Source organism: Aquabacterium sp. NJ1 (assembly GCF_000768065.1).
Taxonomy (GTDB): domain Bacteria; phylum Pseudomonadota; class Gammaproteobacteria; order Burkholderiales; family Burkholderiaceae_C; genus Aquabacterium.
Window position 1 is genome coordinate 1 of the sequence record NZ_JRKM01000001.1, and the last position, 55304, is coordinate 55304.

General features: G+C 61.8%; 60 protein-coding genes (1 of these 60 running past the window's edge). 30 read left to right on the forward strand and 30 right to left on the reverse strand.

Annotated features, from left to right (window positions below):
- Window positions 1-2474: 2474 nt before the first annotated feature.
- On the reverse strand, window positions 2475-2750 hold the full coding sequence (locus tag JY96_RS00005) for a hypothetical protein (protein ID WP_035033866.1): 276 nt from the start codon (window positions 2748-2750) through the stop codon (window positions 2475-2477).
- Window positions 2751-2894: 144 nt separating this feature from the next.
- Window positions 2895-3491, reverse strand: coding sequence for an MltR family transcriptional regulator (locus tag JY96_RS21815; RefSeq protein ID WP_052161973.1), 597 nt, complete (start codon window positions 3489-3491; stop codon window positions 2895-2897).
- Window positions 3492-3705: 214 nt separating this feature from the next.
- Here JY96_RS21815 and JY96_RS00015 point away from each other — a divergent pair, with 214 nt between their 5' ends.
- From JY96_RS00015 to JY96_RS00025, 3 genes are all read left to right on the forward strand, one after another.
- The gene (locus tag JY96_RS00015) at window positions 3706-4710 is read left to right on the forward strand and encodes an integron integrase (protein ID WP_035033868.1); all 1005 of its coding nucleotides are present in this window, start codon (window positions 3706-3708) and stop codon (window positions 4708-4710) included.
- Between the two features lie 103 nt (window positions 4711-4813).
- Window positions 4814-6235: a 30S ribosomal protein S12 methylthiotransferase RimO gene (gene rimO / locus JY96_RS00020; RefSeq protein ID WP_052161974.1), complete on the forward strand. Its 1422-nt coding sequence runs from the start codon at window positions 4814-4816 to the stop codon at window positions 6233-6235.
- Window positions 6236-6308: 73 nt separating this feature from the next.
- On the forward strand, window positions 6309-7508 hold the full coding sequence (locus JY96_RS00025; RefSeq protein WP_035033870.1) for a PLP-dependent transferase: 1200 nt from the start codon (window positions 6309-6311) through the stop codon (window positions 7506-7508).
- Window positions 7509-7571: 63 nt separating this feature from the next.
- Here JY96_RS00025 and JY96_RS00030 read toward each other — a convergent pair whose 3' ends face one another.
- From JY96_RS00030 to smpB, 3 genes are all read right to left on the reverse strand, one after another.
- Window positions 7572-8474 carry a metal-dependent hydrolase gene (locus JY96_RS00030; protein ID WP_035033872.1) on the reverse strand — a complete coding sequence of 301 codons (903 nt, stop codon included), beginning with the start codon at window positions 8472-8474 and terminating at the stop codon, window positions 7572-7574.
- An 11-nt stretch (window positions 8475-8485) separates the two neighbouring features.
- The gene (locus JY96_RS21820; RefSeq protein WP_052161976.1) at window positions 8486-9550 is read right to left on the reverse strand and encodes an AraC family transcriptional regulator; all 1065 of its coding nucleotides are present in this window, start codon (window positions 9548-9550) and stop codon (window positions 8486-8488) included.
- A gap of 312 nt (window positions 9551-9862) precedes the next feature.
- On the reverse strand, window positions 9863-10327 hold the full coding sequence (smpB, locus tag JY96_RS00045) for an SsrA-binding protein SmpB (protein WP_052161977.1): 465 nt from the start codon (window positions 10325-10327) through the stop codon (window positions 9863-9865).
- Between the two features lie 46 nt (window positions 10328-10373).
- On the opposite strand from smpB, the gene JY96_RS00050 reads away from it, so the two are divergent.
- The gene (locus JY96_RS00050) at window positions 10374-10853 is read left to right on the forward strand and encodes a type II toxin-antitoxin system RatA family toxin (protein ID WP_035033879.1); all 480 of its coding nucleotides are present in this window, start codon (window positions 10374-10376) and stop codon (window positions 10851-10853) included.
- Window positions 10840-11196 carry an RnfH family protein gene (locus JY96_RS00055; RefSeq protein WP_035033882.1) on the forward strand — a complete coding sequence of 119 codons (357 nt, stop codon included), beginning with the start codon at window positions 10840-10842 and terminating at the stop codon, window positions 11194-11196. Before JY96_RS00050 ends, JY96_RS00055 begins: the two co-directional genes overlap by 14 nt.
- 20 nt (window positions 11197-11216) lie before the next feature.
- Here JY96_RS00055 and JY96_RS00060 read toward each other — a convergent pair whose 3' ends face one another.
- Window positions 11217-11747 carry a DUF4124 domain-containing protein gene (locus JY96_RS00060; RefSeq protein WP_052161978.1) on the reverse strand — a complete coding sequence of 177 codons (531 nt, stop codon included), beginning with the start codon at window positions 11745-11747 and terminating at the stop codon, window positions 11217-11219.
- 130 nt (window positions 11748-11877) lie between these two features.
- Here JY96_RS00060 and guaB point away from each other — a divergent pair, with 130 nt between their 5' ends.
- From guaB to JY96_RS00095, 7 genes are all read left to right on the forward strand, one after another.
- Window positions 11878-13350: an IMP dehydrogenase gene (gene guaB / locus JY96_RS00065; RefSeq protein ID WP_035033884.1), complete on the forward strand. Its 1473-nt coding sequence runs from the start codon at window positions 11878-11880 to the stop codon at window positions 13348-13350.
- 61 nt (window positions 13351-13411) lie between these two features.
- The gene (locus JY96_RS00070) at window positions 13412-14665 is read left to right on the forward strand and encodes a tetracycline resistance MFS efflux pump (RefSeq protein ID WP_035033886.1); all 1254 of its coding nucleotides are present in this window, start codon (window positions 13412-13414) and stop codon (window positions 14663-14665) included.
- Between the two features lie 29 nt (window positions 14666-14694).
- Window positions 14695-16275 carry a glutamine-hydrolyzing GMP synthase gene (guaA, locus tag JY96_RS00075; RefSeq protein WP_035040518.1) on the forward strand — a complete coding sequence of 527 codons (1581 nt, stop codon included), beginning with the start codon at window positions 14695-14697 and terminating at the stop codon, window positions 16273-16275.
- Between the two features lie 220 nt (window positions 16276-16495).
- A complete protein-coding gene (locus JY96_RS00080; RefSeq protein WP_035033888.1) occupies window positions 16496-17773 on the forward strand; it encodes a tyrosine-type recombinase/integrase in 1278 nt (425 codons plus the stop codon).
- 144 nt (window positions 17774-17917) lie between these two features.
- Window positions 17918-18676 carry a type IV toxin-antitoxin system AbiEi family antitoxin domain-containing protein gene (locus JY96_RS00085; RefSeq protein ID WP_035033890.1) on the forward strand — a complete coding sequence of 253 codons (759 nt, stop codon included), beginning with the start codon at window positions 17918-17920 and terminating at the stop codon, window positions 18674-18676.
- Window positions 18669-19580, forward strand: coding sequence for a nucleotidyl transferase AbiEii/AbiGii toxin family protein (locus tag JY96_RS00090; protein ID WP_035033893.1), 912 nt, complete (start codon window positions 18669-18671; stop codon window positions 19578-19580). The genes JY96_RS00085 and JY96_RS00090 overlap by 8 nt, the downstream gene beginning before the upstream one ends.
- A gap of 228 nt (window positions 19581-19808) precedes the next feature.
- Window positions 19809-20441, forward strand: a complete 633-nt coding sequence (locus JY96_RS00095) for a hypothetical protein (RefSeq protein ID WP_035033895.1) — start codon at window positions 19809-19811, stop codon at window positions 20439-20441.
- Window positions 20442-20518: 77 nt separating this feature from the next.
- Here JY96_RS00095 and JY96_RS00100 read toward each other — a convergent pair whose 3' ends face one another.
- Together JY96_RS00100 and JY96_RS00105 are read right to left on the reverse strand one after the other, a co-directional pair.
- Complete coding sequence (locus JY96_RS00100) at window positions 20519-20914, reverse strand: DUF1398 domain-containing protein (RefSeq protein ID WP_035033898.1); 396 nt, start codon at window positions 20912-20914, stop codon at window positions 20519-20521.
- 33 nt (window positions 20915-20947) lie between these two features.
- A complete protein-coding gene (locus JY96_RS00105) occupies window positions 20948-21418 on the reverse strand; it encodes a MarR family winged helix-turn-helix transcriptional regulator (RefSeq protein ID WP_035033901.1) in 471 nt (156 codons plus the stop codon).
- A 339-nt stretch (window positions 21419-21757) separates the two neighbouring features.
- Here JY96_RS00105 and JY96_RS00110 point away from each other — a divergent pair, with 339 nt between their 5' ends.
- Window positions 21758-22084: a sulfite exporter TauE/SafE family protein gene (locus tag JY96_RS00110; protein ID WP_035033904.1), complete on the forward strand. Its 327-nt coding sequence runs from the start codon at window positions 21758-21760 to the stop codon at window positions 22082-22084.
- On the opposite strand, the gene JY96_RS00115 is transcribed toward JY96_RS00110, so the two are convergent.
- The 22 genes from JY96_RS00115 to JY96_RS00220 form a co-directional block, all read right to left on the reverse strand.
- Window positions 22085-24853, reverse strand: a complete 2769-nt coding sequence (locus JY96_RS00115; protein ID WP_035033909.1) for a conjugal transfer protein TraG N-terminal domain-containing protein — start codon at window positions 24851-24853, stop codon at window positions 22085-22087.
- Between the two features lie 24 nt (window positions 24854-24877).
- Window positions 24878-26335, reverse strand: a complete 1458-nt coding sequence (locus JY96_RS00120) for a conjugal transfer protein TraH (RefSeq protein WP_052161979.1) — start codon at window positions 26333-26335, stop codon at window positions 24878-24880.
- Between the two features lie 9 nt (window positions 26336-26344).
- Complete coding sequence (gene traF, locus JY96_RS00125) at window positions 26345-27271, reverse strand: conjugal transfer protein TraF (protein ID WP_052161980.1); 927 nt, start codon at window positions 27269-27271, stop codon at window positions 26345-26347.
- A 10-nt stretch (window positions 27272-27281) separates the two neighbouring features.
- Window positions 27282-27584 (reverse strand): hypothetical protein, encoded by a 303-nt coding sequence (locus JY96_RS00130; protein WP_152606312.1) that lies wholly within the window; start codon window positions 27582-27584, stop codon window positions 27282-27284.
- Between the two features lie 128 nt (window positions 27585-27712).
- Window positions 27713-30037 carry a type-F conjugative transfer system mating-pair stabilization protein TraN gene (gene traN, locus JY96_RS00135; RefSeq protein ID WP_035033911.1) on the reverse strand — a complete coding sequence of 775 codons (2325 nt, stop codon included), beginning with the start codon at window positions 30035-30037 and terminating at the stop codon, window positions 27713-27715.
- An 8-nt stretch (window positions 30038-30045) separates the two neighbouring features.
- Window positions 30046-30816 (reverse strand): type-F conjugative transfer system pilin assembly protein TrbC, encoded by a 771-nt coding sequence (gene trbC / locus JY96_RS00140; protein ID WP_035033913.1) that lies wholly within the window; start codon window positions 30814-30816, stop codon window positions 30046-30048.
- Window positions 30803-31774, reverse strand: coding sequence for a conjugal transfer pilus assembly protein TraU (gene traU / locus JY96_RS00145; RefSeq protein ID WP_052162839.1), 972 nt, complete (start codon window positions 31772-31774; stop codon window positions 30803-30805). Before traU ends, trbC begins: the two co-directional genes overlap by 14 nt.
- Window positions 31775-31851: 77 nt before the next feature.
- A complete protein-coding gene (traW, locus tag JY96_RS00150; RefSeq protein WP_081960916.1) occupies window positions 31852-32502 on the reverse strand; it encodes a type-F conjugative transfer system protein TraW in 651 nt (216 codons plus the stop codon).
- Window positions 32499-32993 carry a hypothetical protein gene (locus JY96_RS00155; RefSeq protein ID WP_152606313.1) on the reverse strand — a complete coding sequence of 165 codons (495 nt, stop codon included), beginning with the start codon at window positions 32991-32993 and terminating at the stop codon, window positions 32499-32501. Before JY96_RS00155 ends, traW begins: the two co-directional genes overlap by 4 nt.
- Window positions 32994-33003: 10 nt before the next feature.
- Window positions 33004-33621: a conjugative transfer signal peptidase TraF gene (traF, locus tag JY96_RS00160; protein WP_052161982.1), complete on the reverse strand. Its 618-nt coding sequence runs from the start codon at window positions 33619-33621 to the stop codon at window positions 33004-33006.
- The gene (locus JY96_RS00165) at window positions 33618-33989 is read right to left on the reverse strand and encodes a hypothetical protein (protein WP_035033915.1); all 372 of its coding nucleotides are present in this window, start codon (window positions 33987-33989) and stop codon (window positions 33618-33620) included. The genes traF (JY96_RS00160) and JY96_RS00165 overlap by 4 nt, the downstream gene beginning before the upstream one ends.
- Window positions 33986-36601 carry a type IV secretion system protein TraC gene (gene traC, locus JY96_RS00170; RefSeq protein WP_235333797.1) on the reverse strand — a complete coding sequence of 872 codons (2616 nt, stop codon included), beginning with the start codon at window positions 36599-36601 and terminating at the stop codon, window positions 33986-33988. Before traC ends, JY96_RS00165 begins: the two co-directional genes overlap by 4 nt.
- Before the next feature lie 21 nt (window positions 36602-36622).
- Window positions 36623-37300, reverse strand: coding sequence for a type IV conjugative transfer system lipoprotein TraV (gene traV / locus JY96_RS00175; protein ID WP_052161983.1), 678 nt, complete (start codon window positions 37298-37300; stop codon window positions 36623-36625).
- Entirely contained in the window at window positions 37297-38088 is a 792-nt protein-coding gene (locus tag JY96_RS00180) for a DsbC family protein (RefSeq protein ID WP_235333798.1), read from the reverse strand. Before JY96_RS00180 ends, traV begins: the two co-directional genes overlap by 4 nt.
- Before the next feature lie 37 nt (window positions 38089-38125).
- Window positions 38126-39667 carry a TrbI/VirB10 family protein gene (locus JY96_RS00185; RefSeq protein ID WP_081960917.1) on the reverse strand — a complete coding sequence of 514 codons (1542 nt, stop codon included), beginning with the start codon at window positions 39665-39667 and terminating at the stop codon, window positions 38126-38128.
- Window positions 39664-40548: a type-F conjugative transfer system secretin TraK gene (locus JY96_RS00190; protein ID WP_052161984.1), complete on the reverse strand. Its 885-nt coding sequence runs from the start codon at window positions 40546-40548 to the stop codon at window positions 39664-39666. Before JY96_RS00190 ends, JY96_RS00185 begins: the two co-directional genes overlap by 4 nt.
- Complete coding sequence (traE, locus tag JY96_RS00195) at window positions 40538-41101, reverse strand: type IV conjugative transfer system protein TraE (protein WP_035033920.1); 564 nt, start codon at window positions 41099-41101, stop codon at window positions 40538-40540. Before traE ends, JY96_RS00190 begins: the two co-directional genes overlap by 11 nt.
- Window positions 41102-41115: 14 nt before the next feature.
- Complete coding sequence (traL, locus tag JY96_RS00200) at window positions 41116-41415, reverse strand: type IV conjugative transfer system protein TraL (RefSeq protein ID WP_035033923.1); 300 nt, start codon at window positions 41413-41415, stop codon at window positions 41116-41118.
- 28 nt (window positions 41416-41443) lie between these two features.
- A complete protein-coding gene (locus JY96_RS00205; RefSeq protein WP_235333800.1) occupies window positions 41444-41857 on the reverse strand; it encodes a hypothetical protein in 414 nt (137 codons plus the stop codon).
- Window positions 41858-41985: 128 nt separating this feature from the next.
- Window positions 41986-42660: an OmpA family protein gene (locus JY96_RS00210; protein WP_052161985.1), complete on the reverse strand. Its 675-nt coding sequence runs from the start codon at window positions 42658-42660 to the stop codon at window positions 41986-41988.
- Window positions 42657-43199: a lytic transglycosylase domain-containing protein gene (locus JY96_RS00215; RefSeq protein WP_052161986.1), complete on the reverse strand. Its 543-nt coding sequence runs from the start codon at window positions 43197-43199 to the stop codon at window positions 42657-42659. The genes JY96_RS00210 and JY96_RS00215 overlap by 4 nt, the downstream gene beginning before the upstream one ends.
- 198 nt (window positions 43200-43397) lie before the next feature.
- Window positions 43398-43883 carry a hypothetical protein gene (locus JY96_RS00220; protein WP_035033926.1) on the reverse strand — a complete coding sequence of 162 codons (486 nt, stop codon included), beginning with the start codon at window positions 43881-43883 and terminating at the stop codon, window positions 43398-43400.
- 198 nt (window positions 43884-44081) lie between these two features.
- Between JY96_RS00220 and JY96_RS00225 the strand changes: the two genes are divergently transcribed.
- From JY96_RS00225 to JY96_RS00305, 17 genes are all read left to right on the forward strand, one after another.
- Window positions 44082-44435 carry a helix-turn-helix transcriptional regulator gene (locus tag JY96_RS00225; RefSeq protein WP_052161987.1) on the forward strand — a complete coding sequence of 118 codons (354 nt, stop codon included), beginning with the start codon at window positions 44082-44084 and terminating at the stop codon, window positions 44433-44435.
- An 11-nt stretch (window positions 44436-44446) separates the two neighbouring features.
- A complete protein-coding gene (locus JY96_RS00230; protein ID WP_035033929.1) occupies window positions 44447-44920 on the forward strand; it encodes an ArsI/CadI family heavy metal resistance metalloenzyme in 474 nt (157 codons plus the stop codon).
- An 8-nt stretch (window positions 44921-44928) separates the two neighbouring features.
- A complete protein-coding gene (locus JY96_RS00235) occupies window positions 44929-45423 on the forward strand; it encodes an arsenate reductase ArsC (protein ID WP_035033931.1) in 495 nt (164 codons plus the stop codon).
- Window positions 45424-45431: 8 nt separating this feature from the next.
- The gene (locus tag JY96_RS00240) at window positions 45432-45935 is read left to right on the forward strand and encodes an arsenate reductase ArsC (RefSeq protein WP_035033933.1); all 504 of its coding nucleotides are present in this window, start codon (window positions 45432-45434) and stop codon (window positions 45933-45935) included.
- An 11-nt stretch (window positions 45936-45946) separates the two neighbouring features.
- Entirely contained in the window at window positions 45947-47029 is a 1083-nt protein-coding gene (gene arsB, locus JY96_RS00245) for an ACR3 family arsenite efflux transporter (protein ID WP_035033936.1), read from the forward strand.
- Window positions 47026-47451 (forward strand): arsenate reductase (glutaredoxin), encoded by a 426-nt coding sequence (gene arsC, locus JY96_RS00250; protein WP_035033937.1) that lies wholly within the window; start codon window positions 47026-47028, stop codon window positions 47449-47451. Before arsB ends, arsC begins: the two co-directional genes overlap by 4 nt.
- Window positions 47444-48175: an arsenical resistance protein ArsH gene (gene arsH, locus JY96_RS00255; protein WP_255352642.1), complete on the forward strand. Its 732-nt coding sequence runs from the start codon at window positions 47444-47446 to the stop codon at window positions 48173-48175. Before arsC ends, arsH begins: the two co-directional genes overlap by 8 nt.
- Before the next feature lie 3 nt (window positions 48176-48178).
- Window positions 48179-48724 (forward strand): RNA polymerase sigma factor SigZ, encoded by a 546-nt coding sequence (gene sigZ / locus JY96_RS00260; protein ID WP_200883540.1) that lies wholly within the window; start codon window positions 48179-48181, stop codon window positions 48722-48724.
- A gap of 95 nt (window positions 48725-48819) precedes the next feature.
- Window positions 48820-49872, forward strand: a complete 1053-nt coding sequence (locus JY96_RS00265; RefSeq protein ID WP_035033941.1) for a permease — start codon at window positions 48820-48822, stop codon at window positions 49870-49872.
- Window positions 49873-49896: 24 nt separating this feature from the next.
- Window positions 49897-50130: a thioredoxin family protein gene (locus tag JY96_RS00270; protein ID WP_035033943.1), complete on the forward strand. Its 234-nt coding sequence runs from the start codon at window positions 49897-49899 to the stop codon at window positions 50128-50130.
- Complete coding sequence (locus tag JY96_RS00275; RefSeq protein WP_035033945.1) at window positions 50127-50564, forward strand: OsmC family protein; 438 nt, start codon at window positions 50127-50129, stop codon at window positions 50562-50564. The genes JY96_RS00270 and JY96_RS00275 overlap by 4 nt, the downstream gene beginning before the upstream one ends.
- 7 nt (window positions 50565-50571) lie before the next feature.
- Window positions 50572-51855, forward strand: coding sequence for a hypothetical protein (locus JY96_RS00280; RefSeq protein ID WP_035033948.1), 1284 nt, complete (start codon window positions 50572-50574; stop codon window positions 51853-51855).
- Window positions 51856-51864: 9 nt separating this feature from the next.
- The gene (locus JY96_RS00285) at window positions 51865-52686 is read left to right on the forward strand and encodes a class II glutamine amidotransferase (RefSeq protein WP_035033951.1); all 822 of its coding nucleotides are present in this window, start codon (window positions 51865-51867) and stop codon (window positions 52684-52686) included.
- A 69-nt stretch (window positions 52687-52755) separates the two neighbouring features.
- A complete protein-coding gene (locus JY96_RS00290; protein WP_035033954.1) occupies window positions 52756-53940 on the forward strand; it encodes an acetyl-CoA C-acetyltransferase in 1185 nt (394 codons plus the stop codon).
- Window positions 53931-54185: a DUF2789 domain-containing protein gene (locus tag JY96_RS00295; protein WP_369796110.1), complete on the forward strand. Its 255-nt coding sequence runs from the start codon at window positions 53931-53933 to the stop codon at window positions 54183-54185. Before JY96_RS00290 ends, JY96_RS00295 begins: the two co-directional genes overlap by 10 nt.
- Before the next feature lie 136 nt (window positions 54186-54321).
- The gene (locus JY96_RS00300) at window positions 54322-54522 is read left to right on the forward strand and encodes a hypothetical protein (protein ID WP_152606314.1); all 201 of its coding nucleotides are present in this window, start codon (window positions 54322-54324) and stop codon (window positions 54520-54522) included.
- Window positions 54519-55304 carry the start of a cation-translocating P-type ATPase gene (locus tag JY96_RS00305; RefSeq protein ID WP_052161988.1) on the forward strand. Its footprint extends 1578 nt past the window's final position, so only the first 786 of its 2364 coding nucleotides appear in the window; its start codon is at window positions 54519-54521; its stop codon lies off the right edge, out of view. Before JY96_RS00300 ends, JY96_RS00305 begins: the two co-directional genes overlap by 4 nt.

A 55304-nucleotide genomic window follows, 5' to 3' on the forward strand; every position in this document is an offset into this window, starting at 1 on the left:
GGCCTAACGCCAAAGTTAACCGGCGCCGTAGCGCGAAGCGCGGAGGGTACCGCTACAGGCCCTGGCCTGTAGTGGCGTCCGCGTTGAACGACCAGTTAGGCTGGGGCGCGCAGGAGAGAGCGTTGAGAACACGCAAACCTGACATGCTTTGATCTTGCTTGGCATTGCCATTGCCGCGCTCCCTTGGATGTTTGTTGTTGCTGCATTTTGCACTGAACCGAATGACTTAGGGCGAGGGCGGCACACCATGGTGGTGACGGCGTCACCGAAGCGATATGGACACGCTGATTTCGAGCGCCAGGCAGTGGTGGCGAAAGCCACGGCTGCGGGCTGTTGTACGTTGGCTTGCCAGCGCACTCAACACCGCACTGGCCGCCGCAGGACGGCCAGCCACAAAGCGATGGCGAGTGGCATTTTGGCGCTACTGAGCGGCCAGCAGGCTGCCGTAGGACAGACAGCCAGATTGAGACTTTGCGCTGCGCCACGTGGCGGAACTTGAGGGCAGTAAAGTGCCAAACCTGAAGACGCGGACAGATGTGGGAGCGGCAGAGAGAAAGGCCGTGGCACGCATCAGTGCTCTCGCGCAAAACACCGATGGCTATTGATGTTCAGGTGGTATGACATAAATGCAGCCTTGCCTAAACGCAGTGCCAAAAACCGAAGGCCTAACGCCCAAGGTAAGCGGCACCGGAGCACCGAAGGTGCGCAGGGCACCAACAAGGGCCAAGACAATGGCGAAGCCTTGGCCCTTGTTGGTGTCCGCTTGACCGCCCAGTTAGGCTGGGGCGCGTAGGAGAGGGCGTTGAGGCCGCGAGAACCTGGCTGCGCTTAATGATGCTTGGCCTGTGCATGGCCGCTCCCTTGATTTGATTTCCAGAGATTCTGCCTGATGCTGGATGGCTGTAGCCATGAGGTTTCTCCGCGCTGACCGCCGAAGGACGGGCGGCCAGCTTGGCGGCGGCATGTGGAGAGATTGCGTGGCTCATCATCACCATTGCCTGCCGCAGGACAGGTAACCATTTGGCGATGACATGTGGCACTTTGGCGTTGCTGGCCGGCGAGCAGGCTGCCGTAGGACAGACGGCCAGATTGAGACTTTGCGCTGCGCCACGTGGCGGAACTTGAGGGCAGTGAAGCGCCAAACCTGAAGATGCGAACAGATGTGAGAGCGGCAGAGAGAAAGGCCGTGGCATGCATCAGTGCTCTCGCGCGAAACATAGATGAATATTGATGTTCACGTGGCATGACATGAAGCAGCCTTGCCAAGATGCAGCGTCAAAAAGTGGGGCCTAACGCCAGAGGTAAGCGGCGCCGGAGCACCGAAGGTGCGCAGGGCACCAATACAGGCCATGAGAATGCCGAAGGCATGGCCTGTATTGGCGTCCGCTTGACCGACCAGTTATGCCAGCGAGCTTAAACGAAGCCAGACTGGTGAGCGCGAAGCCAGGACCATTTGGTGCGCTTGGCCTTGGAGAGGCACTAGCGACAGCGCTTTGAAGCGAAGGCAATGCCCGGCGCGAAGTACCAGGAAAGAGGCCGTGGTCGTGTGACTGTGCGAGTCCTGCGATGAGGCGATGGAAGGCAAAGGACACGGCCGGGAATAGACGCTCAGCCATATGCATGATCAGGACTTCGCGCCGGCAAGGTTGAGGTGCGCATGAGGTGCTGACAGCCAAGTTCTATGCATGAAGCAAGCTGGGGCATAACGCCCAAGGTAAGCGGCACCGGAGCACCGAAGGTGCGGAGGGTGCCAACAAGGGCCAAGACAATGGCGAAGCCTTGGCCCTTGTTGGTGTCCGCTTGACCGCCCAGTTAGGCTGGTAGCAGATGCCAAGGCGGGCGAGAACAAGCAAGACTTGTGAGGTTTGGCGATGATGCTTGGCCGTGGCATGGCCTCGCTCCCTTGATTTGATTTACGGGGATTTTGCCTGATGCACCAGGACCTCGGCAATGCGGTTTTCACGCGCTGCCCGCCGCAGGACGGGCGGCCCACAAGGCGATGATCTGAGGCACGTTGGCCCAGCTGATTGGTGAGCAGGCTGCCGAAAGGACAGACAGCCAGATTGAGACTGTGCGGCGCGCCCGGTGGCGGACCTGGAGGCGATTAAAGCGCCAAACCTGAAGACGCGAACAGATGCGTGAACGGCAGAGGAAAAGGCCGTGGTGTGCCTCAGTGCTCTCGCGCAAAACATCGATGGCTATTGATGTTCAGATGGCATGACATGAATGCAGCCTTGCCCAAACGCAGTGCCAAAAAACGAAGGCCTAACGCCCAAGGTAAGCGGCGCCGCAAGGAGCGCAGCGACTGAAGGGCACCAACAGGGGCCAGGACAATGGCGAAGCCATGGCCCTTGTTGGCGTCCGCTTGACCGCCCAGTTAGGCTTGTGGCTAGGTGCGCGGTGATACAAGTTCACGGCAACTCCATTAGGTTCGAATGCCCACAGAAGTTGTGGCAGCGTCGGGGCGCTGAAGTTCAAAAGTCCTTGTGCGAGTCGATAACAAACACCATACCCAGCAAGCCCACGGAGACGGTCTTGTTGTTGATGCTCGTGTAGGACGCTACGCCCAGCGAATGATAGTTGCTGGAAAAAGCAGTCAACGCCCCTACGCCCAACAGACCGGCCAATGGACTGCGTTCTGCAATGGACTCCTTGATCTGGTTTCGGTGCCGTTCAGCGGATGGATTGAGAGCAAATGCTGCGATAGCGATTGCGCCAGTTATTGCGGCAGTCTTTACTGCTGGTGTCATGAAAGCTTCCAGAGATGATGTTCAGGAGTGGCCTAACGCCAAAGGTAAGCGGCGCCGGAAGGAGCGCAGCGAGTGGAGGGCACCAACAAAGCCCATGAAAATGGCGAAGCCATGGGCTTTGTTGGCGTCCGCTTGACCGACCTGTTAGGCATCAGTGGCCTGCTCCCCATTTGGCCGTTTTGTTACGCGCTCAACTGCGTTCTTTGCCTTTTCGCGCATGGCGGCCTTCTCTTCTTTGGTGGGGCTATCGTCTGGCTTGTGTTCCGGGCCTACTGTTTCAATCGCCGCCTTTTGAATGGCTGCAAGCAATCCACTAACGGCTGCAGTAAAGTGCCCTCTTGCACGATGCTTGTTCTCTTGATACGAGAATCTTAGGCTCTTGCATTGGTCGGCTATAGCCTTGTCATCGAAAGATATTATTTCTGCGTGGTGGGCGAACTTATTTCTTATGGAACGTATGGTATCCAGATCTGCTCTGCACTCCTTGGATATTTTTCCAAGATAGAAGGCCATTTTTATTCTTGCTGAGAACGACGCAAGTGGTGCATTTCCATCGAAAAGATCGCTCTCTATTTTTTTGTTGGCGACAAGGGATAGATACAACAAGTCAGATAGCGCTTTATCTAGGAAGGCCGCAGCAAACAAGGCGCATCCTCGATCGGATTCGTCGGTGAGCGCTTTTCGAAAGGCTACGAAGTCGTCGAGCTGCTTCTTAAAGAATTTGTTGATTTCTTCGTTCATCGATTAATTGTGTTTGCGCTTGGTATCGTGCGGTGTTGGGTGAGGCCTAACGCGATGTAGACGACACCCCAGTCCCAATCGATCACGGGTTCGGGGCATACAAGTGGGAGTCTATCCGCCAAGTTACGCGACGCGTCATCCTACAAAAAGTGGACTTGCGCCTACAGACATATCTGTTTATGATGCCTGTATAAAAATACAGAACATCAGGGTTATGCGACACACGTTCGGCGACACCGCTTCGCCTTTGCCTCAGTTGCACTCGCAGCGCTTGCTGGATCAGGTGCGCGAACGAGTGCGGTATCTGCATTACAGCTTGAGGACCGAGGATGCCTATGTCTACTGGGTGCGGGCCTTCATCCACTTTCATGGCAAGCGCCATCCTCGGGAGTTGGGCCTGCCGCAGGTCGAGGCGTTTCTGGCGCACCTGGCCAATGAGCGTCATGTGGCGTCGTCAACGCACAAGCAGGCGCTCTCGGCGCTGATTTTTCTATACAGCAAGGTGCTGGGGCAGGACGTGCCGTGGCTGATGAACATCGGGCGGCCCAAGTCGGGCCCCAAATTGCCCGTCGTGTTGACCGGCACGGAGGTGGCCCAGGTGCTTTCGGCCCTGGACAGCCGTCATCGCCTGATCGGGCAGTTGCTGTACGGCACAGGCATGCGCTTGATGGAGGGTTTGCGCCTGCGCATCAAGGATGTCGACTTCGGCCACGGGGCCATCGTGGTACGGGATGGCAAGGGCGGCAAGGATCGCACCGTCATGCTGCCCGATCGCCTGGCTGAGGCGCTGCGGGCACAGATCGCCCGGTCCCGCATGTTGTGGGAGCAAGACCGCGCGGCCGAGCGCGCGGGCGTCTGGTTGCCCACTGCGCTGGAGGCCAAAAATCCGAGATTGGGACAGACCTGGGGCTGGCAATGGTTGTTTCCTTCGGAAGAACTCTCGGTTTGCCCGCGCGCCGGCGTAGAGCGGCGCCACCACGTGCTGGACAAGACCTTTCAGCGCGCGTTCAAGAAGGCCGTGGGTCTGGCGCAACTCGCCAAGCCCGCCACGCCACACACGCTGCGGCATTCGTTCGCGACCCACCTGCTGCAGGCACGCTATGACATCCGCACGGTGCAGGAATTGCTGGGGCACGCGGATGTCAGCACCACCATGATCTACACGCATGTGCTCAAGGTCGGCGGCGGTGGCGTGCAGAGCCCGCTGGATGTGCTGTGACGATGCTGCTGAGCAGAAATAATGGGCAACACCCCCTGGTTTCCGGGCTCGGCTTGCCCCCAGGCGCGCCCGTGCATGGCAATTTGCCGGACAATGTCGCCCCATGAGTGCAGAACAGACCCAGATTCCCACCGGTGGCGCGCCCGCGGCACCCGCCCAAGCCCCCAAAATCGGCTTCGTCTCCCTCGGTTGCCCCAAGGCGCTGACCGATTCGGAGTTGATCCTCACGCAATTGCGTGCCGAAGGCTACGAAACCAGCAAGACCTTCAATGGCGCGGATCTGGTGATCGTCAACACCTGCGGCTTCATCGATGACGCGGTCAAGGAAAGCCTGGACACCATCGGCGAGGCCCTGGCCGAAAACGGCAAGGTGATCGTCACGGGCTGCCTGGGCGCCAAATCCGGCGTGGACGGTGGCAACCTGATCAAGGAAGTGCACCCCAAGGTGCTGGCCGTCACGGGCCCCCACGCCACGCAAGAGGTGATGGACGCCGTGCACATCCACGTGCCCAAGCCGCATGACCCGTTCATTGACCTGGTGCCCGAAGCGCGTGGTGTGGCGGGCATCAAGCTCACGCCCAGGCATTTCGCCTACCTCAAGATCAGCGAAGGCTGCAACCACCGCTGCAGCTTCTGCATCATCCCCAGCATGCGGGGTGACCTGGTGTCGCGCCCGATCGGCGAGGTGCTGACGGAAGCCAAGGCCTTGTTCGAGTCCGGTGTCAAGGAGTTGCTGGTGATCAGCCAGGACACCAGCGCCTACGGAGTGGACGTGAAGTACCGCACCGGCTTCTGGGACGGCAAGCCGGTCAAGACACGCATGTACGACCTGGTCGAGCAGCTGGGCACCATGGCACAGGAGCATGGCGCCTGGGTGCGCCTGCACTATGTCTATCCCTATCCGCATGTCGATGACATCATCCCGCTGATGGCCCAGGGTCTGGTGCTGCCCTACCTGGACGTGCCCTTCCAGCACGCGCACCCCGATGTGCTCAAGCGCATGAAGCGCCCGGCCAATGGCGAGAAGAACCTCGACCGCCTGCGCCGCTGGCGCGAGATGTGTCCTGAGATCGTGGTGCGCTCGACCTTCATCGCCGGCTTCCCTGGCGAGACGGAAGAAGAGTTCGAATACCTGCTGGACTTCCTCAAGGAAGCCGAGATCGACCGTGCCGGCTGCTTTGCGTATTCACCCATCGAGGGCGCGCCGGCCAATGAGCTGGAAGGCGCCTTGCCTGACGAAGTTCGCGAGGCGCGCCGCGCGCGTTTCATGGCGGTGGCCGAGCAGGTGTCGATCGCCAAGCTGCAGCGCCGTGTGGGCGCCACCATGCAGGTGCTGGTTGACAGCGCGCCGGCCCTGGGCCGCAAGGGCGGCGTGGGCCGCAGCTATGCCGATGCGCCCGAGATCGATGGCACCGTGCGCCTGCTGCCGCCCGAGAAGGCCAGCAAGACGCTCAAGGTGGGGGAGTTCACCAAGGCGCGCATCGTGGCCGTCGAGGGCCATGATCTGATTGCCTTGCCGATCTGATCGATCAGGTCCGTACGTACGCACGCCTACACGCTCACCCCAGCGCCCAAGCACACCAAGGAAGCCCGCCCCAGTGGACGCCACCAAGCTGATTCACCACCCTTACCAGGCCCCGGGCGGCTTCCAGGCCGTGGTGCCTGGCGTGCACAAGGCCTCCACCGTGATCTTCGAGAACACGGCGGCCCTCAAGACGCGGCAGTGGAAGGACAAGAGCGGCTACACCTACGGCCTGCATGGCACGCCCACCACCTTCGTCCTCGAAGAGCGGCTGGCCACGCTGGAAGGCGGTTTGCAGACCTTGCTGGCACCATCTGGTCTGTCGGCGCTGGCGCTGGTCAACATGGCCTGTTTGCGCGCGGGCGACGACGTGCTGATCCCCGACAACGCGTATGCGCCCAACAAGGACTTCGCACGGGGCGAATTGGCGCAATGGGGCATCAGCCACCGCTTCTATGACCCGATGGATGCCACCGCGCTGGCCGGGATGATCACCGAGCGCACGCGCCTGCTGTGGCTGGAGGCCGCCGGATCGGTGACCTTGGAGTTCCCCGATCTGTTGGGCTTGCTGAATGTGGCCCGCGCGCACCCAAAGCTGGTGACGGCGCTGGACAACACCTGGGGCGCAGGGCTTGCGTTTGATGCGTTTGACCTGGACTTGCCCGACAAGGGGGGCTCGCGCGGGGTGGACATCTCGGTGCACGCCCTGACCAAATACCCCTCGGGTGGTGGCGACGTGTTGATGGGCTCGGTCACCACGCGTGACGAGCACCTGCATCTGCAGATGAAGATGACGCACATGCGGTTGGGCCTGGGCGTCGGTGCAAATGATGCCGAGTTGGTATTGCGAGGTTTGCCCAGCTTGCCGCTGCGTTATGCCGCCCACGACGCGGCCACCAGGCAGATCGCGCAGTGGCTGAGCACGCGGCCGGAAGTGTCACGGGTGTTGCACCCAGCCTTGCCGGCTTCTCCAGGCCATGCGCATTGGGCGCAGTTGTGCAAGGCGGCAGGTGGCTTGGTATCGGTGGTGTTCGACGGCGCTCGCTACAGCCCTGAGCGTGTTGACGCGTTCGTGGACGCGCTCCGGCTGTTCAAGATCGGTTACTCATGGGGTGGTCCGATGAGCCTCGTGGTGCCCTATGGCTTGAGAGGCATGAGGCAGTTTGGCGAGCTGGCCGGGCAAGCCGACGGCACGCTGGTGCGCTTTGCCATCGGCTTGGAAGAGGTCAGCGATCTGCTGGCCGATCTGGAGCAGGCACTGAGCGCGCTGGCCTGACGCATCAACCAGGCCGCGGTTCAGCAGTCCTCAGCCCAACTCACGGCCCGATCCCCTGGCCGACTACTGCCCGGCCGCGTGCAAGGCATTGCCTGCCGCAATCGGGTCGCCGGTGCGCTCGAACACCTTCAGCCAGGTGCCGTAGCTGGGCATTTCCTTGACCTTCCAGGGATGGAAGCCCGGCTTATAGTAGGCCAGGTAGTAGCCGATCGTGGGGATGAACAGGCCGCCCGGCTTGTAGAACCACCACAGGCCACGGGCCCAGAGCTTGGTGCGCTGCCACAAGCTGAAACCGTCCACCTTGAACATGTGGTTCATGATGCGGGCCACCGTCAGAGGGAAGCCGAAGGTGATGGCCAGCATGGCCATGCTGCGTCGAAAGTACCCCGCCTTGGCCACCTGGGTGAGCACGTCAAAGGCCACGGCCTTGTGCTCGACTTCTTCGATGGCATGCCAGGCGTACATGGCACGCACCCGCGGGTCACTGGCTTCAAGCAACTCCCGGCGCTCGAAGAAGCAGGTGCACATCATCGAGGTGAGGTGCTCCAGCGCGGCCGTCGCAGCCAGGCGCTGGGTGGGCGTCGTCATCTTGGGCGCCTCGACGAAGAACATCGTTTCGAGCTGCTTGTTGATGTCATCGATGTCCACGCCCTGGGCCTTGAGCCGGTCATTGAACTGCCGGTGGATCAGCGTGTGCTGTGCTTCCTGTCGAATGAAGTCCTTCACTTCCTGCTGCAGCTTGGGCGAGGTCACGCCGTCACGAAACTCTCTCACGCTGGTGATGAAGAACTTCTCGCCCATGGGGAACAGGGTCGACATCGCGTCAAAGAAACGCGTCTTGAACGCGTCGTTGGCCATCCAGTATTTGGGGATGTCGCCGTCGAGACCAAAGTCCAGGTTCTCGCGGGGAACGATGGGGGCGTGGTCCAGCGTATCCGTCTTCGTCTGGGTCGTCTGGGTATTCATGTGATAACTCCTCAGTTTGAGGACTGTTGCTGACGTCGCCATGCGCTGGGCGACAAGCCGGTCCAGCGCTTGAAAGCGCGGGTGAAGCTATGGCGGTCGGCAAAGCCCAGTTGGGCGCTGAGTGACTCGATGTCACATTGCGCGGTCAACAGACCGGTGCGCGCCATGTCGAGGCGGCATTGGGTCTGGATGTCGGTGAACTGTTGGCCCTCTTCGCGCAGCCGGCGCTGCAGAGTGCGTGGGTGCAGCCCGAGCCTATCGGCCATGCGATCCAACCCCTGGCCCAGCAGGGCCGGTTGCTGGCGGAAGGCGCGCTCCAGTTGCTTGTCGAGCTTTTCTTCAGCAAGGGGCAGTTGTTGGCGCACCAGCTCCTGCGCGCGCTGGTGCAGGCCGGGTGAAGCACCGGGCAGGGGCATGTCCAGCAGCCTGGTGGCAAACACGGCGGCATCGCGGCCTTGCAAGGTGCGAATCGGCGCCGGGAACCCTGCGGTCATGGCCTGAAAGCGCGGGTGGGGTTGGTGCCGCATCTCGATGTGGTGAATGAGATTGGTTTGCCCCAGGGCGAGACGCACGATCTTGCTGATCGCGGCGAAGATCGCTTCGACGAAGTAACCACGCGAGGTCGCGTCGACCAGGGGCGTATCGACCTCCAGCACCAGCGCAGAACTGGCGCCGTGCTCCTCGACGTGCAACGAGAGGTTGGGCATGGTCATGCCCGCCCACTGCAAGGCCGGCAAGGCGTGGCGCAAGGTCGGGCTGGTCGCCAGAAAGGTTTCCAGCGCGGGCATGTGGTCAAAGGCAAAGTGCTCGCCCATGACCAGCGGGAAATGGAAATTCGGTGCCGCCTGCTCCACACACTGCTGCATCAGCCTGACCAGGGCGCTTTTGCGAACCATCGCCACGTTGCTGGCGTTGAGGTTGACGCCCGCGGCGCTGAACAGGGGGTCGATGTTGAAGCGGCAATGCATGGCGGCCTTGATCCAGGCGTTGGCGGCCACGAAGGGAACGAGCTCGCCACCCGCGGCACTGGGCAGCGGGGCGCTGGTGAGCGAGGTGGTGCGGGACGTGTCAAGCATGTGTCTGACTGTAGGCATGCCGGACTGTCGCGACCAGCACCCTGCGCGACAGATAGGGGGTCGTTTGCGACAAGCAGACGTAAAATGCCATCAGACCAATGGGGGGCACCGCTCTCTGGGCTTGTCATGGACTGCCCCATGCTGGAGAGCGAGAAGCCATGGCATGGCGTGCAGGGAAACTCACCGCCGTGCTCGATCAGCCTGTCATACCTTCAGGGGATGTCCAGCAGGATGATCCGCGCCAAGTCAATGGCCTGAGCAACCCACTCAGGCCGGCCCTTTTACCGAAAGGGCCAGCGTCGCTGCGCTCCTTCAGTCCTTCGGACTGGATGAGACTTTGTGTCTCATCAGTCGGCCCTTTTCACGTTCCCAGTCGCGGTCCTTGATGGTGTTGCGCTTGTCGTGTTCGGCCTTGCCCTTGGCCAGGGCGATGTCAGCCTTGACCCGGCCACCTTTCCAGTGCAGGTTCAAGGGCACGATGGTGTAGCCCTTTTGCTCCGTCTTGCCGATCAAGCGGCGGATCTGCTCCTTGTGCATCAGCAGCTTCTTGGTGCGGTCCGCCTCGGGCTTGACGTGGGTGGAGGCCGATCGCAAGGCGTTGATGCGCAAGCCGATCAGGAACACCTCGCCATCCTTGACAACCACATAACCATCGGTCATCTGCACTTGCCCTTCGCGGATGGCTTTCACTTCCCAGCCTTCCAGCACCACACCCGCCTCGAAGCGTTCTTCAATGTGGTAGTTGAAATGGGCTTTTCTGTTCTCTGCGATGGACATGTTTGGGCGCGGCACGTCGCCGACGTCTTTAAAATACCGACATTCTATGAAGCACGTCCACAAGTCCGTCTTGCTTTGGTACTCCCCCCGTGAAATGTATGGGCTGGTGACCGACGTTCAAGCCTACCCCCAGTTCCTGCCCTGGTGCGACCGCGCCGAGGTTGTCGAGACCCACGACGACGGTGTCACCGCACGCGTTCACATCGCGTTTGCCGGTGTGCATCAGGCTTTCACCACGCGCAATGTCAATCAGCCTGGCGCGAGCGTGAGCATGCGCCTGGTCGATGGCCCGTTCTCGAAACTGGAAGGCACCTGGCGCTTCACCCCACTGCAAAAGCCTGGGCAGCCTGTTGACGCCTCGGCTGATCCAGCTGATTCGCCTGCCTGCAAGGTCGAGTTCGACCTCAGCTATGCGTTTTCAAGCCGTGCATTGTCGCTGGTGATCAGCCCGGTGTTCGACCGCATCGCCAATACTTTTGTCGAGGCCTTCGTCAAACGTGCGGAGCAGGTGCATGGCCCCCGCTGAAGCTGGTGTGACCTTGCATGTGGAGGTGGCGCTGGGCCTGGCGCCCCGTCGCGTGCACCTTGTTCGCCTGAGCTTGCCGGCAGGCAGCACGGTGCGGGATGCCTTGTTCGCGGCCGACATCTGGTCTATGGATGACACCTTGACCCTGCAGGCCATCGAGTCAGGTGAGTGGACCGTCGGTGTATGGGGGCGCAAGGAACGCCCCGGCCATGTCCTGCGGGATCAGGACCGGGTCGAACTTGTCAGGCAACTGAAAGTGGACCCGAAAGAGGCGCGGCGCGTGCGCTACCGCGCACAAGGGGAGAAGTTACCCAGGGGCATCCACCGCTCCCCGAAGACCTGATCAAGCCAGGCCTGACCAGCTCACTTGCCGCAGTTTGCGGCGATGGCCTCTTCGTTGCGCTGGGTTTCTTCGGCGCGGGCCTTGTCATCCAGGAACTCGCGCTCGCCCTTTTGATTGGTGCGCACGATGCGGATGCCGTCGGCCAAGGTGCGCTGGTAGCTGCGGGCACGCTGGCAGTTGTCCGCCTTTTGCTTGGCGATCTTCTCGTCCTCGGCCTTCTGTTTGGCAGCCTTTTCCTCTTCCGCCTTCTTGCGACGGGCTTCGAGTTCCGGGTCGGCCTTGGAGGCGGCGGCCGCTGCAGGCGTTGCTGCCGCGCTGGCGGCCGAAGCCGCTTCCGCAGCCCTGGCGGCCGCTCGAGCGGATGCAGCTGGGCGAGTCAGGATGTCCTTGTCAGGCGTGCCAGCGGGTGGCGGGCGGTCGCTGTATTGAATGGCGCCGCTGGCGTCGCGCCATTTCCACTGCATGCCAGCCTGGGCCGACGAACCGAGCACAAGCAAGCCAGCCATCAGCAAGGCGGGCAGGACGGATGATGAGGCGCGCACTTTTTTCATGTGGCGCAGTTTATCCGGACACCCGCTGGCGTATCCCCCGGAAATGAGCGTATTCAGCCTGTCAGTTTTCCCGCTGCCGGAAAAGTGCTGACTCTGCGTATAATCCGCTTTTGCGTCTGGAGCCCTGTTCATGCGCCTGCTTGGTAAAGCCCTCACGTTTGATGACGTGTTGTTGGTGCCCGCGTACTCTCAAGTGTTGCCCCGCGACACTTCGCTGGCCACCCGTCTGTCTCGCAACATCCAATTGAATCTGCCACTGGTATCCGCCGCCATGGATACGGTGACGGAAGCCCGCCTGGCGATCGCGATCGCCCAGGAAGGCGGTATCGGGATTGTTCACAAAAACCTCACGGCCAAGCAACAGGCCGCCGAAGTCGCGCGTGTCAAACGCTACGAATCCGGCGTGTTGCGTGACCCCATCACGATTTCCTCGGGCGTCAAAGTCCGGGACGTGATCGAGCTGTCACGCCAGCACGGGATCTCCGGCTTCCCGGTGGTGGACGAAGGCAAGGTGGTCGGCATCGTGACCGGCCGCGACCTGCGCTTCGAAACCCGCACGGACATCCCGGTGCGCGACATCATGACGCCGCGCGAACGCCTGATCACCGTCAAGGACGGCGCCAGCCAGAACGAAGCCAAGGCCTTGATGCACAAGCACAAGCTCGAGCGCGTGCTGATGGTCACCGACTCGTGGGAACTGCGTGGCGTGTTCACCGTCAAGGACATCACCAAGCAGAACACCTTCCCCAACGCCGCCCGTGATGCACACGGCAAGCTGCGCGTAGGCGCCGCCGTTGGCGTGGGCGAGGGCACCGAAGAGCGTGTCGAGCTGCTGGTCAAGGCCGGCGTGGACGCCCTGGTGGTGGACACCGCCCACGGCCACAGCCACGGCGTGATCGAGCGCGTGCGCTGGGTCAAGAAGAACTTCCCGCAAGTGGACGTGATCGGCGGCAACATCGCCACCGGCGCGGCCGCGCTGGCCCTGGTCGAAGCTGGTGCCGACGGCGTCAAGGTCGGTATCGGCCCTGGCTCCATCTGCACGACGCGTATCGTGGCCGGTGTGGGCGTCCCCCAGATCATGGCCATCGACAACGTGGCCACCGCGCTGCAAGGCACGGGCGTGCCCCTGATCGCCGACGGCGGGATCCGCTACTCGGGCGACATCGCCAAGGCCATCGCCGCAGGTGCCAGCACCGTGATGATGGGCGGCATGTTCGCCGGTACCGAAGAGGCACCAGGCGAAGTCATCTTGTTCCAGGGCCGCAGCTACAAGAGCTACCGCGGCATGGGCTCGATCGGCGCCATGAAGGACGGCTCCGCTGACCGCTACTTCCAGGAAAACGACGAAACGACCAACCCGAATGCCGACAAGCTCGTGCCCGAGGGCATTGAAGGTCGCGTGCCTTACAAGGGCTCGGTCGTCACCATCCTGTACCAGATGGCCGGTGGCCTGCGCGCCTCCATGGGCTACTGTGGTTGCGGCACCATCGAGGACATGAAGAACCGCGCCGAGTTCGTCGAGATCACGGCTGCCGGTATCCGCGAAAGCCACGTCCACGACGTGCAAATCACCAAGGAAGCACCCAACTACCGCATGGAGTGAGTAGTTGATGTAATGGTGCAGGCCCTTGGTGGCCGCCTCACCGAACCACCACAGGATTGCGATGGGTTCTCAAAGCGGCCGCCAGGCGGCCATGCCTTTCATCATGGTGACGGTGCTGCTCGACATGATGTCGATCGGCATCATCGCGCCCGTGTTGCCCAAACTCATCGGGACCTTCATGGACTCGGGGGCGGGCACCTCCATTGGTTACGGCGCGGCTCAGGCCGCGTTTGCCATTGCGCAGTTCTTCAGCGCGCCGGTGCTGGGGGCACTGTCCGACAAGTACGGCCGCCGCCCCGTGCTGCTGCTGGGCTTGTTCGGCATGGGCGTCAACTTCTTCGTCACCGCGCTGGCCACCCAGTTCTGGATGCTGTTGGCGGTACGGGTGATGGGGGGTGCCGTGTGCGCCAACATCGCCGTGGCCAATGCCTATGTGGCTGACATCACGCAGCCCAAGGACCGCGCCAAGAACTACGGCATGCTGGGCGCCATGTTCGGCCTGGGCTTCATCCTCGGCCCCGTGATGGGCGGCGTGTTGGGCGACCACAATGTGCACTGGCCGTTCTTCCTCTCGGGCACGCTCTGCCTGCTGAACTGCCTGTACGGTTACTTCGTGCTCCCTGAATCGCTGGCGCAAGATAAGCGTCGCGAGTTCCAGATCACACGCGTCAACCCCTTCAGCTCTTTGGCTCGCTTGCGTGAACTCAAAGGGGTCGAGACCCTGATGTGGGTGATGGGCCTGTCCATCCTGGCGCAGTTCTGCCTGCACACCAGCTGGTTCCTCTACAACGAGTTCAAATTCGGCTGGACGCCCAAGGACAACGGCATGTCGCTGTTCGCCGTCGGCATGATGGCCGTGCTGGTGCAAGGCGGTTTGCTGCGCCAGATCCAGAAGGTCATCCCCACGCACAAGCTGGTGCGCATCGGCCTGGTGTCGTCCACCATCGCCTTTGTGGCCTGGGGGGCCGTGCCTGAAGGCTGGATGATGTACGTGGTCATCGTGGCCAATGTGTTTGGCTACATGGTCCAGCCGGGCCTGCAAAGCCTGGTCGCCAACGCGGTGGACCCTACCCGCCAGGGCGAAAGCATGGGCGCCGTGTCATCGATCAACAGCGTGGCCGCGGTGCTGGGCCCTTTGATGGGCACGCCTTTGCTCGCGGCTGTGTCCCACTACCCCCATGGCGACTGGCGCGTGGGGGCCCCGTTCTACCTGTGTGGCGCCATCCAGGCCGTGGCCGCCACCATTGGCCTGCGCTACTTCAGCAAGGCCGAGCATGCCCATGAGTCCCCCGCCACGCGCGGTGTGAACGCCTGAACCAGATTGCTCCAAGAGATCCCAACATGATGCACGACAAGATCCTCATCCTCGACTTCGGCTCCCAGGTCACCCAGCTGATCGGCCGACGCGTTCGCGAAGCCCACGTCTACTGCGAGATCCACCCCAGTGACGTGAGTGATGAGTTCATCCGTTCGTTTGCGCCCAAGGGCATCATCCTGTCGGGCAGCCACGCCTCCACCTACGAAGACCACCAACTGCGCGCACCGCAAGCCGTGTGGGATCTGGGCGTGCCCGTGCTGGGCATCTGCTATGGCATGCAGACCATGGCCGTGCAACTGGGTGGCAAGGTCGAATGGAGCGACCACCGCGAGTTCGGCTACGCCGAGGTGCGCGCCCACGGCCACACCAAGCTGCTCGATGGCGTGCAGGATTTCGCCACGACCGAAGGCCACGGCATGCTCAAGGTCTGGATGAGCCACGGCGACAAGGTCACCGTGCTGCCCGAAGGCTTCAAGCTGATGGCCTCGACGCCCAGCTGCCCGATCGCCGGCATGGCCAATGAAGAGAAGGGCTACTACGCCGTTCAGTTCCACCCCGAGGTCACGCACACCGTGCAGGGCCATGCGATGTTGACGCGCTTCGTGCGCGAGATCAGCGGTTGCAAGGGCGACTGGATCATGGGCAACTACATCGAAGAAGCCGTTGCCAAGATCCGTGAACAGGTGGGCACTGAAGAAGTGATCCTGGGCCTGTCGGGCGGTGTGGACTCGTCCGTGGCCGCTGCGCTGATCCACCGCGCCATCGGGGATCAACTGACGTGCGTGTTCGTGGACCACGGCCTGCTGCGCCTCAATGAAGGCCAGATGGTGATGGACATGTTCGCTGGCCGCCTGCATGCCAAGGTCGTGCACGTGCAGGCACAAGACCAGTTCATGGGTCACCTCAAGGGTGTGACCGACCCCGAGCAAAAGCGCAAGATCATTGGCCGCGAGTTCGTCGAAGTCTTCCAGGCCGAAGCGGCCAAGTTGACCAACGCCAAGTGGCTGGCCCAAGGCACGATCTATCCCGACGTGGTCGAGTCCGGCGGCACCAAGTCCAAGAAGGCCACCATCAAGAGCCACCACAATGTGGGCGGCCTGCCTGAAACGCTTGGCCTGAAGTTGCTGGAGCCGCTGCGCGAACTGTTCAAGGACGAAGTGCGCGAGCTGGGCGTGGCCCTGGGCCTGCCCGCCGACATGGTCTACCGCCACCCCTTCCCGGGTCCTGGCCTGGGGGTGCGCGTGCTGGGCGAGGTCAAGCCCGAATACGTGTCGCTGCTGCAACGCGCCGACCACATCTTCATCGAAGAGCTGCGCAAGACCATCGACCCCGAAACGGGCAAGAGCTGGTACGACCTCACGTCGCAAGCCTTCACCGTCTTCCTGCCCGTCAAGAGCGTGGGCGTGATGGGTGACGGCCGTACCTATGAATACGTGGTGTCGCTGCGTGCCGTGGAAACCAGCGACTTCATGACCGCCGACTCGGCCGAGCTGCCTTACGCGCTGCTCAAGAAGGTGTCGAGCCGCATCATCAATGAAGTGCGCGGCATCAACCGCGTGGCTTACGACGTGTCGAGCAAGCCGCCTGCCACCATCGAGTGGGAATGATTTGAAGACGGTTCATACCGTCCCAGAACGTCTCATGAATGCATTTAAGCCCTTGATCTTCAAGGGCTTTTTTGTTTTTGACGTCCCATGAGGTTTCATGACATCCCGAGGTTTTTGTCGGCACGGAAGACGGTTGATTTTCTGAGTCAATTGATCTTTGATTGCTTACCGTCTTGATGCTCTGACGGTAAGCGATGCAAGGTAAGAGAGGGGTTACCCAATGGCACTGACAGACACCAAACTCAAGAACCTCAAGCCCACGGACAAGGTCTACAAGGTGGTGGACCGTGATGGGATGTACGTCGTCGTCTCCCTCAAAGGAACGCTGACGTTTCGCTATGACTACCGGCTCGCGGGGCGTCGGGAGACGCTCACACTGGGGCAGTACGATGAGTTCCAGGCGTCGCAGCCCAAACGCCCTCCCGAGGACATCAAGTACGGAGATCCGCTTTCGCTGGCTGACGCGCGCGATCTGCTGGCCAGAGCGAAGAACATGGTCAGCCGAGGGGAGTCGCCAGCGCGTGTGAAATCTGAAGCCAAGAAGGAATGCCAAGAGTCAGGCACCTTCGAGTTCTTTGCAGACATCTGGTTGCGAAACGGCGGCCTGGCGGACAGCACGGCGGCGATGCGCAAGAGCATCCTGGATCGCGATGTGCTGCCCAAGTTCGGCAAACGCAAACTGGAAGAGATCACATCCAGCCAGGTGCTCGCGCTGTGCGAAAAGATCAAGGAGCGCGGCGCTCCGGCCACGGCAGTTCATGTACGCGAGGTCATCCAGCAGGTGTACCGGCACGCCATGTCCAGGGGGCTCAAGATCGAGAATCCCGCTGAAGCGGTGAAGGCTTCGGCCATTGCCACCTTCAAGCCCAGGGAGCGCGCATTGACGCCTGGGGAGATTCACCAGTTCTTTTCGGTGCTGGACACCATCGGCACCTTGCCCACGCTTAAGCTGGCGGTGAAGTTCATCTTGCTGACCATGTGCCGCAAAGGCGAGTTGTTGCTGGCGACCTGGAAAGAGGTGGACTTTGATGCGGCCACCTGGACGATTCCGCCGGAGCGGATGAAGGCTAGGCGGGCGCATGTGGTCTATCTCAGCAGTCAGGCACTCGATCTGCTGGTTGGCCTCAAAACCTGTGCTGGAAGCAGCCCATATTTGCTCCCCGGTCGGTATGAGACCGACAAGCCGATGAGCGAAGCAACGCTCAACCGCGTGATCACGGCGGCGGTGGAAAAGGCCCAGAAGGACGGAATGGACCTCCCTCACTTCTGCGTGCATGACCTGCGCAGGACGGCATCAACACTGCTGCACGAGGCTGGCTTCAACACTGACTGGATCGAGAAGTGCCTGGCTCACGAGCAAAAAGGCGTGCGTGCCGTCTACAACAAGGCGGAATACGCCGAGCAGCGCCGGGCCATGTTGCAAAGCTGGGCCGAGATGGTGGACGGCTGGATCAGAGGTAGCAAGGCGACGCCTGTTGCTTTGAGAGCGGTTGCCTGATGTGCGATGGATTGGCGGGAGGGCGGATGTTGTTGGTATTCGCACTGCATTGATATTGTGGGAAAAGTTAAACCTTGTTTGATTTTTGGCGTCAGATTCAATCAATAGTTTTCGATTGATTGGAATTTGTGATATTTTTATTGCATGGCTGGAAATTCAAGACACTCTTTGCTCAGGCGGCTTCAGTCGGACATGCCCCGTGGCGCGCCCTTCGGGCTGGCCGAGTTGGAGCGTCTGGGCATCTCACCCACATTGGCTGCCCACTACGTTGAAAGCGGGTGGCTGCTGCGGCTTGCGCAGGGCGTCTATGCCTTCCCGGGCGATGACGTGAACGTGCATGGTTCGATCAAACTGCTGCAGAGCAGGGTGACAGGCCTGCATGTGGGCGGCAAGACGGCGCTGGCTCTGCAAGGGGTCAGGCACAACCTCTCGACACGAGAGCAGTGGGTGCTGTGGGGGGATGTGCGTTTCGCCGTGCCAGACTGGTTCACCTCCCGATTTCCGGCACGGTATGCCTCGGCGCGGTTGTTTGAGTGGGCGGACGAGGGCTTGGCTAAGAAAAGCATCACCACGCCACCAGGACTGCCACCTGGCTTGCTGGTGTCGGCGCCTGAGCGCGCGCTGTTGGAAATGCTCTATGACGTCGGTACGCGTCAGAGTCTGGAAGAGGCGCGCAACCTGTTTGACGGCGTGCGGAACTTGCGCAAAGACATGTTGGGTCACTTGTTGGCGTGCTGTACCAGTGTCAAAACTGTGCGCCTGTTCCTTGCGTGGTCTCGCGAAACGGGACTGGTGGATGTGGACGAATTCTTGCAACGCTACACGCTGCCAGTTGGGAGCGACAAGCGCTGGATGTCTCGCATGAAGGACGGCAGTTTGTTGACACTCAAACCTCATGGATAAGGTCTACGCGGACACTGTGCGCCTCCTCCTGAAGGTAGCACCCGATGTATTTGCCAACGACATCTTTGCGATGAAGGGCGGCACAGCCATCAACCTCTTCGTGATGGACATGCCACGCCTCTCTGTTGACATCGACGTCGTCTACACACCATGGGCCACTACGCGAGAGCAAGCCCTCACCGAAATCGCGACCGAGATAGAGGCCATTGCGGCGAGGGCGACCAAATTGGGACTGAACGCACGCAAGGTGCGGAGCAAAGACCTTGCTGAGACCAAGCTCCTGATCGAGAACGACGAAAGTCAGGTGAAGGTCGAGGTCAACGTGGTGTTCCGAGGCTCAGTGTTGCCGGTTGAGAAGCGCCCCCTGATGCCCAAGACCGCTGACATGTTCAGTGCGGAATTGACCCTGCCTGTGTTGGCGACGGCGGAACTCTATGGCAGCAAGTTGGTGGCAGCCATGGATCGTCAGCATCCACGGGACTTGTTTGACGTGTGGCAAATGTTCGAGTCAGGCGGGTTCACGGATGCAGCGGTTGAATGCTTTGTGACGTACCTGGCCGGGCACAATCGACCAACGCATGAGGTGTTGTTCGGGAATGAGAAAGACATTGAGGCGGAGTACCACAACAACTTCGTTGGCATGACCACGGAGCCAGTCAGCCTGGAAACACTTTTGGCTGCCAGAGACCGATTGCGCAGAGAGTTGCCTCAGCGCTTGACTGCCGCGCAAAGGCAGTTTTTGAGCGGCCTGGCACAAGTGCAACCCGACTGGTCATTGTTGGCCTGTCCGCATGCGGCAGAACTGCCGGCCCTCCGTTGGAAGCTGGCAAACCTTCAGACGTTCAAGGAGCGGCGTCCTGAAGACTTTGAAAGCCAGGCCAAAAAATTGGCCGAATTGTTGTGATGGCTTGGTTGTTGGCGCGGACATGCATTTGGCTTTGCTGCCGGAATGCTTCATTCTTTGCGATGAACGTCTCATAGAACACGCATTGATGACACACAACTCAACCTGATCGGTTTAGGCCATTGTGCTGCTGGGCGGTGGGATGTGTGAGGCAGGCAAAAGAAACTGAACTTGCGAAGCCCCGAGTTTGGCCCCAAGATTGCATGCAATTTCAATGAGAACTCAGTCATGACTGCTGTTTCGGAGGTTTCCAAGAAACAGGTGAGTGGCGCTGCTGAGCGTCTGGCTGCCTCGCTGCGTCCTGGGCGGGTGTACCGGCGGGAGGCGTTGGCTGAAATGAGCACGGCGGTAGACCGTCACCTGCGTGAATTGGTCAAAGATGGTCGTGTGAAGAAACTGGCGCAGGGGATGTACTACGTGCCGAGGGTGTCCAGTCATGGGCCCGTGCCACCCGAGGATGCTGAAGTGGTTGGCAATTTCCTGCGCGATACCGAATTTCTTGTTTTCTCGCCTTCGGCATACAACGCAGTGGGCCTGGGTACAACGCAGCTTTACAACTGCACGCTGGTCTACAACCACAAGCGACATGGCGTGTTCAAGCTCGGTAATCGGCAGTTCGATTTCCGGGTGAAACCACGTTTCCCCAAAAAGCTCACGCCGGAGTTTTTGTTTGTCGATCTGCTCAACAACCTTGAGCAGTTGGCCGAAGACCGTGATGCAGTCCTGCGGCGAGCACAGACCAAGCTGCCATCGTTTGACCCTCGCAGGCTCAAACGCGCGCTCTCGAAGTTTGGCTCAGTGGCCACACGCAAGCGCACCAAAGGTTGGCTGAATGTCTCAGTTTCTCCATGCCCGCAATGACTTCGGCTACCTGCTTGCGGTAGTCGTTGACGAGCGAAGCCTTGATTCTTTATTTGTATTCAATGGGGTGGAGAGGGTTAGTCCGGGAAGCGCTCAATGTGCGCCTCACCCCTGCGCCCGACGTAGACCACATGGCGGCCTGCAATCCAGACCGTGTAGGCCACACAACCCGCTCGCTGAGACAGCTTCTTGAACTCGGGGTACATCACGCGACCCTGCTGCGCACCCAAAATGACAGCGCGCACGGCGTCGCCGTCAAAAGCATCGGCAATGTTGTGTTGCGGGCGCTCGAAACTGAAATCGGCGGTGCTACCGTCGGGCAGGTAATAGGTCGTGCGGCCGGAACGGTAGTCCACGTGGTAGGACTCCACTCCAGCACTGACAAGTTGGCCTATCACCTGGCCGAAGTGGATGGCGCCTTGGTTGGAGGCTTCAAAGGTGGACTGGACCGCGGCACGGGTGGTTTCGTTCATGGTTTGTGTTTAGGTGAAGTAATGACTGTTGGATCAGGCGGTGGGGATGCCTTTGAGTTGGTGGTGTTGCACCAGGGCTCGCATGGTCTGCGTCAGCGCCAGGCGCTCTGCGGGGGACAGATGGCCAAAGAAGTGGGCGTCGTTTGCATCGGCCAGCGCGGCCAGTAGCGGCACGAGCGCCTTGCCTTTGGTTGTGAGTCCCAGGCTTTGCTCGCGGGCACTGCCATCGGCCAGTTGCCGTCCAGCCAGGCCTTTTTCTTCCAGACGCGACAGCACCTTGGAAGCCGCTCCCTTGGTAGTGCCCAGGGCCTGGATCAGCGCGGCGTAGGTTGTTTCGTCTTGCGACCAGAGCGTGCGCAACGCCACCCATTCGGTGACGGTGACGCCCTCTGCTTCCAAAGTCTGCTGGAAGCGGAGGGACACGTGGTTGGAGACAAAGCGCAACCAGAAGCCCAAGTGGGCTTCCAGCGGCGAAGGTGTGGATTGCTTTTTGTGTCTGGTCATTAGGTTTCCAGGGAAACTATTTGCAATGTAGTTTCCTTGGAAACCAATGTCAAGGCGTTGGCGATCTATTATTGGGCCTAGTAACCCCCCGCAACTCAGTGCAACCAAGTGTCATGGCAGGGTGAATGGGTGTCTCCGCTGTATCGGTTCTTCCATCGCTGCCGTCAGGAGTGGCAACGAGTAGCGTTCAGCCAAAATTGAAGGCATGGAGACTTGGCATTGGCGATTGGAAAGGCGGTACGTGGAGTCGTTGACGACCATCCGCACTCGCCGATCAAGAGCCAAGGGGGTTGCAGGCGTACATGAGTGGTTATAGGCTGATAGGCACGAGGTGCCCACATGCGAAAACTGCTTTTCATCGGCTTTGTTGCGTTAGGCGCGCTGGTTGGATTGCTAGCCTCAGCAAAAGACGACTGGGCAACACGGGTCGTCATGATGAGTATTGGCGCGCTCTTTGGTGCGCCGCTGGGCGCAGCCTTCGCCGGTTGGGGAAAGCAAGTGCGACATGAAGACACAGATGACAACGAGTCTGACTTGCCTGGGACGAGCACGTCAGCAAAAGACCTGAGTGCGAACTATTGGCGCGACAAGGGGTATCCGCCATTGATGAAGCCGACTGACGCTGAGCCGGACATGCACATGTTCGATCCCGATAAGTTGGGATGATCACTTCTTCAGCAGATCTTTTATAGCGTCTTTGACATTGTCGACAGATGCTCCCGCGTCTTTGGCAACTTGTTTGCTCGATTGCTTGAGCAGAGAGCGTGTGGATGACAGTGTTCCATCTTCAGCTCTAATGAGCTCGGATTTGGTGTCGAATTCTGAGCGGCTCGCATCGACTTGGCCTTTAATCCGTGCCCCTTGCGTTTGTACTTCCTCTCTTGTGGCGGTTGGGGCGGTGGGTTGCTGTTTGCCTGGCAGCCCTTTTGGGGCTCTGAGAACCTGTTGTTCGTTGTTCTGCCTATGTGCATTGATGTCAGGAGTTAGCCGCGCATCGCGGCGCTCCTGAGCGTGTTGCCTGTCCAGATCAGGAAATGAAGCAGGCAATGCGGTGCCATCAGAAAACGTCCGATTGGGACGGAGAGACTGTCTGGCCAATTCTGCTTCCATCAATGTGTGGGCCGCAGCGCTGTCGCCGCCATACTGCTCGGCATATCGAGTGAACATCGCTAGGTTGTGGGGATCTTGTGCGATATCAATGGAGATCGTCTCGCCTCGCTCGTAAGCGTTTGACACCCTTTCGGCGAATGCTGTTCTCTCGGCTAGGCTGGCTTCAGCCCTTTCAGAGCGCGATGTCGTTGACGCTAGTCGAGATGACATGTCTCTGGCCTGCTTGGAGTCGTTGGAGACCAGGCTGCTGAAGCTCTCGTCTCTTGAAACGCGATCGCCAAATTGCTTGAATTCAGCCAACTGCTCGCTACTCATGCTGCCCAGGACCTTCTGTTCTTGCGCGGATAGGCCAGACAGATAACTCTTGTCTGCGCGCGCACTCAATTTTCCACCAGCCACACGGTTGTTAAAGCCGAGTTGCGCTGATGCCCCAAATGCAATGGTGGCGACCTGCGTTTGTGTCATGCCTGTGCTGTCAGCAACGCTCTTGGTGATCTGATCAAGTTTGTTCAGTGTTTCGCCAAACTGTTCAAAGCTGCTTTTGGTGGATCCGCTGCTATTTCGCGATGAGCGCATCGAACTGAGTCCACGGCTCAATGCTTCGGTGAGTACGGTGGAGCGATCCGAACTGGCAGCCAAGGCTTCGCTGCGTGCCGCAGTGACCTGCCTGCTTGCGTCGGACACATCCTGTTCAGACACCCGCATGGACACTACCCGCGAAGCAAACCCCTGGTTGCGCAGCAGGCTGACGGCAGTTCGCCCGGTCAGGCTGTTCGACGAAAAGGTGTTGCCACTGAGGTCGTTTTGCCAACTGCTCATGAACGCCGAGGTTCGGTTCGGTGTCAGTTGCGCCTGGTCCATGGTGACGTTGCCCATGTTCATGTTACCGGTGGCAGCAGATGCTGTGCTGCCAGTCAGCATGCTTTGCAGTCCAGACAAACCACCCACCAGGGCGGTCCCGACACCCTCCATCTTCTTCAAAGCCGCCCAGGCAATGACAGGAATGCTGATCGCAAGGTAGCCCACAACAGCCTCACCTGAGATGGCGCCCGAATAGATCGTCGAGGCGGTTTGCAAAGACAGGGCCTTGGTGCCCGAGCCGATGTCCGAAGCCGCAGCCAGATCGTAGGCCGCGTAGATGGACGCCATGTAGTTCAGCACCGCGTACAGCGGGGGCCACAGTTGGATCCAGATCAGGATGGCAGCGTAGCCTTTGAAGGCCAGCATCGTGTCGCGCCCGCTGGTCAGCAGCAAGAGCAGCACCATCAAGGGGAACAATGCGTAGGTGAGCGCTTCAATGACGTTGCGGAACACGGGCAGGGCTTGCTCGGCCACCTTGCCGTTGTTGATCCACGCGGCGTTCTGCTGAGCGACGGCCTGTGCCCGGCCAACGGCCAGCACCATGGCCGCTGGATCGTTGACCTTCTGCCCGACGATGGTGCTGGTGTCGTTGATCGCATTGAGCATGGCGCTTTGGCGGATCAAGTCGGCAGCGGTGGTGGCCGCATCGGCGATGTTGTTCTTGATGTACGCCTGCTGAATCTGGTTGGCGATGATGGCTGCGGCAGCAGCACCAGGCAGGGTGGGGTTCAACTGGAAGGCCAGGCGGCCCTGAATCTGGTTGATCTGAGCAGGCAGTCGGCCATTGAGGTTGGTGTAGATGTTAGGGCAGGTGTCCACATCAATGCCTGCAGCACTGGTGACCGTGCTGAAGCGTGCAGGATTGGGCGTGGCCATGAGGGGCCAGACATCTGCGGATGTCGAGAACACGGCAGGGCTAATCGTGCCGTCGATCAGGTCATACATCGTGCAGTTGTGGATGAAGTTGATCAGGTCGGTGCGGAAGTTGGGATCCTGGAACGTCACCTTGCTGGTGCTCCTGATCAGCCGGTTGCCAAACATCAGGCCATTCTTCTCGTAAGTGAGTTCGCTGGGCAAGGCGCCCGGGCCGGGAATGGTCTGGAAGGCGGTTTCGAACAGGCCGGTCAGGGTGTGGCCGATGGTGCTGGTGATGCTGCCGAGCATGACCATGCCGAAGGGCACGTTGGCCACGACCTTGACTGGGGCTCCACCTGTCTTGTCCACGATGCCCACGGTGGCCCTGGGCAGGATCAGGATGGAGAACACGAGCAATACCGTGCCCAGCCACTTCCAGCCCTGGAGCTTCTCCGGGGCAAAGGCGTACGCGATCAGGGCGGCCACGAAGCCGCAGAACGCCACGGCGGCAACGGCCGACATGTAGTCGCCAGAGGCGTGGATAGCCGCTGCTGCGTTGAAGACGCCGAACAGGCTGTCCGCGTTCTGGTAGGCATAGATCTCCCACATGGCATCCCCTGTGGTCGGTGAAGGTCAACGAGCCATGTAAGCAGCCTGCTGCCCAAGCATGTCCATCACGTGCTGCGGCATGCTGGATCGCAATTGCCGCTCCAACTGTTCCAGGTGGCTGGAGACAGCCCGGTAAGAACCGACCTTCTGATACAGGAGGTTCTTCTCTTGAGAGAGTTGCTGCAGCATGACCAGGGCGCGTTGACGAATCTGGACCGCCTGTTCGCGCTGTGTCTTTTGCAGTTGATAGTCCTTGTCGAGCGCAGCCAGGCCGACGCGCAGATTGCGCTCCAGGAAGACATAGGCATAGTCCGCTGCGATCACGTCACGGTATTGCGCGATGAGGCTGTCTGCCAGGCCCGATCCTGGGATGGTCGCGCCCACCGACAGCATTTTGTAGACCGGCTCGGTGGTCTGGTTGACGAAGCCGACCTCAGCCGAATTGTTGGGAATGGCGGTGCGGGTGGCGATCTTGTCCGCAATGGAGCGCATCAGTGTCTCGACTTTGGCGGTGAATGGCGTGTGCGTGTACGTGGTGTTGAGGGTCACGGCATCACAGTTCACGTAGTCATTGCACTTGAGCAGGTGCTGGGTGACGTTCACACCGGCCCCGGCGCTCTGGCCATAAAGCAATTGGCTGATCGAGGTGAGTGTGGCGGCGATGGGTTCCGGGTCGCGGGCGGCTTCTTCCGGGTGGTAGATGACGGTGCCCACCATGCTCATGATCAGTTCACGCTCCTGATCGTCCAGGGAGACGCCGGTGTACTTCAGGGCCTTCCAGGTCAGGTTGCCCACGAAGGGCGCCTTGTTGCGCACATTGGCATCGCCTGAGGTGCGAGCCGAAGCGAGGATGCTGGGCCGGTCGGACGCACAACGCCTGCGTGCCGCGTCCCGGTCACTCTCCATGCCCATCTCGATGGCCAGGTCGGCGCAGGTCTCCTGCGAGCTGTAACCCGTGGCCTCGGCCGCTGTGCTGACGATGGCTTTGGCTGTTTCGCAGGAGTTGATGCGGGCGTTGTTGATCCAGGTTTCCAAGCCCTTGGCCCACTTGCTCAAGCCACCCAGGAGTGGTGAGACGGCTTCCAGGGCCAGTTGAAAGGCGATGCCCGGCAGGGCTGCGGTGATGTTCTTGAGCATGTTCTTGAACTCGGTGGCGGTGATGTGAGAGAACGAACCGCCGAACACGTCGATGCCGCCACATCCAGCCTTGGCGCTTGGGAACTGGATGGCGGCGAGTTGGTACACCTTGTTGGGGGAGCGCATGAACAGACTGCCGCCGGTGTAGGTGTTCATGGTCTGGCCACGGAAAGCGCCAGGCGCTGTGTAGTTGCCGATGGCACCCAGGTTGTTGAACATGTTGTTCACTTCGGCATTGAGGTCCCCTGCATGCAATGGCAGCGGCGACGCGATGAGCAGGGCGGCCATCAGGGTGGCGACTACTCGTCTCCAAAGCGGTGCCGTCGCCGTGTGTGTCTGGATCATGATCTGCTCCTATTGAAGAAGGACTTGCCTGTTCACGCTGGGTAACATGGCCTGGGCAGCCGGTGTGCTCACGGTGGTGATGCGCTCCAGCAATTCGGATTCAGACAGCACACCAAAGCCAATGGGTGTGATCTGCCCGGTGTAGGGCTGGGCCAGGAACACGGCTGGCACCTGGGTGACCTTCAGGGTGTTGGCGATGCCGTTGTCGGCCCGGGCATCTGCAAAGCCAGGCATGGGACCGCCATCCACGCTGATGGCCACCACCTTGATGCCGTGGCGCGCCTCGAAGGCCGTCAGCGTGGGGGCGAAGGCGTGGCAGTACGGGCAGTCACTGCGGAAGAAAAAGAACAGGACGTGGTCCTTGCCCAGCGAGGCGATCGATTGGGATCGGCTGAGCAACTGATCCCGGTCGAACACCTCAAGCGCCTTGGCGTTGACGGGGCGGCCGTGCACGGTGGGGTCCAGCTCCGGTGTGGCCCAGGCGACGCGCTGGGCGACGTCGGCAAAGTAGGAAGCTCGGGCCACGACCTTGGCTTCCAGTTCCATGTAGCGGCGCACATTGGCCTCGGTCGGCCGCATGATCGCGATGTTGCGGTAGGACTCGACCGCCTTTTGCAGCCTCTCGAATTCGACCAGTTCTGGCGCTTTGGCCGGGCGAGTGGCCGGTATGGGGGGCGCTGCTGAAGTGAGCGGCGTGAGGGCGGGCGTCTTGGGTTGAGACGCAGGGTTGTCAGGTAGCTCGGGTTCGGGATCTTCGTAGAAGTGCCATCCTCGCCATGCATCGGACCAGTAAGGCGCGGCAATGGGCTCGTCCGGTTTTGACGAGGCTTGTGCCTGTGCCTCGGGTGCTGAGTTGATGCATGCGAAAGCGAGGAGGGCGACGCTGGCAAGGCGTCTGAAAAGACCTGAGCGAGAGGACGGAGATGGGCGAGGCATGTTGATCTCCTCATTGCAGCGACTTGGGCGGCATGCCATCGAGGCAGTAGTTGATCCCGAACTCGATGGATTGTTTGCGAGGGGCCTGGGCGCCAGGTAACCAGACACCGTCTTGCCAGAAGGTCACCTTCAGGCGGCTGCAACCAGGCTGGTGGTAGCGCTTGTCGGTGGTGACGTCGATCGATATGGGGGTGTTGGCCTTGAAGCGCTGGCTGATGGCGTCGGCCGATTCGCCGATCAGGGTGCCGTGTGCCTGTCCGTCTGGCGCTTGCAGTGCCATCACCATCAGCACCCTGGCGTCTTTGACGGGCATTCGATCGACGGACGGTTCGGGCGATTTCTCAGGCGTTTGCGTTTGTGCTTGGCAATTCAATGCAAATGCCATCGCCATCGCCATCGCCGTGATGGCATTGACCTTGATCAGTGTCATGAGGTGCCGTGTCATTGGCAACGCCCCTGTCCGTAGTAGCAGTTGGGCACCTTTGCGCTGTTGCCGCTTTGGATGGCTCCCAGGTTCGGGTTGTTGGGCACGATGGAGGCGTAGAACTCGGTGAGGTCCATCGCCGCGAAGTCCAGGCTTTGCAACTGAGGGATGGTGAAGCCTGAGCAGTCGGGGTTCTGGCCGCTGCCCCAGCCCTTGCCAATCTGCATGCGCCCCTGCTCATTGACGATCCGGGCGAGCTTGCTGTTGAAGCAGCATTTGCCTGTGGTGTGCTCCAGGCAGGACACGCAGGCACCAAGAACGCGAAGACACGATGAGCACCACGAGCCCGTGGCGTGACACAGCCCTGCGCCTTCTCTCATGGCCAGCTTGCCCTCTTCTTCATTGCAGGACATCATGGACATGACGATGTAGATCACCACAGCGATGGCCAGCGACCAGGGATCGAACGCGACCACCATGCTGTCGCCTGCATAGAGCACCGACGATCCGGCGGGCAGGGCGGTGCCGTTGACGGCCACGGTGACGCCGTAGCTCGTGAAGGAGCCGCTGAAGCCACCGCTGGTGAGCAGTGCGGACATGCCCTGGTAGATGAACTCCCGGTTCTCGGAGTTCATCAGCACGTCGTAGACCAGGCGTGAGCCCACGCCGAAGGTGCTCTGGTTGCTCATCCCAGCCCCGGCGCTGTCCGAGTCGCAACAATCTTTGAACAGACGGTCTCGGCAGTGGTTGCTTTCGCCTTTGAACACCTGCATCAGTTTGGTGTCCAGGTACACACCGGCTTCTCGGGCGGCTTCCAGCATCGACATGGAGCGGGCAAAGTCCGCGTCGTTCGTGTAGCTCGTATTGAAGCAACTGTCCCCCAGGCAAAAGACATTGGATGGGCAGTTGGTGGCTGTCGTGATCGTTTGAGCGGCGGCTGGGCAGGTGTAGCTGTCCTGGTAGACCTCGCACATGCCTGTGGCAGCGTTGGTTTGCTTGCATGTGCTGCTGCCCGGCGTGCAGCCTTGGCTCAGCAAGGGGGCGCATTCGTCTGTGGGGGCGCCGGATGTGCAAGACAGGGTGCGCTCGTAGGACCAGCAAGCGCGGGTGACGGCTCGGCCATCGATTACCTTGGTGGCGGGGCCATCCACGCACCTGTCGGCGGTGGTGACGGTGCAGCGTCCGCCTGCTTCGAGTGGGGCACTCTTGTCATCCCAGACATCGGTTTCGATGTGGTTCATGGTGGGCTGCTGGAAGGACAAGGGGATGCTCCAGCCAGAAGCGCCGACCAGGCTGGCCGCGCCCGCATCCTGAGCGCAGCGGGTCTCTGTGCGGCTGATCGCGACGGAGGGGCCGCTGTCACAGCCCACGCGGGGGCGGGGCATGGTGAGCGTGAAGCAGCGATCTGCCGGGCCCGCCGATTGGATGCGGCTGAACCAGTAGGCCTGCAACTGGTCGCCGCGCACGGTGCCGGTTGGGCAGGCATAGACCGGCGTGCCGAACTGGAAGTTGTAGTTGCACTGGCCAGATGAGCAGCCGGATCCAGGCATCATGACCACCTTGAAGGGGCGCCAGCAATGGCCACCCCAGTGTGGTGAGAGGTCGGTGACGAATGTAGGTTGGGTGGCTGGCATGCTGGGCAATTCCAGGTTCTGCCACCCGATGCAGGCCCCATTGCCTCCAGCCGCATAGAAGCGAAATTGCTGCAACTGGTCGGTGCGGATGCGGCACTGGGCCTCGGCCACCATGTAGTCGGCACCATTGCGATTGGCCTGACCATGCGCAAACCAGTCGCCAGCGGTGCAACTGGGGACGAGTTCGACTTGCACCGTCAGATCCCGCCGGGTGGCGTAGTTACCCACGCCGTTGTAGCGCTGGCACTGTTTGGTGACCGCGCCTGCTGGCGTGGTGATGTCGGCGGTGGCGCACCCGCTGTAATACGAGGAGAGACTGCCAAGGGCCAGTGACGGGTTGGCTGCGATATCGCGTGCACCCATGACAGCGGGGTCGTAAGGCGAAATGGCTGTGCGTGGCGTGTTGGCCGAGTTGAGCGCGCCGCGTTGGGCCTGGCATACCGGGTCATCGGGCGTGCTGGTGCAGGCGGTGAGGCGCGCGTTGGCCGGGCCTGACAGACTGGGTTGGCCGTAGTAGGCCGCCTCAGCGGGCGTGCGGGTGTATCCCGGCACATTGGCCGTTGCATTGGGGGCGCTGACCGTGCCCCGAATCACCGGGTTGGCCGCTTGACCAGCGGCGGTGCCTTCTTCGTGTGGCCCAGCCAGGGCCATCGTCTGCGTCGTGACGAAGCACCAGAGGGTGAAGCAGGTGACGACTCGGCGCAGCATGACGATCCCTAACCCTTGAGCCGTTGGATGAAGGCGCCGGCGTCCTTGCTGAAGCGGGGTGTGCGGTGCTGGATGTGTCCCAGAGCGTAGTCCAGGCTCACGTCTCCGGCCAGGCGGACATAGTCATTGGGAGGCGCACAACTGCCTCGGCCACCATCACCACAGGGCGTGCTGTCAGCGCCCTCACGCACCAGCACAAAACTGGGCACCTGTGTGATGGCGTAGCGCTCGAAGGCTTGCGGATCGATCTGGAAGGCCACCGACTGACCCGCCAACAATGCCTGTGTTCGGGCGACGGTGTCACGGAGGGAGCCATTGAACAGGCCTCTGATCAGTAGGGATGCCTTGGTACGTGCCGCTTGGCTGACAAGTCTCTTGAGGGTGGCCTCGGGCATCGACAGGCTGATGAACACCATCAGGATCGGGCCACCACTCAGAATGGTGCCGGGTGGCTGGGCGGCTTTCATCTGCAGGGCGTAGGCTTTGGACAGCGCTTCGAGGTCCACAGGCGCTTTGACTTGAGGCTGTGGCAGCACGTCAATTCTTGGGCCTCCTGTGCTGGGCACACGTTGCAAGTCAGCGGCGCTGGGCACGCCGTGCGCTTTCTGTGCACGCTCGATGTCCTGCTCCGTGATGGTGGGTTGCGCGCGCCTGGCTCGAGCCATGTCTTCATCGGTGATGACCGGCGAGGTTTGGGCCTGTGCGCTCAGCGCAAGCAGCATGGACAGGCCAAGACCGAAGCCCCAGCGTGAAGGTTGATGGAAGTCAGAAGCCGACACAGCAGTTCCTTTTGCGAAACAACATGAAGGCGAAGTCTTCGCCGCGCACGGGGTATTCCTTGCCGGCCCCCCAGATCACCGTGCTGCGCCCGAAAGGCTGGCAGCACCTGCCGCCGTCCTTTTCAGTGTTGGGGATGGGGTAGGTGAGCTGTGTCTTGTAGGCCGTCTTGTCCATGACGGGCTCGAAGTAGGGGCCACACAGGCCGGGCGTGCCATGCCATCCCCAGGCGATCAACTCGCGGTGCATCTTGGCGGTCAGGCGCTGGGCCAGCAGAACGGCTGTGCGAACGCCGCCCAGGTGGTAGGGCACCTGGCCATCCAGTGGGTAAATGCCGCCCTGGCATCCGGCACACCAGAACAGTTCCTTGATGCCAAAGCCCAGTGAGGCGGCCACGCAATCGGCGGCGCAAGCGGCAATCGCGATGGGGTTGGCGAACAGCACCGCATCGGGGTTGAGGATCAGGGTCAACTCGTCGTCGTTCCACAGCGGATCGACCTCGGTGAGGTAGGCCAGATCGAAGCCGCCCTTTTCCAGGCAGGGGAAGTCGGCCACGACCTCCAGCCAATAGAGCATCGGGTTCACATAGAAATGGGCCTGGTAGAAGCTGCCGCCATCGCCGTCGCCTTCAGCGTGGGTGAAGCGTGCGGCCTCCGGGGCAGGCAGGCCTGGGTTCAGATCGATGCCGCCCAGTGAGGTCAGGCAGAACGGTTTGCGCACCACTTCGACATGGCGAGCCGGTTCCCAAAAGCCGATCGACAAACCGATGACCGGGTTCACGCCGCAACTGCACACAGGGCTGCCCGGGTTGGCAATGTCTTCCTGGCCGCCAAAGTTGGCGATGGGGATGCTGCCCAGGCTGATGGGCAGGATGCAGCTCCAGCAGATGTCTGTGACGGGGTTGGGGAACTTGCCGGTGCAGGTGGCAATGCCCGCCGCGTGGCTGTGCTGGCTGGTCATGGCCAGCCAGCAAATCAACAGGATCGCCGCGATGTGATCCCACGATGGGCGCAATCTGGCGTTTGGCGTGGTCCGGGTCATGGCGTCACCTCCAACTCATCCACGCGCAGTCGCTTGCCTTCCTGAGAGACCAGGGCGGGCACCTGTGCGATGCCCAGGCGCCGGGTCAGCACGCCTTGCTGGTCGTAGTAAACCGGCGTGCGCCAGGCTTTCATCAGGTCCAGATAGGATCCAGCGGTCAGGATCGCCTTGACCTGGCCCCGGTAGCGCTGGATCAACTCCTGCGCGCGCCTTACCTGCCGTGCATCACGGGCGTCGAAGAACAGCAGGCGTCTGGACAGGGACACCACGTCCAGCGGGTTGTGGCGCGAGCCAGCGGCAAACATCAGGTGCCCCAGGGGATCCAGGATGTTGCGATCCAGCGTGAAGCTGGGATCGAAGTAGTAGGTGCGCGGTTGTTGTGTGGTGCGCAGCCCTGCCACAGGCTGTGGCTGGCGCACGGCCTGAATGCCGCGCTCACGGGCTTGCTCCTGCAGTCGAGCCAGTTCACCACTGGCTTGCTTTTCTCGCAGGCGTTGCGTGATGAAGTCCAGCAGGTTGGCTTCGCTGATCGGGTAGGTCGGACCGATGCTGCCCAGGTCCACGCCCCAAGCGCATGAGCCCGCACCTGCGCATGCCATGCTCAGCAGGCAGGCCATCACCATCACATGTGGGCCCCTGGGTTTCATGGCTGACCCTGACCGTTGCAACGGATGCGTTGAGAGAGTTGGCTTAGCAGGGCGTCACGCTGCGCCAGTTGGCTGGGGTGGCTGGCGCTGACCATGCCCATGAGGACAGGGTCACCGCTGCCCTGGGCAATGGCCTTGCGCAACTCCAGTGCGGTGAGGGGGCGCCCGCAGCGTTGCGCGAACGCGCGCAAGTAGGCCTGAGCACCGTCGCGCGCGGCTGGCGCGATTTGCGCCAGCAGTGCCAGGTAGTCCTCCAGTGGCACGTCGTCTGGCGTGGACGCAGGCGTGCTGGTGCTATGAGTGACTGGGCTGCTGTGGGCGCGACTTTCGGCCAGTTGCTGGGGCGGCCTCTTGGTCGCGGTTTGTGCCTGAACGTGGGGTGCAGATGCCAAACCAGCGAACCAGATGCACAGGATCAAACGAGGCGCCGAGTGGCGCACGTCATTGCGGCCATGGCGGTGTCGCTGGAGGTGGCTTGGCAAGGCTTGCATGTCATGCTCCTCAGAACAGGGGCCGCACGAGCCCGATGACCTGCTCGGCGCGAACCAGACCGCTGCTGCGGTAGCGCGAATCAAAGCTGTCGGGGCTGCTGCCCTGGACGTAGTAGCTGCCCGGTGGGATCACCGTCGGCTGAATGGGATCGAGCCCACGGTGGTCGAAGGTCTGCGCCTTGGCCTGTCCCACTACCTCCCCGTTGATCATCACCCTGCGGTCTTGGACGGTGACGGTGTCACCGGGCAGGCCCCTGACCATCTTGAAGAAGGGCTGGCCGCGCAGGCCCGGGTAGTGCTGCTGCGCATCGCCAGCAAAGGCGAACAGGATGTAGTCGCCCCGGTGCAAGGTGGGCGGCGCAGCCTGTGTCCAGGGCACGCCAAATGTGGTGATGTAGGCCACACGGTAAGGCAGGCTGGGCGTCCAGTTGAAGACAATGGGCAGGCGTGGGGTGGGATCCAGGAACAGCCGGACGTAGGCCAGTGCCCAGATGGCGAACACGGGGAGGTAGAGGTACCAGCGGCGACGCATATGGGCCAGTTGCTCGGAAAAGGATTGCCGAGCTTGGCGATAGCTGCGCACATGCCAGGGCACAGGCGGCGGGATGCGGACGATCTGCAAGGTCATGGCATCCCCACTTTCTGGCGCAACTGGGCCGTCAGATCCACGGTATGGGGTGTCGGCCCGGCCACAGCGCCTTTGAGTACCACCAGGCATGCGCAGTCGCGGGGCAATTCCTCCAGCGCAATGGGCAGGCGTTGGGCAAAGGTGCGTGCCATCAACATGGCGTTTTGCCGATCGTCTTCCGAGCCTGCCTTGGTGAGCAGTTGCGTGAACTCGGCTTCCTTTTGCCGGTACACCTCGGCCACATCGACCATGCCGATGCGCAGCGCCGGGCGGACCACGGTACGGTCATAGAGCAGCAGGGCGGCAGCAACCACGATCAGGGTGAGCAGCGACTGCACCAGGGCAGGGATGAGGCTGATCGCTTTCATACGGTGTGCCCCCTGCGCCGCAGCAGTTCAGTGATGGCGGCATCGATGCTCAGGCCTTGCGCACGCAACTCGTCGATGGGCGCGTTGTCCTCCAGCTTGTTGGAAAACAGCAGGTGCGTGGCCGGATCCAGGATGTTGCGCGCCACCCCTTCGCCCACCGGGGAGGAGATGTACAGCTCGGAGTACACGCCTGCCTCGGTCCTGAGTGAGTTCAACAAGCGCTTCTTGGGCTCGTCCATGGTCAGTCGGCCCTTGCGGTCCAGCATTTCGATGGATTCGGGCTTCTGGCGCAGCAGGAACACCCAGTCCGAGCAGTTGAACGCAGCTTCCATCTGGGCCGAGCCATAGAAGTCGTCGGCGCTCTGGGTTGCTGTGCCCAAGGCCCCGCCGTATTTGCGGGCGCGCCGGGCGGCTTCCTCGATCACGGCGGCCTTGACGGGGTCATCGGCCCCAATGTCACCGAGTTGCTGCTTGAGCTCATCAATGAACAGCACCTTGCGCCGGTTGCGGCTGAGGTACATCTCGCCAGTGATCTGGTGCAGCAACAGGATGTTGACAACGGCGTGCAGGTCGGGGCGACGCTTGAGTTCCTCGTTTTCGATGACGATGAAGTCGTTGCTGAAATCGACGTTGCTGGGCCCTTCGAAGAATCGCTCGTACTGGCCGCCTCGGGTGTAGGGGTTGAGCATCACGGCCAGGTCCTTGATGCGCTGATCGTTGACCAGGCCCAGGGCTTCGATGTTGCCGGTCTTGAAGGCCTCGCGCAGGGCCGTGATGGTCAGGTCGTTGCCATGCTCGGCGAACAGCTTGAGCACCATGGCCGAGATGGCCTTGTACTGCACCTCCTCCAGCGTGTGCTGCATGGAGCACATCTTGGAGATGGCCGGCACCAGCATGTCGATGTCCTCGTGGATGTCAACGATGTTGGTGAAGGGGTTCAGGCAGATGTCCACATCGGGGCGGAACTCGATGTAGGTGCCCTTGGCCTTGCGGCACAGTTTCTCGAAGGAGCGGCCCAGGTCCAACATCCAGACCTTGGCGTCGATGGCCCGGTAGGACCAGGCCATCTCGTTCATCAGCACCGACTTACCCGAACCCGGCGCGCCGATGATGGCGAAGTTGTAGTTGCCCAGGTCGTTGTCGAAGATGTCCAGGGTCATCAACTGCCCACGGCGCCCGCCGAACACCAGGGCGGGTGTGCGTGTGCCGCGCCACTCCGCAATCAACGGGGCGAGGTGGATGGCGTTGGCCATGGTCTTGCGCGAGACACGACGCATCTTGGCCAGGTCGCCATGGAAGCGCGGCGTGAGGGTCATGGGCAGGCTGGCCAGCAGCGCCTGGCGGTGCATGTACACGTCGGCGTTGAGCTGAAAGCCCCGGCCACGCCAGATGGCGTTGGCTGCTTCGTGGGCCGCCACCGCCTTGCGTGGTGGCGAGAAGATGGCCAACTGGTGGTACAGGCTGACCAGGCTGCCACCGGTGTCGATGGCCTGGGCGGCGGCGGTCCAGTCCTGCAGCTTCTTGCCCACGTCCGGCATCACGTCGGCCATCTTGCTCTTGGCGTTCTGCGTGGCGCGCACATGGTTGGCGGTGACCGTGGCCTTGGTGGCATTGGGGTCGAGCACATGCACGCCCATGGTCAGCAGGAAGGGCGCGCTGTATTGAAGGGCCGGTTGCATCAGATCGCCGATCAACGAGCCCATCTGCCACAGGGCGAAGCGCTCAGGGAAGGACTTGATGGAGTAAAAGCGCGCCTCCAGTTCGTCCGATCCGGTCTCCTTCCACAGGCGCAGGCCGCTGGGTGTCGGGTCCTGTATGGTGTCGAAGTCGATGATCTGGTCGCGCAGTTCGCGCCCATCGTCGTAATGCAGGTCCGGCGCGTCGGTCTGCGAGATGCGGTCAGGGTTGGTGAACAGTGCGCACCAGTTGATCAGGTCAGCGGCATCGCAGACCCGGTTGGGCAGGGAGGCCGAGCGCAGTGTGGAGGCCATGGACTCGCGCTGGGCCATCACCTCTTCGCGCTTGGTCATGTCCTGGGCGTCACCGGGCAGGGTGACGCTGAGCATCAGGCGGAAGTCCCGGATCGTGTAGTGAAAGCCCGAGGTCAGCGAGGATTGCGCGCCTCGCAGCAGGTGGCCTACGCGTTGGCGGGCCAGGGTGTGGAAGAGGTTGTCGTTGCGGGCAGGTCTCCCCCAGTGTTTGGCCTTGTCGGCCTGGTCTTCGTCTTCCACTCGCAAGTTGGCGTAGCGGCGCAACTGACCGCGCACATGGGGTGAGGCGAACAGGTGGAACTGGATGCCCGCGCCCGTCGGGCAGTTGGCGTACAGCGAGATCAGCACTTCGGCCATGCGTTCATCTGCGCCCGACTGCGGCATGACCTCCAGCATGAAGCCCAGGCCATCGCGGTTGACGAAGATCTTTTCATCGGCGAGGTAGGCGGAGTAGGGCAGCCACGCGGCGAATTGCTCTGCCGGTGTGTCAGGCGGCGCGCCCAGGCCCATGGCTTCGAACAGGCCTGGGCGTGCGGGCCTGCGCACGGCGTGAGCCGCGTCCATGGCAACGCTGGCTGCTGTCGTGACCGTTGAGGTGGCTGTGGCTGAGGGGGTGGGCATGGCGCAACCTTTGAGGGAGGTTCAGTTGCTGGGGTCAAGGCTGTCGGTAGGCGGCAGCAGGGGCCCTGTGTCCGAGTTGTCCGGGGTGTATGGCGACAGGCGCTGCTGGCCTGCGGGCCGAATGGGCGATGTGCTCTGTTCTGGCGTGGCGGGTTTGACGGTGGCTCCCATCGGAGGTCGTATGGGCGCATAGGCGTCACGGATCTGGCGCTGTGCGTGGTCGATCAGCCATTGACCCGCATCAATCTGGACATAGACATAGCCCTGGTCGTAGAGGTCGCGGTCGGCGTCTTCCCAGGGCTTGAACCACAGCCGCAGGATCCGGGCCGATGAGCGCAGTGGCAGCGCCAGGCTGGGGGGCTGCGCCAAGGGTAGGGCAGTGGCTTTGGCGGATGCCACCGCTGATGCCGGGCGAGGCTGTGGCGACCCGGGTGCAGGATTGGTGGCTGACTCGCCATGGGATTTGGTGGCCATGCGGCGCTTGGCCACCTGGGCGGGCAGGTTGTCCTGCACGGCGTTGGCATAGGTGCCCGATACCGACGTGCAAGTCACCCCGTCCGGGGCTTTGCAGGCGTAATCGGAGCTGCCGCCCAGGCCGGAGAGGTTCATGCAACCCGACAAGCTCAGCAGCAGGCAAACCAGAAGCCAGATCGGGCGTACGGGGTGGGCGCGGGCAGTGAGGTGACCAGGGGCGTTCATGGCTGAACCTCCAGAGTGGACGGTTTCAGGCGGGCCTGGATCACCTGGTGATCGACGTAGCCTTCGGTGCGGCTGCCATCTGCCCAGATCAGGGTGGGCGTGGCTTGAACACCCAGGCGCTGCGCCAAAGCCAGGTTGCGGGCCACGGGGTGATCGCATCGCCCTGGGGCATTGATCACGGAGGTATCGCCCTGCACCATGTAGCGCTGCCAGGCTTGAGCCCGATCCTGGGCGCACCAGAGGGCGATGGGCTTGGCCTCACCCTGAAAGGGCAGGATGAAGGTGTAGACCGTGACGTTGTCGATCCGGGCCAGCTCCGGTTCCAGTTGTTTGCAATAGCCACAGCCCGGGTCGCTGAACACGGCGATCTGCCGCTGGCCGTTGCCCCGCACGGTCTTGATGGCGTCTGCCAGTGGCAGTTGGTCAAAGGCAATAGGGGCTGATGTTGGCGCCGATGTCGGTGCTGATGTTGTTGCAGGCGTAGCGGGTGCCATCGCGCCCTGCCTGGCCGCCAGGGCCAGCCGTGGCCCGGTGATGTCGGTCATGGTTTGTGTGTCAAAGACATGGCCGAACACGAAGTAGCGCGGCTGGCGGGCCGACACATAGGCCACGTTCCCATTCATCCAGACTTCGTACAGCCCGCCAATGGGCGAAGGCAGCACCTGGGTGAAGCGTGTGCTGGGGTTGGCCTTCCTGAGTGCGACCAGGAGGCGGGCCTCTTCTGATGGTGGAGTGCCCGCCCAGGCGATGCCATTGACCAGCATCGTGAACAGAGCCCAGATCAGCATCACGGGCTGAAGCCTGCCTCGCAGAGGCGGGCGCATGTCAGTAGTTGTCATCATTGGCGGCTTTCAGGTAGCGGTCTTCGCGGGCGGGCTCAGCCGAGCGCACCAGCGTGCTGGAGGGGGTGCCACCGGTACTGGTGTAGGCGTTGGCCGACATCGGTACGTCGATGCGCACGCCCTTGGTGATCACTACATCGACTTCGCGGCTGGCATCGATTTCGATCACCGGAAACGTGTTCTCGGCGAGCTTGATGTAGTACTGGGCCAGGCGGTCCAGGGCTTTGCCCACACCGGTGCCGATGCCTGCGCGGTAGGCGTCACTGCCGCTGCCACCGCTGCTGGCGATCGTGCCCAGGGCAGAGGTGCTGTAGGTGGTCGATGAAGTCGCCAGGCCCTGACCGATGCCGCTGACCACGCCTGCCAGCAGTGCATTGGCCAGCATCTGGCCTTGTTTGGTGACCAGCCGCCCGCGCATGCCCACCTTGCCGTCTTCGCCATAGACGCTGCCCTGGATCTTGACTTCCAGCGTGGCGCCGTCCGGGCGGACACAGGACAGGTTCTCGGTGCGCAGGTAGGCGCGCTCCGAGCTGATGTCGCCGTAGCCTGCCGCGATCACGAAGCAGTCGCGGTATTCCCCCCGAAAACGGTTGGGCAGGACGGAGTTGTCCGAGAGCCGGATCAGGACAGGATGCGGGTTGGATTGAGCCTGCCCGCCCGTGGGGGCATCCAGGCCACCAAGCAGGGTGCCGCGCGTGAAGCTGACGGGCAGGAAGGTCGAGACGGTTCGGGTGTCGGCCGTTGACGGTGATCCGGGCGTGGCATTGTTTGTGGTGCTTGCCGTGGTGCCTGTTGCAGCGGCCTTGGCCGTTTCACGGTCCACCAGAGAAATGCGGGTCAACACCGGGGCATTGAGAGGCATGTCCTGCGGTGCAATGCCCGGATCACCGAGGGGCAAGGTGCCTGCGGGCGATGTGCCGAGTGGCAGCGGTGGGGGGATGTTGACGCTCTGCCCCGGAAGCTTTGCCAGAGGAGGCGCGGTGGACGCCGGAGGTGGTGGAAGGGGCAGGCTGGATGCCGGTGGCATCGTTGGGGGAGCGGGTGTACTTGACGCCGCCGCAGTGTTAGGTGCCGAGGGCATGCTGGCAGCCTGGCTGGCCGAGGTGAGTTTTTGCTCCAGTTCGGCAAAGCGCTGCATGGTGCGGGCCTCGAAAGCCTGCCGGTCCTTGTTGAGCCGGTTCTGCTCATCGCGCTCGTTCTCGTATTGCGCCAGCTTGCGCCCTGCGGTGCCCACCCACTGGTCTACCGGGTTGACCTGTTGTCCTGGTGGCATCACCCCGATGTTGGTGACCGTGGCAGGCTGCGTGCTGCCGTTGTTCTTGGCGTCTGTGGTGGGCGAGCGCGTGTCGGTGAGGGCGAAGATCAGCCACAGCAGGCCGACGCCACACACCAGGATGGCTGCCAGGGTGACGTACTGGCGCTGCCGTGCAGACAGCCTTTGAAGGGCACTGCCCATGGCCCCCTTGATGCGGTCTGGCAACCCGGTGACGCGGCCGTTGGCTGCTTGGTCGAAAGGCGTGTTCATCGCATGGCCTCCTGCCGGATCACGAACACATTCGTGGTTTCTCCGGGTTGCAGGTTGTGGTTCTCGATGGACACGCCCATGACTTGGGCGCCTTCGCGGTCAAATTCCTGCTCGGCCAGCACCATCAAGGTCGGGCTGATGTTTTGCAGCAGGTATTTCTCGCCGACCAGGCCTCGCCCTTCGTAGCGGCGCATCAGGGACAGCCTCGCTTCAAGCCACAGGGGAACGAGGCGGTTGACCTCCTCGACCCGCACGTCGGGAGGCACCCGGTCCGAGGCCATCGCCACCAGCAAGGCCTTCATGGCACGGATGTGGTTAGCTGAAGTTCCCGACGGACTTGGGTTTGTGTTGTTCGGCGTCAGCAGCCTGGCACTGGGGTCCCGGATGACGATGGTGTCTGCGGGGGTGTCCGAGCGATGCAGCAGCAGCGTGTAGGTGGCCTGGGTGCTGGAGACAAACAGATTGATGGGCTTGCTGGACTTGCCCACGGGTCGGATGTAGACCTCGCCCTTGTCCTTGTCGCATTCGAGGACCAATTCACCCGTGGGGTTGATGGCCGGACTGTTCTGAATATTGGTGCCGGGGAGAGGGGCGCCGTTGGCCAGGGAACTGGTTAATGGCGTGGCCGCTGACGTGCTGGCGCAGTTGCTCGAATAAATGTTGCCGAACACATCGGTGATGGGCGCGCCATCGATGCGGATGCGTGTGGGCTCCTTGATCGACACCATGGCTTCAACGGAGACACCGTCGCGGGCTTCGACCAACTGGAGCGCCCTGACGGGGCTTGGTGCCGTTGCCATCCCAACGGCTGTCGCCGTGGCCACCAGCAGGCTTGCCAGCGCCGTGGAGGGCTGCTGGCGTGGCTTGAGATCAGCTCGCATTGGGAACCTCCTTGAAGGTCTTGAGGTGCATGCGTGCCCCGTTGAAACTGAACTCGATCAGGTAGGCCTTGAGGTCGTTGGCGGTCTCAAAGCCATTGACCAGGGTGCGCAGGCGGCCACGCACCACCACGCTCTGCTTGTCCTCGCTGGGCACCAACTGCTGCGGCATGAACATCGTGCTGGCGTTGATGCGCTTGAGCCTTTCGGCCTCGACCTCCTGCCGGGTCTTGAGTGCGCCGTACTGGTCGGGCTCCACATAGCCGAGCAGGATGTTTTTCTTCCAGTCGATCGATGAGGGCGTGACGTCCAGCACCAGCCAGGCCATGAAGCCACCCATCTGCTCCAGGTATTCGCCACTGGCCTTGTCTCGGCTGACCCAGAAGGTCTTGTCGATCGTGGGTGGCACGACCACCGTGCGAACGGTGCCAATCAGGTTGAGGATGACGAGCAGCGCGACAACATGACCTGAAGCCAGGACGCCCACCGCAAGCCCCAGGCTGCGGTTGCGGCGGCGCATCTCCTTGATGTCGCTGTTGAGTCGCTCGAAGTCCATGGCGTGCTCCAGACTCAGCCGACCATGCGGCGGATGTGCGAGGGCGGGGTGGCGCGCATCGCGGTCATGGGGCTGGGCGGCAGGTGCCAGTACAGCCAGTGCATCGCGAAGGCCTGGTGCTTGTCGGCCTTGATGCGGGCGATCCAGCGCGACAGGAAGATCCCCGCACCTGCGCAGGCCGCAAAGGCCAGCTTGGTGCCAGACAGGTAGCCGACAAAGAAAAAGAAGATCACCGGGGCGGCCACATCGATGTCCCAGAAGCCGATCTTCCAGGGGTCATCCAGGCGACGAGGGATGTAGGTGTCGGCTTGCATATCAGGCTCCTGCAGGTTCGAGCTGAGCTCAGACGACCGCGCCCATGATGGCGCCCGCGATCACCAGGCCTACCGCACCGAAGATGGCCAGCCCCACGTAGAACAGCACCGGCCCGAAATTGCGCAGGGCCGACAGCGAGATCAGGGCGACCACGAAACCGACGAAGCCGACCAGGGCCTTGACGCTGGGGCCCAACGCGGAGATCTGGGCGAGGGCGGATGTCAGCGGCCCGGTGATGCCAGTGAAGGCCACCAGGTCAAGGGCAAAGCCCGGCATGGACAGGCCCAAGCCCAGGGCGAGCATGGCCAGCGCCGAGGCCACACGCCAGCGCTTGTGTGTGGGCTTGTCGGCGACTCGGCCACTGGATTGGTGGCTTTGCTGGCCGTCCAAATGGACTGAGGGGCGAGCAGGCGTGAAGGGATGGATGATGGCTGTGCGCATGGGAATCTCCTGGCTGGGTTGCGCGTCAAGGCCTGACGCAGGCGGGGGCGATCCTGCGAACGTGCGGGCACGCTTCAGGAGGGGGATGCGGTGGGCGAACGGGCTCACGGGGGAGGGCCATTGGTGTGTCATGGCACCCCCTCGGATGAGGCTGTGAAAACGACCTCAACACGACGATTGCGCGCACGGCCCTCGGGCGTGTCGTTGCTGGCGACGTAGCAGCACAAGCCCCGGGCATCGATGCGCATGTCATTGGTCTGCCCGGGACTGATGCGCTTGATGTGATCTCGAACAGCGCCAGCCCGTGCCAGCGCGATGGCCTGATTGGGCGCATCGGGGCCGACGTTGTCGGTGCGTCCTACGATGAGTACACGCTCGGCACGTCCCAGCGCTCTGGCTGCGTTGTTCAGCAAGGTCCGATGTGCAGGTGTCAGCACCGCGCTGTCGGTTGCAAACTCCAGGACCAACACCTGAGGCTTGCGCAGCGGGGCAGGCGTGGTCATTTGAGCTGGCGCGACGGATTCAAGGGCGCGGACATTGCCTTGCATCGACGGCTGTGTCTGCGGATCTGCGACGGCCACCGCCAGTGTCTTGGGTGTGGTGGTCGGACAGGCAGGCTCGACGCACTGGGCAAAGTACGCATCGCGACCACGTTCAAGCTGCGCGATGTGTGAGGCGTTCGGTTGGGCTTGCGGTGTCTCGATTGCATGGTCTTGTTTGGCAGGCAAGGTGCAAGACGAGAATGCAAACAGAATCACCGCTGCCGAGGCGCTGGTCATGGCGATGTCCTGTACGCGTGTCATGGCGACACCCGAGCGGCAAGGATGAACAGGGGCAGCTTTGCGTCTGCGGGCCCTTGCGGCCGTACTGCGGTTGCCTGTGCGGACCGGATTGCCGAGGCGGGCAACTGCCGATAGACCTTCCAGGCGTAGCGCCTGCGCGCTTTCTGGCAGGCGTCACCCTTGAGTTGGGTGCAGGCGGCGTTGTAGGCTCCCACACCGTCCCAGCTGAGGCCTTGCTTGGCCAGGGTTTGAGCGAGCAGCCAGGCGCCCACGTGGATGTTGGTGCAGGGGCTGTACAGGTCGCGCTCGGAGATGCCGAACCGCGCCAACGCAGGCAGGTTCGAACTGTTGATCTGCATCAGCCCGATGTCATAGCTACCTGTGCGTTGCCGGTGGCTGAGGTTGAGTGCTTTGGGATTGAGATGAGACTCAACCTTGGCAACGGCATACAGCAGTTGTGATGAAACGCCATACCGCTGAGCCGCCTCGTCCCAGCAAGCCAGGGCGTGTGTCGGCACGCTCAGCAGCGCAAGACATCCAGACAAGAGACCCCATTGCATGGCGCACTCCCAACAAGACCGATGTGGCCGCCAATGCACGTTGCATGGCGGGACGGACGGGGTGAGACCGGCACGATGCCGATCAAGGTCTTGTTCAGGTCAGCCGCGGCTGGAGGGCCTTGGCGTGGTCAGGGCACGTGAATCGCTTGGAGATTCTTCATGCCATGTGCAGGTCAGAGCGCTGGGGGGCCGATGGCGTCAGCGTGTCTGTGAGGTGTGTTCTGCTCGAAAGCGCTGGGCCATGTTGACCCGAGCTTGTTGCAGGACGAGGGCACCCGTCTCATCCGACAACCGACACAGCGCCACGCAGGCGGTGGTCAAGTGGTCGAGTTGAAACTTCGGGTTGGGGTGCCGGTTGGCAGGTGAGCGCTGTAACTCAAGGAGCAGGTCGTACTGCGGTCGCCACATGGCCTCCCGACGACGAGGCGTGTTGGGCGAGCGGGCCACAAGGTCGGTACCGAGGAAGCCGAAAATCTGTCTTGCTGCGTCGGGGCCGGCGAAGGTCAGGGAGACGCAGGCGCTGATCAGGTCAGGGAATCGAAAGATCGGGCCGATGTTGAGATCGGACTTGAGTACGCCATAGAGCCAGACATGCTCTTCAAGCCACAGCCGTGTTTCGATGACGTCAGGAGGCTGAAGCTTGTTGATCTGGGCGGTCTTGGTGGGCAGTGCTGCGGTGAGCATGGCTCGTACCTCTGTTGTCTGCTGCAGTGTTTGCTCTGGAGAGCGCGTGATTGAAGCTTAGGTGCCAGGGGTGCCTTCGTCGCGTGTGAATGAGAGCTTTGAGCAGGGGGTTTTGACATCAGGGGGCACTGGCACAGGGGGGCGCAACTGCGTTGATGGGGGCTTGACATTGTTTGATGATTCAATCACCATTGAAATATGGAAGAGCAAAACGTCGTTAAATCCCTCGCCGCATTGGCCCAGCCCGTGCGTTTGCGTGTCTTTCGCGCCTTGGTTGTCGCAGGGCCGCAAGGACTCACGCCCGGGGATTTGGCGGCGCAGTTGGAGGTGGCCGCCACCACACTGTCCTTCCACCTTAAAGAGTTGATGTACGCCGATCTGGTTAGCCAGGAGCGCGATGGACGTCACCTGATCTACCGCGCGGCCTTTGAGCACATGGATGACCTGCTCGGCTATCTGACCGAACACTGCTGCCAGGGTAAGCCCTGCGCGCCCACGCCCGCCACCCCATCTGGCAAGGTCACGCGCAAGCGGGCCTGCACCACCTGCTGAAAGAGCTTTCCATGAAACGTTTTCATGTCCATGTGCATGTCACCGATCTGGCCAGGAACGTTGACTTCTATTCCAAGATGTTCGGCACCCAGCCAGCCCGGCTCGAAGCAGACTACGCCAAGTGGATGCTCGATGAACCCGCTGTCAACTTCGCGATTTCAACGCGCGGACACGGCCATACCGGCGTTGATCACCTGGGCATCCAGGTTGACACCGAAGCCGACCTGCAGGCCATGAAGGCCCAGGCTCAGGCCGCCGACCTGTCACTGATTGACGAAGGGGCCACCACTTGCTGCTACGCCCAAAGCGACAAGCATTGGATCGTCGATCCCCAGGGCCTGCCCTGGGAGCACTTCCAGACGCTGGGCAGCATCCCTGTGTTTCGTGAAGGCGAGCCGGTGCAGGCTGAATCAGCCAGCGCTTGCTGCACGCCCAAGGTCACGGGCAAGCCGATTGGCATCCCGGTCAAATCTTCGTGCTGCTGAGGCCAAACATGAACGATAAGTTGTTGAATGTTCTGTTCATTTGCACAGGTAACTCGGCCCGCTCCATCTTGGCAGAGGGCATCCTCAATGCCATGGGCGGTAACCGTTTCAAGGCGTATTCGGCAGGTAGCCACCCTAGAGGGGAGGTGCATCCGATGGCGCTTGACGTGCTCCAACGGCTGGGCATGGCTCAAGACGGCTTTCGCAGCAAGAGCTGGGACGAGTTCGCTTCGCCCGATGCGCCCGTGATGAACTTTGTCTTCACCGTTTGCGACAACGCCGCTGGCGAGATCTGCCCGGTTTGGCCGGGGCAACCACTGACGGCGCATTGGGGTGTTTATGACCCTGCAGCCATGGATGGCAGTGACGACAAGCGGCGTCAGGCCTTCAATGACGTTGCGCAGATCCTCAAGCGCCGTATCGAGTTGATGCTGGCCTTGCCTCCGCACAGTCTGCATGCCTTGTCCATCCAGGCCCAACTCAACGCCATTGGCAAAATTTGAAGCCCACCATGACCACCCACGTTCTGATCCTTTGCACGCATAACTCCGCCCGCAGCGTGCTCTCCGAAGGCATGCTCAATCACCTTGCCGCCAAGTTGGGCAAAGACGTCAAGGCACACAGTGCAGGCAGCGCGCCCAGCGGCCGCCTGAATCCCTTCGCCATCGAAGCCCTGAACAACGCGGGTATCGACACATCGGCCTACCGCAGCAAAAGCTGGGACGAGTTCAGCACCGACGGCGCACCGCCCCTGTCCATCGTCATCACGGTGTGCGACAGCGCGGCTGCCGAGACTTGCCCGGTGTTCTTTGGTGGCAAGGGGCAGCCTGTCAAGGTGCACTGGGGCTACCCCGATCCGTCTAACGCCGAGGGCGGGGACGAAGGCAAGCGCCGTGCGTTCGAGCTGACGCGCCAGGCCATTGGCTACAAGATGCTGCAGTTGCTGGCTTTGCCGCTGGACACCATGGATCAGGGTGCCTTGCTGGTGGCCCTCAACGACATTGCCCGCAGCTGAGGACATTGACGATGAACACCACCACTGCCGCCCTGGCACCGCGCCAACCGGCCCCCGAGCCCATGAGCGTCTTCGAACGCTACCTGACTGTGTGGGTCTTTCTGTGCATCGTGATCGGCATTGTGCTGGGCCAGGTGCTGCCCGGGGTCTTTCAGACCATCGGCCATATGGAAGTCGCCAAGGTCAACCTGCCTGTGGGCCTGCTCATCTGGGTGATGATCATCCCGATGCTGGTCAAGGTGGACTTTGGCAGCCTGTCGCAGGTCAAGCAGCACTGGAAGGGCATCGGCGTGACCCTGTTTGTCAACTGGGCGGTCAAACCCTTCTCGATGGCGTTGCTGGGCTGGCTCTTCGTGCGCCACCTGTTTGCGCCTTACCTTCCTGCTGGTCAACTCGACAGCTACATCGCGGGCTTGATCTTGCTGGCCGCCGCACCCTGTACGGCCATGGTGTTTGTGTGGAGCCGCCTGACCGGTGGCAACCCCCTGTTCACCCTGTCGCAAGTGGCACTGAATGACAGCATCATGGTGTTTGCGTTTGCCCCCATCGTGGCGCTGTTGCTGGGCCTGTCGTCCATCGTCGTGCCCTGGGACACCCTGGTGACCTCGGTGGTGCTGTACATCGTGATCCCGGTGGCCTTGGCCCAGATGTTGCGCAAGGCACTGCTCCAGCGCGGCCAGGCGGCCTTTGATGCGGCATTGGCCAAGATCGGCCCGTGGTCTATCACCGCCTTGCTGGCCACACTGGTGCTGCTTTTTGCCTTCCAGGGTGAAGCCATCATCAAGCAGCCCCTGGTGATTGCCATGTTGGCGGTGCCCATCCTGATCCAGGTCTTCTTCAACTCGGCACTGGCTTACTGGCTCAACCGCCGCGTGGGTGAATCGCATGAGGTGGCCTGCCCATCGGCCTTGATCGGCGCCAGCAACTTCTTCGAGCTGGCCGTGGCCGCCGCCATCAGCCTGTTCGGCTTCGAGTCGGGCGCGGCACTCGCCACCGTGGTGGGCGTGCTGATCGAGGTGCCCGTGATGCTGCTGGTGGTCCGTGTGGTCAACCAGAGCAAGGGCTGGTACGAGCAAGGGCAATGCAGAGCATGAGCACCGTCACGATCTTTCACAACCCAATGTGCGGCACCTCCCGCAACACCCTGGCTTTGATTCGCAATGCGGGTATTGAGCCACAGGTGATCCACTATCTGGAAACGCCACCGAGCCGTGACGAACTGGTCCGGCTGATTGCCGCTTGCGGCAAGTCAGTGCGTGAGGTCCTGCGCAGCAAGGGCGAGGTCTATGACGAACTCAAACTGGATGACACCAAGTGGACGGACGACGAGTTGCTGGACTTCATGATCGCGCACCCGATCCTGATCAACAGGCCCATCGTGGTCACGCCCATGGGTACGCGGCTGTGTCGTCCTTCCGAGTCGGTGCTGGACATCCTGGCGCAAGCCCAGCAAGGCCCCTTCACGAAAGAAGATGGTGAAGTGGTGATCGATGAACAGGGGCGTCGCCTTGTCTGAACAATCCGATTTATTGGCGGATCTGCCGCAGGTGGCGGCCGAGCACTTTCAGGTGCCGGACCTGCCCCGTCTGCGTTCGACGCAACCCTCGACGCACGCGCCGCGCTTTTTGCTGCTGTACGGTTCTTTGCGGCAGCGCTCTTTCAGCCGCCTGGTGGTCGAAGAGTCAGCGCGCTTGCTGCAGGCCATGGGGGCCGACGTGAAGATATTCAATCCCAGCGGCTTGCCGTTGCCGGATGATGCGCCAGACACCCACCCCAAGGTCGTCGAGTTGCGTGAGTTGACAAACTGGTCCGAAGGCATGGTGTGGTGCTCGCCTGAGCGCCATGGCGCGATGACCGGCATCATGAAAGCGCAGATTGACTGGATCCCCTTGAACAGCGGTGCCGTTCGCCCCACGCAAGGCAAGACCCTGGCGGTCATGCAGGTCAGCGGCGGCTCGCAGTCGTTCAATGCGGTCAACCAGATGCGGGTGCTCGGGCGCTGGATGCGGATGATCACAATCCCCAACCAGTCCTCGGTGGCCAAGGCCTTTTTGGAGTTTGATGAGCACGACCGCATGAAGCCCTCCAGCTACCACGACCGTGTGGTGGATGTGCTGGAAGAGTTGGTCAAGTTCACCTTGCTCACGCGTGACGTCGCGCCTTATCTGGTGGACCGCTACAGCGAGCGCAAGGAAAGCGCAGAAGCTTTGATGAAGCGCGTCAACCAGGCGGCGATCTGAATGATGACAGCCGTGCAAGAGCTGCCTTGTCTGTTGGTCGCGTGGCATGCCCACGAGCGGGAGTTGCGGGGCTGGTTGATCAAGCATGTTGAAAATCAGGAGACGGCGCATGACCTGCTGCAAGACGTCTTCATGAAGGCCCTGCGCCAGGGACAGGGTTTTTGTGACATCGCCAATGCCCGAGCCTGGCTGTACGAGGTTGCACGCAATGCCGTGACCGACCACATGCGTCGTCGCCGTGAGTGGGTGGAGCTGCCCGATGACTTGCCCGCTGCACAAGACGATGCTGTGCCTGCGGTGGATAGTCTGGCATCTTGCTTGCCCCGCGTCCTGGGTGAGTTGAGTGACGAAGACCGGGATGCCATCACCGAGTGCGACCTCAATGGCATGAGCCAGGAAGACTACGCCCGCAAGCTGGGCTTGAGTTTGCCCGGCGCCAAATCGCGTATCCAGCGGGCCCGCAAACGGCTGAGGGCGCAGTTGACGCAATCCTGCCAGGTGACGCTGGACCCGCAGGGGCAAGTCTGCTGTTTTGTGCCTCGTACCTGATGCTTTTCCATTTGACGCCTGCATCTTTTTGACAGCATGTGCGTCTTCTTGACTGACAGGCTTGACCTGATGACCTAGAAGATCACACTGCTGCCATGAACACCACTGCATCCCCCGCGCCCCAGGCGACGCCCTTGATTCGTTGGCTGGTGGGCCTGGCCCTGGTGGCCCCCATTTGGTTTTGGGCCTACGGACACCTCACGGACTTCGCCGACGCGGTCTTGAGCCTGACTGGGCTGACACGCCAAAGCGCCCTGGGCGAGGCCCTGCATTTCTTCTTTTTTGATACGCCCAAGGTCTTGCTCCTGCTGACGGGCATCGTGTTCGTCATGGGCATCGTGCAGACCTTCTTTGCCCCGGAGCGCACCCGCGCCTTGCTGGCGGGCAAGCGAACGGGTGTCGGCAATGTGCTGGCGGCCCTGTTGGGCATCGTCACCCCGTTCTGTTCATGCTCGGCCGTGCCCTTGTTCATTGGCTTGCTCTCGGCGGGTGTGCCGTTGGGCATCACCTTCTCGTTTCTGATCTCGGCGCCCATGGTCAACGAGGTGGCGTTGACGCTCCTGTTTGGCATGTTCGGCTGGAAGGTGGCGGGCCTCTACCTGGGGATGGGCTTGCTGGTGGCCATCGTCTCAGGTCTGGTGATCGGCCGCCTGCACATGGAAAATCACCTGGAGGACTGGGTGCAGGTCATTGCGCGGGGTGAAGCCGTTCACGTGCAGGAAGAACGCCTGAACTGGGTGCAGCGCTTCGAGGCGGGCTGGGGGCATGTGCGCGAGATTGTGGGCAAGGTCTGGCCCTATGTGATCGTGGGTATCGCGCTGGGCGCCGGCATCCACGGTTATGTGCCTGAAGATTTCATGGCCTCCATCATGGGACGCGAGGCTTGGTGGTCGGTGCCGGTCGCAGTCTTGCTGGGTGTGCCCATGTACACGAACGCAGCGGGTGTCATCCCCATCGTGGAAGCGCTGATCGGCAAGGGGGCCGCCCTGGGCACCGTGCTGGCGTTCATGATGAGCGTGATCGCCTTGTCCGCACCTGAAATGATCATTTTGCGCAAGGCCCTCAAGCCCCGCCTGATTGCCACCTTTGTCGGCATCGTCGCCTTGGGCATCTTGCTGGTGGGCTATGTATTCAACCTGGTTCTGTGAACCGCCATCCTCAAGGACAACACCATGAAAGACATCAAGGTTCTGGGCTCCGGCTGTGCCAACTGCAAGACCACCATCGCGCTGATCGAGCAAATTGCCCATGAGAAGGGCGAGGAGATCAAGATGGACAAGGTGCAAGACATGCGGGCCATCATCGGCTATGGCGTCATGTCCACCCCAGGCGTGGTCATCGATGGCAAGGTGGTGCACGCGGGTGGCGTGCCCAGCCGTGACAAGATTGCGCAGTGGTTCGCATGAGCGCCCCGGCCACGAGCAAGCTCACGTTTGACGTGGTGTCGGTGCGGCTGAGCGCGCATGCCAGTCAGGCCCAATGCAAGCAAGCCACCATCTCACTGGACACCGACTTGGCTGGCAACGCCCAGGCCTTCAACCCGGCGGAGTTGTTGCTGGCGGCTTTGTCTGCTTGCATGCTCAAGAGCATCGAGCGGGTCATGCCCATCTTGAAGTTTGAACTGCGGGGTGTCGAGGTGCGTGTGCATGGCGTGCGTCAGGACGTGCCGCCCCGTATGGAATCGATCACCTACGAGATCGTGGTCGATACAGACGAGCCCGATCGCAGGCTGGCCTTGCTGCACGAAAACGTCAAGAAGTACGGAACGGTGTTCAATACTGTGGCGCCGGGCACCGAACTGTCGGGCGTGTTGCGTCGCAAAGACGCGGCCATGGCATGAGCGTTGAATGATGAATACCACTGCGCTGCCCTTGAACACCGCCGAAGCACTCAACCTGGGGTGCTATTGCCGCACGCTGAGCACCGACAAGTTGCAAGGTCAGTTGGAGAAAGACGCCAGCTTGGCGGGCATGGCGCAAGACATCGCCCGCACGCGCCCGCACCTGTTTTCCTCCACCGTGGTCTTTCTGTCCCAGCCGGTTGTCGAGCAGATGCGGTTGGCCGTGCAAGCGCTGGAGCGCGTCATGGCGCAACCTGCGTACCAGTCCCAGGCGTTGGCGCGCGCACCGGCCATCGCCCGACATGACTTCGGTCCCCTGGGCATGTTCATGGGCTATGACTTCCACCTCGGGGCGCTCGGGCCCAGGCTCATCGAGGTCAATACCAATGCGGGTGGCGCCATGCTCAATGCGGCACTGTCCCGAGCCCAGCAATCGTGCTGCGAGGTCATGAACTGGGCATTTCAGCCTGACCCCACGCTGGTAGGTTTGGAAGATGCGTTCTTTGAGATGTTCACCAGCGAATGGCGCAGCCAGCGGGGCGACGCGCCCATGGGCCTGGTGATCATCGTGGACGACGATCCCGCCGCTCAGTACCTGGCGCCCGAGTTCGAGCTATGCCGCCAGATGCTGAAACAGCGCGGCCTGGATGCCCGGATCGTGGCGCCCGAAGCCCTTGAATGGCGCGATGGTCAGTTGCGGGTTGATGGCAGCGTGGTCGGCATGGTCTACAACCGGCTCACCGATTTCTACCTGGCCGAGCCTGCGCACGGCGCTTTGAAAAGTGCCTATGAAGCCGGCGCCGTGGTGATGAGCCCGCACCCGCGTGCACATGCTTTGCACGCCGAGAAGCGCAACTTGGTCGCCCTCAGCGACACGGCGCTGCTGGCAGCATGGGGCGTGAGCGAGGCCGATCGTGCGCTGCTGGCGGCGGTGGTGCCACCCACCGTGCAGGTCACGCCCGAGCGGGCTGAGGAACTTTGGGCGCAACGCCGCCAGTGGTTCTTCAAGCCCGAATCGGGCTATGGTGGCAAGGCCGTCTACCGCGGCGACAAGCTGACGCGCCGCGTCTGGCAGGACATCACCTCGGGCGGTTTCGTGGCGCAGGCGATGGTGCCGCCCAGCGGGCGCCTGATCGAGGTAGACGGCGTGCAGACCGACCTCAAGTTCGACATCCGGGCCTACGCTTACGCAGGGCAGGTGCAGCTCCTGGCTGCGCGCATGTACACCGGGCAGACCACCAACTTCCGCACGCCCGGTGGTGGGTTTGCGCCTGTCGTCATCGTGCCTTAGGAAATAGCCATGTGTGAACTCCTGGCCATGTCCAGTTCGCGACCAAGCCACCTGACGTTTTCACTTCAGGCCTTGACCGAGCACTCGGTGCACGGCAGTCGAGATGGGTGGGGCGCAGCGTTCTACGCGGGGCGCGATGTGGCGTTGTTTCGGGAACCGGGGGCTGCCAGTGGCAGTGCTTTGGTCGATTTTTTGCAGACCCAGGGACCCAGCACGACGCTGGCCATCTCCCACATCCGGCACGCAACGATGGGCGAGGTGGCACTGGCCAACACCCAGCCGTTTGTGCGAGAGGTGATGGGGCGGATGCACGCGTTCGCCCACAACGGCAATTTGCCCGGCGTTCAGCATCACCCCGGTCTGACCCTGGGTCGGTACCGGCCCCTAGGCAACACTGATTCTGAACATGCATTTTGTGTGTTGCTGGACCGAATCCATGAACTGTGGACCACCACCGAGGTGCCCACGCTGGATGCACGGCTGAGTGTGATCTCAGCCTTTGCAAGCGAACTGCGTCAACTGGGTCCAGCCAATTTTTTCTACGCAGACAGTGATGTCCTGTTTGCCCATGGTGACCGTCGGCTGCAGGCAGAGGACGGGCGCACGCGATCGCCTGGACTGTGGGTGCTGGAGCGCCGATGCGAGGATAGCGACAAGGCGCTGCATGCCGATGGCATATCGGTCGATCCCGGGTTTCAGGACCTCGTGCTGATCGCGAGTGTCGCCTTGACTGATGGGCCTTGGAGGGCCTTTGCTGAAGGGGAACTGGTGGCCATAACAATGGGCACGGTGCTCAAATCGGTCAGCCTTGATGAACCTCCACGGGCATGATTAACTGCGTGGTGGCCGTTACCACATCAACGTCGATTCTTTTGGTGTTTGACTACTCAAGGAGTGAACATGAGCCAAGCTGAAGTTGTGATCTGCCATCCCGTCCGTACCGCCATCGGTACTTATGGCGGAGCCCTCAAGGATGTCGCTGCCCCTGATCTGGGTGCCGCCGTTATCCGGGAGAGCCTCCAACGCTCGGGCCTGCCCGCCGACCAGATCGCATCGCTCATCATGGGCAATGTGATCCAGGCGGGTGTGAAGATGAACCCGGCTCGGCAAGCGGGCATCGGTGCTGGCTTGCCCGTCGAGGTGCCTGCGATGACCGTGAACCGGGTCTGTGGTTCCGGTGCCCAGGCCATTGCCAGTGCCGCACTGGAGATCTGGTCAGGCATGAGCCAGGTCGCCCTGGCCGGTGGCATGGAAAACATGGACCGTGCGCCCTACCTGCTGCCGCAAGGCCGTTGGGGCGCGCGCATGGGTGACGCCACACTGTTCGACAGCATGCTGTACGACGGCCTGAACGATGCCTTCAGCGGCAAACATTCCGGTTGGCACACCGAAGACCTGGTGGCGCTCAAAAACATCAGCCGGGAAGACCAGGACCGCTGGGCCTTGCGCTCTCAACAACGGTTTTCAAAGGCCCAGGCCGATGGCCTGTTCGACGCCGAGATCGTGACCGTCGAAGTGCCTGGTCGCAAGGGCCCCACGCTGTTTGCCCGTGACGAACACAACCGCCCCGAGACCACGGCCGAATCCCTGGCCAAACTCAAGCCCGCTTTCCGCAAGGAAGGCACCATCACGGCGGGCAACGCGCCCGGCCTCAACACCGGGGCGGCGGCCATGATCATGGCCGAGCGCAACTGGGCCGAAAGCCATGGCTTGACGCCCATGGCGCGCCTGGTGAGTTACGGCGTGGGCGCGGTGGAACCCGGCATGTTCGGCCTGGGGCCTGTGCCTGCCGTACGCCAAGCCCTGAGCCGTGCCAATTGGTCGGTTGCGGATGTTCAGCGCGTCGAGATCAACGAGGCCTTTGCCGCCATTGCCCTGGCTTGCCTGCGCGAGTTGGGCCTGTCAGAAGACATCGTCAACGTCGAGGGGGGCGCCATCGCCCACGGTCATCCGATTGGCGCCAGCGGCGCGGTGCTGACTACCCGCCTGCTCCATTCGATGAAGCGCGATGGCCTCAAGCGGGGCGTGGTGACCTTGTGCATCGGCGGTGGCCAAGGCATCGCCCTGGCGCTGGAATGCATCTGAAGGAGTTGATGATGGAATCACCTGTTCACCACCTGTCGGACTTATTTGCCCAGTTGGGGCTCCCTTCGGATGCCCGGGGGATAGGCGACTTCATTCGCGAGCACAGCCCTTTGCCCGCTGGTGTGTCCTTGCCAGACGCCAGCTTTTGGACTGCCAGTCAAGCGCAGTTCCTTCGGGATCAGTTGCAAGCGGATGCAGATTGGTCCGAAAAAATCGACCAACTGGCGACCATGCTGGCAGGTTGATCTGTGACGGTGCCCTGTCATCCCGATAAGGGTGCGCGCGGGCGCAGAGCTGGTTTGGGCGCTGCGTCGCGCATCCTTTTCATGAATGGTGCGTCTTCTTGTATGACACCTGCTATCAAGGAGAGACGTCATGTGCATGGGATACGCCAAAGACATTGCCATCTGGGCCTGCGAAACAGAACTGAAGCGCCGTCAAGACGCTTTGATCCTCTGGGGAGAGGCCTTGCTTGAGCGCAACATTGATGGTGACGGACCGGATGCTCAAAGCAGGCATACGCCAAGCTCGAAAGAAGCAGACCATGGTTTGAAGGTGAACAAGACAGTGGCCATGGCATGACCGAAAAACTCTCGCTGCAGTTGGCGCTCGTCCTGCCAGGGGTGCCGGACGAACGGGATGCCTGTATCCAGCGATTGACGGATGTGTTGCAGGCACAAGGGCTGGAGAAAGTGCATGTGACCCAGCAGGATGGCAAGCCCCTGCTGTGCCTTCACTACGACCCTACGACCATCAGGCCGACTCAGGTGCGGGACATGGCGCAGGCAGCCGGTGCCCAGCTCAGCGCGAGGTACCAGCATGAGCTGATGCGCATCGACGGCATGGACTGCGCCACCTGTGCCACCGTGATTGAGCACGCCTTGCAGCGTCTGGAAGGCGTCGAAGAAGCGGCCGTCAGTTACGCGGCCGAACGAATGCGTCTGGAGTACGACACCCAGCGCGTGTCTCGCCAAGCCATCGTGCAGCGTCTCCAGGCACTGGGGTATAGCGTGCGGGAGCCTGAGCACGAAGAGACCTGGTTTGAGCAATACCGGGAGTTGATCGTGAGCGCCGCCGCGGGCGCGTTGCTGCTGGCCGGATGGCTGGTGGGCACGAGGCAAGGTGTGAGCACCCCACTCGTATCCGCCGGTTTGATGGGTGCATCGATGGTGATTGGCGGCTACTACGCCATGCGCGATGCCTGGCAAAGCATCCGAGAGCGGGTGCTGGACATTGACGTGCTGATGATCGTGGCGGCCATGGGCGCGGCGGCCCTGGGGCAATGGGCGGAAGGGGCGCTCCTGCTGGTGCTGTTCAGCCTGGGCCACGCCTTGGAACACCTGGCCATGGACCGCGCCCGCCAT

Bases quoted from the DNA above. Each gene is read 5' to 3' on its own strand.
- JY96_RS00005 (WP_035033866.1), bottom strand. From the start codon at position 2,750: ATGACACCAGCAGTAAAGACTGCCGCAATAACTGGCGCAATCGCTATC.
- JY96_RS21815 (WP_052161973.1), bottom strand. From the start codon at position 3,491: ATGAACGAAGAAATCAACAAATTCTTTAAGAAGCAGCTCGACGACTTC.
- JY96_RS00015 (WP_035033868.1), top strand. From the start codon at position 3,706: ATGCGACACACGTTCGGCGACACCGCTTCGCCTTTGCCTCAGTTGCAC.
- rimO (WP_052161974.1), top strand. From the start codon at position 4,814: ATGAGTGCAGAACAGACCCAGATTCCCACCGGTGGCGCGCCCGCGGCA.
- JY96_RS00030 (WP_035033872.1), bottom strand. From the start codon at position 8,474: ATGAATACCCAGACGACCCAGACGAAGACGGATACGCTGGACCACGCC.
- JY96_RS21820 (WP_052161976.1), bottom strand. From the start codon at position 9,550: ATGCTTGACACGTCCCGCACCACCTCGCTCACCAGCGCCCCGCTGCCC.
- smpB (WP_052161977.1), bottom strand. From the start codon at position 10,327: ATGTCCATCGCAGAGAACAGAAAAGCCCATTTCAACTACCACATTGAA.
- JY96_RS00050 (WP_035033879.1), top strand. From the start codon at position 10,374: ATGAAGCACGTCCACAAGTCCGTCTTGCTTTGGTACTCCCCCCGTGAA.
- JY96_RS00055 (WP_035033882.1), top strand. From the start codon at position 10,840: ATGGCCCCCGCTGAAGCTGGTGTGACCTTGCATGTGGAGGTGGCGCTG.
- JY96_RS00060 (WP_052161978.1), bottom strand. From the start codon at position 11,747: ATGAAAAAAGTGCGCGCCTCATCATCCGTCCTGCCCGCCTTGCTGATG.
- guaB (WP_035033884.1), top strand. From the start codon at position 11,878: ATGCGCCTGCTTGGTAAAGCCCTCACGTTTGATGACGTGTTGTTGGTG.
- JY96_RS00070 (WP_035033886.1), top strand. From the start codon at position 13,412: ATGGGTTCTCAAAGCGGCCGCCAGGCGGCCATGCCTTTCATCATGGTG.
- guaA (WP_035040518.1), top strand. From the start codon at position 14,695: ATGCACGACAAGATCCTCATCCTCGACTTCGGCTCCCAGGTCACCCAG.
- JY96_RS00080 (WP_035033888.1), top strand. From the start codon at position 16,496: ATGGCACTGACAGACACCAAACTCAAGAACCTCAAGCCCACGGACAAG.
- JY96_RS00085 (WP_035033890.1), top strand. From the start codon at position 17,918: ATGGCTGGAAATTCAAGACACTCTTTGCTCAGGCGGCTTCAGTCGGAC.
- JY96_RS00090 (WP_035033893.1), top strand. From the start codon at position 18,669: ATGGATAAGGTCTACGCGGACACTGTGCGCCTCCTCCTGAAGGTAGCA.
- JY96_RS00095 (WP_035033895.1), top strand. From the start codon at position 19,809: ATGACTGCTGTTTCGGAGGTTTCCAAGAAACAGGTGAGTGGCGCTGCT.
- JY96_RS00100 (WP_035033898.1), bottom strand. From the start codon at position 20,914: ATGAACGAAACCACCCGTGCCGCGGTCCAGTCCACCTTTGAAGCCTCC.
- JY96_RS00105 (WP_035033901.1), bottom strand. From the start codon at position 21,418: ATGACCAGACACAAAAAGCAATCCACACCTTCGCCGCTGGAAGCCCAC.
- JY96_RS00110 (WP_035033904.1), top strand. From the start codon at position 21,758: ATGCGAAAACTGCTTTTCATCGGCTTTGTTGCGTTAGGCGCGCTGGTT.
- JY96_RS00115 (WP_035033909.1), bottom strand. From the start codon at position 24,853: ATGTGGGAGATCTATGCCTACCAGAACGCGGACAGCCTGTTCGGCGTC.
- JY96_RS00120 (WP_052161979.1), bottom strand. From the start codon at position 26,335: ATGATCCAGACACACACGGCGACGGCACCGCTTTGGAGACGAGTAGTC.
- traF (WP_052161980.1), bottom strand. From the start codon at position 27,271: ATGCCTCGCCCATCTCCGTCCTCTCGCTCAGGTCTTTTCAGACGCCTT.
- JY96_RS00130 (WP_152606312.1), bottom strand. From the start codon at position 27,584: ATGCCCGTCAAAGACGCCAGGGTGCTGATGGTGATGGCACTGCAAGCG.
- traN (WP_035033911.1), bottom strand. From the start codon at position 30,037: ATGCTGCGCCGAGTCGTCACCTGCTTCACCCTCTGGTGCTTCGTCACG.
- traU (WP_052162839.1), bottom strand. From the start codon at position 31,774: ATGACCAGCCAGCACAGCCACGCGGCGGGCATTGCCACCTGCACCGGC.
- traW (WP_081960916.1), bottom strand. From the start codon at position 32,502: ATGAAACCCAGGGGCCCACATGTGATGGTGATGGCCTGCCTGCTGAGC.
- JY96_RS00155 (WP_152606313.1), bottom strand. From the start codon at position 32,993: ATGCAAGCCTTGCCAAGCCACCTCCAGCGACACCGCCATGGCCGCAAT.
- traF (WP_052161982.1), bottom strand. From the start codon at position 33,621: ATGACCTTGCAGATCGTCCGCATCCCGCCGCCTGTGCCCTGGCATGTG.
- JY96_RS00165 (WP_035033915.1), bottom strand. From the start codon at position 33,989: ATGAAAGCGATCAGCCTCATCCCTGCCCTGGTGCAGTCGCTGCTCACC.
- traC (WP_235333797.1), bottom strand. From the start codon at position 36,601: ATGCCCACCCCCTCAGCCACAGCCACCTCAACGGTCACGACAGCAGCC.
- traV (WP_052161983.1), bottom strand. From the start codon at position 37,300: ATGAACGCCCCTGGTCACCTCACTGCCCGCGCCCACCCCGTACGCCCG.
- JY96_RS00180 (WP_235333798.1), bottom strand. From the start codon at position 38,088: ATGCTGATCTGGGCTCTGTTCACGATGCTGGTCAATGGCATCGCCTGG.
- JY96_RS00185 (WP_081960917.1), bottom strand. From the start codon at position 39,667: ATGAACACGCCTTTCGACCAAGCAGCCAACGGCCGCGTCACCGGGTTG.
- JY96_RS00190 (WP_052161984.1), bottom strand. From the start codon at position 40,548: ATGCGAGCTGATCTCAAGCCACGCCAGCAGCCCTCCACGGCGCTGGCA.
- traE (WP_035033920.1), bottom strand. From the start codon at position 41,101: ATGGACTTCGAGCGACTCAACAGCGACATCAAGGAGATGCGCCGCCGC.
- traL (WP_035033923.1), bottom strand. From the start codon at position 41,415: ATGCAAGCCGACACCTACATCCCTCGTCGCCTGGATGACCCCTGGAAG.
- JY96_RS00205 (WP_235333800.1), bottom strand. From the start codon at position 41,857: ATGCGCACAGCCATCATCCATCCCTTCACGCCTGCTCGCCCCTCAGTC.
- JY96_RS00210 (WP_052161985.1), bottom strand. From the start codon at position 42,660: ATGACACGCGTACAGGACATCGCCATGACCAGCGCCTCGGCAGCGGTG.
- JY96_RS00215 (WP_052161986.1), bottom strand. From the start codon at position 43,199: ATGCAATGGGGTCTCTTGTCTGGATGTCTTGCGCTGCTGAGCGTGCCG.
- JY96_RS00220 (WP_035033926.1), bottom strand. From the start codon at position 43,883: ATGCTCACCGCAGCACTGCCCACCAAGACCGCCCAGATCAACAAGCTT.
- JY96_RS00225 (WP_052161987.1), top strand. From the start codon at position 44,082: ATGGAAGAGCAAAACGTCGTTAAATCCCTCGCCGCATTGGCCCAGCCC.
- JY96_RS00230 (WP_035033929.1), top strand. From the start codon at position 44,447: ATGAAACGTTTTCATGTCCATGTGCATGTCACCGATCTGGCCAGGAAC.
- JY96_RS00235 (WP_035033931.1), top strand. From the start codon at position 44,929: ATGAACGATAAGTTGTTGAATGTTCTGTTCATTTGCACAGGTAACTCG.
- JY96_RS00240 (WP_035033933.1), top strand. From the start codon at position 45,432: ATGACCACCCACGTTCTGATCCTTTGCACGCATAACTCCGCCCGCAGC.
- arsB (WP_035033936.1), top strand. From the start codon at position 45,947: ATGAACACCACCACTGCCGCCCTGGCACCGCGCCAACCGGCCCCCGAG.
- arsC (WP_035033937.1), top strand. From the start codon at position 47,026: ATGAGCACCGTCACGATCTTTCACAACCCAATGTGCGGCACCTCCCGC.
- sigZ (WP_200883540.1), top strand. From the start codon at position 48,179: ATGACAGCCGTGCAAGAGCTGCCTTGTCTGTTGGTCGCGTGGCATGCC.
- JY96_RS00265 (WP_035033941.1), top strand. From the start codon at position 48,820: ATGAACACCACTGCATCCCCCGCGCCCCAGGCGACGCCCTTGATTCGT.
- JY96_RS00270 (WP_035033943.1), top strand. From the start codon at position 49,897: ATGAAAGACATCAAGGTTCTGGGCTCCGGCTGTGCCAACTGCAAGACC.
- JY96_RS00275 (WP_035033945.1), top strand. From the start codon at position 50,127: ATGAGCGCCCCGGCCACGAGCAAGCTCACGTTTGACGTGGTGTCGGTG.
- JY96_RS00280 (WP_035033948.1), top strand. From the start codon at position 50,572: ATGATGAATACCACTGCGCTGCCCTTGAACACCGCCGAAGCACTCAAC.
- JY96_RS00285 (WP_035033951.1), top strand. From the start codon at position 51,865: ATGTGTGAACTCCTGGCCATGTCCAGTTCGCGACCAAGCCACCTGACG.
- JY96_RS00290 (WP_035033954.1), top strand. From the start codon at position 52,756: ATGAGCCAAGCTGAAGTTGTGATCTGCCATCCCGTCCGTACCGCCATC.
- JY96_RS00295 (WP_369796110.1), top strand. From the start codon at position 53,931: ATGCATCTGAAGGAGTTGATGATGGAATCACCTGTTCACCACCTGTCG.
- JY96_RS00300 (WP_152606314.1), top strand. From the start codon at position 54,322: ATGGGATACGCCAAAGACATTGCCATCTGGGCCTGCGAAACAGAACTG.